This window comes from Plantibacter auratus (assembly GCF_050587365.1).
GTDB classification, from domain to species: Bacteria; Actinomycetota; Actinomycetes; order Actinomycetales; family Microbacteriaceae; genus Plantibacter; species Plantibacter auratus.
Genome location: NZ_JBOBFV010000005.1, coordinates 229,475 through 285,291 on the forward strand (window position 1 = coordinate 229,475; position 55,817 = coordinate 285,291).

Consider the following 55,817-nt stretch of genomic DNA (forward strand, 5'->3'; position numbering starts at 1 on the left):
GCACACCTTGACCCACATGGGGACCACGCTACCCGGCCTCACGGATCACTCCGCCGTCGGGACGAGGACGTCCGGGGTGGCGACGGCCGGCAGCTCGACGCGGAACACCGTCCGTCCTGGTGTGCTCTCGCACCTGACCGTGCCGTGGTGCGCGGCCACGACGGCGTGCACGATCGCGAGCCCGAGGCCGGTGCTCCCGGTGGCCCGTGAGCGGGAGTCGTCGCCACGGACGAAGCGCTCGAAGAGGTTGGGCTGCAGCGCGGGGTCGATGCCGGGGCCGTCGTCCGAAACGGTCAGCACGGCGATCTCGCCCGCAGGACCGCTCTCGACCGCCAGCCCCGTCCGCACGGTCGTCCCGGCGGGCGTGTGGGTCCGCGCGTTGGCGAGTAGGTTGACGATCACCTGTTGCAGTCGGGACGCATCACCCGTGACGAGGACGGGCTCCTCGGGGAAGTCCAGTTCGAACACGTGGTCCGGCCCGGCGACATGGGCGTCGCCGACGGTGTGGATGACGAGTTCGGTGAGGTCGACGGGGCGCTTCGCGAGTTCGCGTCCCTCGTCCAACCGCGCCAGCAGCAGCAGGTCCTCGACGATCGTGGTCATGCGACCGGCCTCGGAGCGGATCCGGCCGAGGGAGTGGGTGACGTCCTCCGGCAGCGCGTCCGACTTCCGGGCGGCGAGTTCCGAGTATCCGGCGATGGACGCCAGCGGGGTCCGGAGCTCGTGGCTCGCGTCCGAGACGAACCGGCGCACCTTGTTCTCGCTCGCCTGCCGGGCGTTCAGCGCGGACGAGACGTGCCCGAGCATGCGGTTGATCGCCGATCCGACGCGTCCGACCTCGGTGCGCGGGTCCGTGTCCGACTCCGGTACCCGGACGGCGAGCGCCACCTCACCGCGGTCGAGGGGCAGTTCGGCGACGACCGCGGCCGTCGCGACGACCCGGTCGAGCGGGCGGAGCGAGTACCGCACGATCGCGAACGCGGCCAGTCCGGCGAGCAGCAGGACCACGACGCTCATGATCGCGATGAGGGTGACGAGCTGCATGACCGTCGACGCGACCTCGGCGAGCGGCAGCCCGATGATCCTCGTCGCGCCGCTCGCATCGGTGACGGCGACGACGCGGTAGTCGCCGAGGTGCTCCCCGAGGTTGATGGTCGACGGTCGGTCACCGGCCGACACCGTGAGGATCATGGCGTCCTGACTCTCGGTGCACGGGACCGTGCTGCCGTCGGCGTTGAGGTATCCGGCGCTGACGATGGTGCCGTCGACGACGATCGCCCCGAGTGCGCCGGGGCCGAGGCCCGGAGCGCCGATGAAGGCGGGCGGCTCGCGCGTGCCCGAGCCACCGCCGTAGCTGTCCGGGATCGCGGCGTCGGGGATGGACTCCGGCGTGGGGAGTTGACCGTTGCGACCGTAGTCGACGATCCGCTCGGCGGCCTTCGTGAGCTGGTTGTCGACGCCCTCGGTGAGGAGGCCGCTCACCGCCACCGCGCTCGCGACTCCGACGACGGCGCTGCCGAGGGCGAGGAGCCCGACGACGACGACCATGAGGCGTCGACGAAGCGTCCACGGTGCGCGCTTGGGGTGGGTGGAGCCGGTGGTCGTCGCTGTCGGGTCGGTGACGGGGGCGCTCGTGGTCACGAACCGACCGTCGGGATCTTCAGCATGTAGCCGGCGCCGCGCACGGTGTGGATCATGGGCTCGCGACCGGCGTCGATCTTCTTCCGCAGGTAGGAGATGTAGATCTCGACGACGCTCGCACGCCCACCGAAGTCGTAGCTCCACACCCGGTCGAGGATCTGGGCCTTGCTCAGCACCCGGCGCGGGTTCCGCATGAGGAACCGCAGCAGCTCAAACTCGGTCGCGGTGAGTTCGATGGGTTCGCCGTCGCGCGTCACCTCGTGGCTGTCCTCGTTGAGCACGAGGTCGCCGACCACGATGTCCGGCCCGGACTCGTCGGCGGCCAGCAGGGTCGAGCGGCGGATGAGCCCGCGCAGCCGGGCGACGACCTCCTCGAGGCTGAAGGGCTTGGTCACGTAGTCGTCGCCGCCGGCGGTGAGGCCCGCGATGCGGTCGTCGAGCGAGTCCTTGGCGGTGAGGAACAGGACGGGGACGTCGCTCCCCGAGGTCCGCAGGCGGTTCAGCACCTGCAGGCCGTCCAGGTCGGGCAGCATGATGTCGAGCACGATGGCGTCCGGGCGGAAGTCGCGGGCGGTCGTGAGGGCCTCGCGGCCGTCGGCGGCGGTCCGGATCTCCCAGCCTTCGTAGCGCAGGGCCATCTGCAGGAGGTCCGTGAGCGTCGCCTCGTCGTCGACGACGAGCACACGGACGGCGGTGCCGTCGGCCCGTTTGAGTGCGCTTCGCGCGGCACCGGGCGCCTGGGTCGGGATGTTCACGCGTTCAGTATTCGCCTCCGCCCTATGAGCTGTCTATGAACCGACCAGACGGATGCTGTGCCCTCCCCGAGCCGGCGGAGCGCCCGCAGCGGCCTGGGCCGATTCATAGCGTCGCCGAGGCGCAGGCCAAGCGGGCCTCCGTAGCGTCCGGTCCAAGTCATCCGCGACGTGCGGATCGTCGGCGTCGCGCAACGGGGACGCCGGAACGTGCACCAGAGCAGAAGGAAACACAGACATGTTCGGAACGTATCTCCGGCGGGAACTCGTCGGTCGTCGGAAACAGACGATCATCATCGCCATCGGGATGGCGCTCGCCATCGCCCTCGTGATCATCGTCAACTCGGTCGCAGCCGGTGTGAAGACGGCGCAGGCGTCGGTGCTGGAATCCGTCTACGGGGTCGGAACGGACATCACCGTGAGTCAAGCCGCCGAAGCGCCGACGGAGGGCGGCGGCCCCGGCCAGAACTTCGACTTCGGCTCGGGCGACGGGTCGACGAGCGACGGCACGACGACCGTCAACCAGTCGCGGTTGGAGGCGGCGCGCGGCACGTCGACCTTCGACGCGACGGCGCTCGGCACGATCACCGACGTCGCCAACGTCGAGGCCGCCGCAGCCACCCTGTCGCTCACGAACACGACCTTCACGGGCGAGCTGCCGGACTTCTCGCAGGCGCAGGGATCCGACGGGGCGGCAGGCGTGCCCGGCGGTGACGCGACCGGCGCGACCCCGCCGCAGGGCGGTCCTGACGGCGCAGGCGGGAGTTCCTTCGGCGTCGACTCCTTCACGGTCCTCGGTCTCGACCCCTCGGGCGACGCCGTCGGTCCGCTCTCGGCCGTCACCCTCAGCGACGGACGCTCGCTCGCAGTCGACGACACGGGCACGGACGTCGCCGTCCTCGACGCCTCCTACGCGACCGAGGCGGGGATCGCCACCGGCGACACGATCGACATCGCGGGCACCACGTTCAGCGTGGTCGGCACGGTGACCGCCTCCGGAGCCGACGCCACGACCGCTTCGAACGTCTACATCCCCCTCGACGTCGCGCAGACGCTCGCCGGACTCGACGACCAGGTCAGCGACGTGTACGTGCAGGCCGCCTCGTCGACCGACATCACGCAGGTGCAGACGGACATCGAGACGGCACTGCCCGACGCGACCGTGAGCACCCAGGAGGACCTCGCGTCCACCGTGTCCGGCTCGCTCGCCTCGGCGTCGACGCTCGTGTCCAACCTCGGCACCTGGCTGTCGCTCATCGTGCTCGCCGCCGCGTTCCTCATCGCTATCCTGTTCACGATCTCCGGCGTCACGCGCCGCACGCGCGAGTTCGGCACGCTCAAGGCGATCGGCTGGAGTGACCGGCGCATCGTCGGCCAGGTCGCGGGTGAGTCCGTCGTGCAGTCACTCGTCGGCGGCGCCGTCGGTGTCGCGGTCGGCCTCCTCGGCATCCTCGTCGTGAACCTCGTCGCCCCGACGCTCAGCGCGGCGGCGACGACCTCGGCCGGTGGCGGACTCGGCGGACCCGGCGGCACCGCGGGCGTGCCGGCGGGAACGGCCGGTGGGTTCGGCGGCGCCCCGGGCGCTGCGGCCGCGACCACCACCGACATCGTCCTCCAGGCTCCCGTGACCGCGTGGATCATCGTCATCGCCGTCGGGATCGCCGTCATCGGCGGGCTGCTCGCGGGTGCCATCGGCGGGTGGCGCGCCTCACGGCTGCGTCCGGCCGAGGCGCTCCGCTCCGTCGCCTAGGCGACGCACCAGACGCCGCCGGGTGGTCGTCTCCCCCGCGACCACCCGGCGGTCCCACTTCTCACTCCGACCAGCAGAACGAAGGACCCCATGTACACGATCACCGGCCTCACCAAGCAGTACCGCCAGGCGAAGCGCTCGGTCACGGCGCTCGACGGCGTCGACCTCGACATCCCCGACGGACAGCTCGTCGCCATCCAAGGTCCGACCGGCGGCGGCAAGTCGACGCTCCTCCAGATGCTCGGCGCGCTGGACCGACCGACCGCCGGCAGCATCTCCCTCGCCGGCGACGACCTCTCGACGCTCAGCGAGACGAAGCTCGGCAGGATCCGCGCCACGGAGATCGGCTTCGTGTTCCAGGGGTTCAACCTCATCCCGACGCTGACGGCACAGGAGAACGTCGAGATGGCCCTGGTCCCGATCGGGACCCCTCGGGCCGAACGCGAGACCAGGGCTCGGGCGGCGCTCGCGTCCGTCGGACTCTCCGAGCGGGGTTCGCACCTCCCCGCCGAGTTGTCCGGCGGGCAGCAGCAGCGGGTCGCGATCGCCCGTGCGCTCGTCAAAGAGCCCGAGGTGCTGCTCGCCGACGAACCGACCGGCAACCTCGACGAGGAGACCCGCGACGAGATCATGGACCTCCTCGAGGGTCTGTGGCGCGACCGCGGGCTCACGGTCGTCGTGGTGACGCACGACACCGCGGTCGCCAAGCGCGCCGAGCGTCGTCTGCACATCGCGAACGGGAAGCTCAAGGACGTCACGATTCGGCGCTGACCGGCCCGGGGAGCGGCTCGGACCCGCTCCCCGAGCCGCCCACCCGGTCCCTGAGCAGCCCGCCCCGCTCCCCGAGCCGCCCACCCCGGTCCCCGAGCCGCCCACCCGGTCCCTGAGCCTGTCGAAGGGCCATGGGAATACCCCGTCGTCGTGGTTGATTGACACTGATCAACTACTTCTCATATAGTTGACGCATATCAACTAGCTGACGTCATCACGATCGCGGAGCCCATGTCACACACCACTTCTTCACCAGCCACGCCCGCTCGCGCGGACAACGGCATGACGCATCGCCAGGTGCTCGAGGCCCTCTCCGGCCTCCTCCTCGGCATGTTCGTGTCGATCCTCGCCGGAACCGTCGTCTCGACCTCCCTCCCCCGGATCATCTCCGACCTGAACGGCGACCAGACGGCGTTCACCTGGGTCGTCACGGCCACGTTGCTCGCCACCACCGTCTCGACGCCCATCTGGGGCAAGTTCGCCGACCTCTTCAACCGCAAGCTGCTCATCCAGCTGGCGCTCGGGATCTTCGTCCTCGGCTCGGCGCTCGCGGGCTTCTCGCAGGACACCGGCACGCTCATCGGCTTCCGCGTCCTGCAGGGCCTCGGCGCCGGTGGTCTCACGGCGCTCAGCCAGATCATCATGGCCGACATCATCAGCCCGCGTGAGCGTGGCCGGTACATGGGCCTCTTCGGTGCGGTCATGGCGGTCGGCACGGTCGGCGGCCCGCTCTTCGGCGGCCTCCTCACCGACTCGCTCGGCTGGCGCTGGAACTTCTTCGTCGGCGTCCCCTTCGCGATCGCCGCGATCTTCCTCCTGCAGCGCACGCTCCACCTCCCGAAGCGGAACGTGGGCAAGGTCAAGATCGACTACCTCGGCGCCGCCCTCATCGCCGGCGGCGTCTCGCTGCTGCTCATCTGGGTCACCCTGGCCGGGACGCAGTTCGAGTGGGCGAGCTTCACGACGCTCGTCATGGTGGGCATCTCCGTCCTCCTGCTCGCAGCGGCGGTCATCGTCGAGATCAAGGTCGACGAGCCGATCATCCCGATGTCGCTGTTCAAGAACCGCACCTTCACCCTCGCGGTCATCGCGAGCATCTCGGTGGGTGTGGCGATGTTCGGCACCTCGGTGTTCCTCAGCCAGTACATGCAGCTGGCGCGTGGGGCGACACCGACGGAGTCGGGCCTGCTGACGCTCCCGATGATCGGCGGCCTCCTGATCGCCTCCATCGTGGTCGGGCAGTTCATCTCCCGCTTCGGCCACTGGAAGCCGTACCTCATCGTCGGCTCGATCCTCCTCACCGTCGGCCTGTTCCTCATGAGCACGATCCACTACGACTCGAACTACCTGCTCGTCTCCGTGTACATGTTCGTCCTCGGCGCCGGTGTCGGCATGGTCATGCAGAACCTCGTGCTCGTGGTCCAGAACGACGTCCTGCCGCAGCAGCTGGGGACGGCGAGCGCGGGTGTCGCGTTCTTCCGCAGCCTCGGCGGCACGATCGGCGTCTCGGTCATGGGCTCCGTGCTCGCGACGAAGGTCACCGACATGCTCTCCGACCGACAGGACGACCTGCAGGCGGCCATCGTCGCCCTCGGTGCTCCCGGCGCCAAGATCGCCGAGACGCTCTCGAGCGGCACGATCCCCAAGGTGAGCACGCTGCCCGAGTCGGTGCGGACCATCATCGAATCCGTCTACGGTGACGCGGTCGCCGACATCTTCCTCGTCGCCGCACCACTCGCGATCCTGACGATCATCGCCGTGATCTTCCTGCCGAACAAGAAGCTCGGTTCGAAGAACGCCGTGCAGCGCATGGCCGAGCAGGGCACCGGAGAGCCGGCCCTCGTCGGCGCGGCCACCGGTTCCGTCACGACGGCCACCGCGTCCACGTCGACCCAGTCGTTCGCGACCGGTGCGCTCGACGTGGCCGAGGCCATGATCGGTGGCGAGGCGGACACCCGACTCGAGCGAGGACGGGATGAGACCGCCGACGCCGACAGCGGCTCGGAAGCCGAGGCACACAGCCCCCGCCACGGCCGCTAGTCCGTACAATGCGAACGATGTCCATCGATCACGACGCCCAGGCCGGGCCGGCCGCTGCCGACGACGCAGCGGCCGGCACCGCGCACGACCTCGCGATCGGTGCCGTGGAGGAGCAGTTCGCGCTGCTCGTCAACCGCATCCGCAACGGCATCCGCGACCGGGCCGAGCGGATCTCCCCCGGACTCCAGCCGGCCGGCTACAAGTTGCTCAGCATGGTCTCGCGCTCCGGAGCGATCCGCGCCGGTGCCCTGGCCGAGATGCTCGCGACGGACAAGAGCGCGGTGAGTCGCCTCATCCACCAGCTGGAGACGCTCGGCCTCGTGACGAGGACGCCGGACCCCGAGGACGGCCGTGCGAGCCTCGTCGTCGCGACCGCCGAGGGCGAGCGCCGGATGGAGTCGACACGGGCCAACGACCAGGCGATGCTCTACCAGCAGCTCTCGTCCTGGGACAAGGCCGAGGTGCGGCGGCTCGCGGAACTCCTCGCGAAGCTCAACGACACCCTCTGAAGTCCCTTTCTCAGGAGTCCTCCGGAGCGCCGGGCTCGCGAGCGAGCGACGCGCCGAGGAACTCCTGAGAACGGGTCAGCGCCAGCTGTGCTTCGGGTCGTACCCGAGGACCTGGCGGGCGTGGTCGATCGAGAGCAGCGTGCCGTTGCCGGCGATGTCGCCGGTGACGGGCACGTCCGGGAAGACCTCCGCGACGAGCTCGACGTTGTCGCGCGACATGACCGTGTCGGCCGCTGCGATGATGAACCGGTCGAACCCGGTGGCCTGGTGCTCGAGCGCGAGCCGCACGGCCTGCGCGCCGTCACGGCCGTCGATGTAGCCCCAGAGGTTCCACTTGCGGAGGGTGGCGTCGGCGTCGAACGACGGGAACGCCGCGTAGTCGGCCTCGTCCATCACGTTGGAGAAGCGGAGGGCGATGATCTTGAGCTCGGGGTGCCACCGCGTGAGTTCGATCGCCAGCTGCTCCTCGAGGTGCTTCGAGAGCGAGTACGTCGACTCGGGTCGCGCCGCGTAGGCCTCGTCGACGGGGATGTAGGGCGGCGGGGTGTCGAACGGCAGCCCGAGGACGGTCTCGCTCGACGCCGTGACGATGTTCGTGATGCCGGCCTTGATGGCGGCGTTGAACACGTTGTAGGTGCTGAGGATGTTGTTCTGGAAGGTCGCCGTGTTCGTCGAGAGCCCCGGCGCGGGGATGGCGCTCAGGTGGACGACCGCGTCGAACCCGTCCGGCGCCTGCTCGTCGACGCCGGTGAGGGCGTCGAACACCTGGCCAGCGTCACGCAGGTCGATGCGGACGAAACCGTCACCGCGCTCTCCCGCCTGGTCGAGGTTGATCACCAGGTGACCGTGCTCCCGAAGATGGCCGACCACTGTTCGCCCGAGCTTGCCCGAGCCTCCCGTCACTGCGATTCTCATGACGCCCATCCTGGTCCATCAACCCGCGATCGCGTGGACGATTGACAACTCCCCCAGGATCGGGCGACCGAAGCGGAATGGTCGACCGCCGGCTCGCGTTGGACGAGACGTGAAGCTCACCCTGTACACCTCCGCGTTCTGCGCCCCCTGCATGCAGGCCCGCGCCGTCCTGGCCGAGGTCCCGGCGCTCGTGGCCGGTGCCGTCGTCGAGGAGCGCGACGTCGCCTTCCGTTCGGCGGAGGCGGAGGCCGACGGCATCCGCTCCACCCCGACGGTCATCATCACGGCCGACGACGGCACCGAGGTGTTCCGCGCGACCGGGGCGCCCACGCTCAACCAGGTGCTTGTGGCGGCGGCGAAGGCGCTGTAACCGGCGACCGCCCTTCGACAAGCTCAGGGACCGAAGAGGCAGCTCAGGGACCGGAGAAGCAGCTCAGGGACCGGAGAAGCAGTTCAGGGCCCGGGGCTACTGGGTGCTGAACGCCGCGTCGAAGGACTGCTCGGGCAGCTTCCAGAGCAGGTTCCGGATGTATCCGACGGCCTCCTCGGCTCCGTGCAGGCGGTCCATCCCGGCGTCCTCCCACTCGATCGAGATCGGCCCGGCGTAGCCGATGCTCGAGAGGGCACGGAAGGCGTCCTCCCACGGCACGTCGCCGTGACCGGTCGACACGAAGTCCCAACCGCGTCGCGGGTCGCCCCAGGGCAGGTGCGAGCCGCACGATACCGGCGTGACCGGTGGCCGGCCGGATCCGGGTGTCCTTGCAGTCGACGTGGTAGATCCGGTTCGCGAACTCGACGATGAACCCCACCGGGTCGACGCCCTGCCACATCATGTGCGACGGGTCCCAGTTGAAACCGAACGCCGGGCGGTGGTCGATCGCCTCGAGGGTCCGGACACTCGTCCAGTAGTCGTAGGCGATCTCGGACGGGTGCACCTCGTGGGCGAAGCGGACACCTTCGGCGTCGAAGACGTCGAGGATCGGGTTCCAGCGGGTGGCGAAGTCCTCGTAGCCAGCGTCGATGACGGAGGCCGGCACCGGCGGGAACATCGCGGAGTACTGCCAGATCTTCGACCCCGTGAAGCCGACGACCGTGTCGACGCCGAGCTTGCGCGCGACCCGCGCGGACCGCTTCATGTCCTCGGCCGCCCGCTGGCGCACCCCCTCCGCTTCGCCGTCGCCCCAGGTGTAGTCGCGCACGATCGCCTGGTGGCGGAAGTCGATCGGGTCGTCGCACACGGCCTGGCCGGTGAGGTGGTTCGAGATCGCGAAGACCTCGAGGCCGTGACGGTCGAGGATGTCGAGGCGGGACTGCAGGTAGGCGTCGTCCTCATCCGCGCGCTTCAGGTCGAGGTGGTCGCCCGAGGCCGCGATCTCGAGGCCGTCGTAGCCCCAGGAGGCGGCGAGGCGGGCGACCTCTTCGAAGGGGAGATCCGCCCACTGTCCGGTGAACAGGGTCACCGGGAGGCGGCTGGCGTACTGCTTGTCGGTGGTGTCGGTCATGCGGTGATCCTCTGCTCGTCGTCGGTGGAAGTGGCGATCGCTTCCCAGCGGCCGGTTTCGGCCGCGTCGAGGACGGCCTCGGTGATGCGCGCGGTGCGGAGGCCATCGGCGAAGACGGGCAAGCCGTCCGGCGACTGCCCGGCCATCGCCGCGTAGCTGTCGGCCACGAACGCGTTGAAGGCGTCCTGGTAGCCCATCGGGTGCCCCGAGGGGACGATGGACAGGCGTGCGGCGTCCGGGTGCAGCTGGTCGGCGTCGCGCGGCAGCACCTGCGTCCCCGACCGACGGCCGAGCCAGAGCGTCTCCGGCGCTTCCTGATCGAAGCCGATGCTGAGCTCCGTCCCGGCGACCTCGAGGTGCAGCCGGTTCTTCCGACCGGGCGCGACCTGCGAGACGAGCAGCGTGCCGATGGCGCCGCCCTCGAGCCGGATCACGACCGCGGCCGCGTCCTCGGTCGTGACCTCCGGAGTGTTCGCGCGCTCGGCGAAGAAGGTGCGGACCGTCGAACTGAGCTCCGTGATGCGCGCGCCGGTGATGAACTCGAGGAGGTCGACGAGGTGCGAACCGATGTCGGCGAAGGCGCGCGAGCGGCCACCGGCCGCCGAGTCGACCCGCCAGTTGTCGTCGGCCTGCGCGAGCAACCAGTCCTGGAGGTAGGACCCGCTGATCGTGAGCAGGGTCCCGAGGTCACCGGCGGCGACACGCGCCCGGGCCTCCCGGACGAGCGGGTGGAAGCGGTACACGAACGGCACCGTGCCGACGACACCGGCCTCGGCCGCGGCGGCGACGAGACGCTCGGCGGTCGCGGCGTCGGTCGCGAGGGGTTTCTCACAAACGACGTGCTTGCCCGCCGCGATGGCCGCGAGTGCCTGCTCGGCGTGGAGCGCGTTCGGCGTGCAGACGTGTACCACGTCGACCGAGGGGTCGGCCAGCAGCTCGTCGAGCGAGCCGTATCCACGCTCGAACCCGAGGCTCGCGGCGACCTCCCGCGAGCGTTCGGGTGTCGAGGCGACGACACCGACCAGCCGGGCACCCGCAGCGCGGGCCGCCCGGCTGTGGACGGTGGCCATGAAGCCACCGCCCACCACCGCGATACCGGGACCGGCCACGGTCATGCTCCGAAGGTGCCGTCCGCCGGGGTCCACGACTCCGGCAGTGCGGGAGCGAGCTCCACGGTGCTGACGACGTCCACCGAGGTACGGCTCAGGCCCGACTCGGCCGTCGAGACCATGACGTCGAGCACGTGGTAGGCGAGCTCACCGGAGGCGCGCTCGGGACGACCGGCGCGGATCGCCTGGGCGAGCTCGACGACCCCGGTTCCGCGACCCTGCGTCGGACCGGTCGACGGGATCGACTCGGGCTCCTCGCCACCGCCGTAGACGAGCAGGTCGCCCTCGAAGGTGTTCGGGTCGGGGACGACGAGCGTGCCGGTCGAGCCGGCGACCTCGAACTGCGTGCGGCCGAGCTTGGAGTCGAAGCTGAAGACGCTCTGCGCGAGCTGGCCGCTCTCGAACTCGAAGAGGGCGCTCACGTGCGTCGGCACCGTCACATCGAACGACTGACCGGCGCGCGGGCCGGATCCGATCGTCCGCTGCGGGAAGGCCTGCGAAGCCAGCGCGGTGACGCGGGCGATCGGACCGAACAGCTGCACGAGCGCCGTGATGTAGTACGGGCCGATGTCGAAGAGCGGACCGGCGCCGTCCTGGAACAGGAAGTCGGGGTTCGGGTGCCACGACTCCGGGCCGGGGCTCTGCATGAGGGTCAGCGCGGTGAGGGGCTGGCCGATGCCTCCGGCCTCGACGAGTCGGCGGGCGGATTGGATACCGGCGCCGAGGAAGGTGTCCGGAGCCGTGGCGACGCGGAGCCCCTTCTCCTTCGCGGCGGCCAGCAGGGCCTGCCCGCTCTCTCGGTCGAGCGCGAAGGGCTTCTCGCTCCACACGTGCTTACCGGCGTCGAGGATCTGCATGGCGACCTCGACGTGGACCTTCGGGATCGTCAGGTTGACGACGATCTCGATCTCGGGGTCGGCCAGGAGTTCGGCGACCGAGCCGTGGCCGGGCACCCCGTACTTCTCGGCCTGCGTCTTCGCCCGCTCGAGGTCGAGGTCCGCGACGAACCGGACGTCGAGGTCGGGGAAGGTGACCATATTGCTGAGGTACTGGTCGCTGATGACGCCGGCGCCGATGAGGCCGACACCGACCGTTCCGGTGCTGTTGCTCATGCCTGGACTCCGTTCGTGGTGAGGTACGTGAAGCTCTGCTCGAGCCCCTGGAAGATGTCGCCGTCGAACGCGTCGAACTCGACGACGCGCAAGGCCTGCGGTGCCGCGGCGAGGATGTCGAGCACCGGGACGACCCCGGCACCCGCGGGCAGCTGCTTCAGCGTGTCGCGCGAGGCGTCGCCGTCCTTGACGTGGATGAAGCGCACACGATCGCCGATCGCACCGAGGACGTCGACCGCGCGGCGTCCGCCGACCTCGACCCAGTAGGTGTCGACCTCGAACACGACGGCCGGGTCGGTGAGTGCGGCGAGGTGCTCGAGCGGGCTGGTGCCCGCGACGTCGCCCTCGAGCTCCCACCAGTGGTTGTGGTAGCCCACCTGGACTCCGTGACCGGCGGCGACCGCTGCCGCGGCGTTCAGCTCGTCGGCGATCGACGCGACCGTCTCGGCGGTGGCGAAGCGCTCTTCGGCGATGGCTGGGTCGATGAGGACCTGCACGCCCTGCTCCGCCGCCGCGCCGAAGGCCGCCGACAGGTCGATGTCGTCGGCGATGACCTTGCCGTGCGCGCTCGGGGTGGCGAGGCCGGCATCGTGGATGTCCTGCAGGCTGACGCCGGGACCGAAGCCGAACGGCTCGGCCTGGCGGAAACCGATCTCGGTCAGGCGCTGCAGCGCTGCGGCACGATCCGCGGTGAGCGGCTCCCGTACCGAGTAGAGCTGGACAGAGAGTTGGGAAGTCGACACGATGCTCCTCAATGATGATGGTGTCAGGCAGCCGCTGCTGCGAGATCCAGGCTAACCACACTTCTGTCGGTGGTCAAACAAAAGTCTCCCACCGGTCACCGCTCCCCCGGCGACGAATACCGCAGGAGTCGGAAGCGTGGGGGACAATGGAGAGGTGAACTCAGCTCTGCTCTCCCGGATCGTCGCTGACTCCAGCGACCGCATCTCGTGGTTGCGGGCTCGTTCGCGCGGGATCACCGCGACCGACGTCGCCACCCTCTCGACCCCGGCCTCGATCCAGCGGGCGGCCGACGCGAAGCTCGGCGGGACGGGCTTCTCCGGCAACGCCTTCACCGACCACGGTCGCGCCCGCGAGCCGGAGATCGCCCGGTGGGTCGCCGCGACGCACGGGATCAACCCCTCGTCGGCGCTCTTCCGGGCTGAGGTCGAACATCGCCACCTCGCCACCCCCGACGGCATCGCCGTGACCGAGCGCGGGGCCGTCGTGCTCGCGGAGATCAAGACCACGACGAAGTCCTGGCGCTCGATCCCCCGCAACTACCTCCGCCAGGTGTGGTGGCAGCAGTACGTGATCGGCGCCGAGCGGACGCTCGTGGTCTGGGAGGAGCACAAGGACTTCGTCCCCATCGACGACGAACCCCTCTGTCGGTGGGTCGAGCGCGACGACGCCGAGATCGCGAAGCTGGTCGGCCTCGCGAACGCGCTCATCGACGAGCTGTACCACCGCACCAATCCAGCCGCTCGGCGCCCGACCCTTCCGGAGCCCGCGCCCGTCGCTCGGCCGCTCCGGGAACCCCTGCTGAGCGCCGACTTCTGACGGCAAGTCGACAGAAGTCGGCCGAGGTGGTTGACTGTCGCCATGACCGAGCCGCTACGCCCCTCCCCCGGAGCACCGGGCGCCGGCGACCTCTTCCAACTCTTCCGCGGCGGTGAGGCACGCACGAAGTCGGAGTTGTGCGCCCTCACCGGCCTGGCCCGCTCCACCGTCTCCCTCCGGATCGACGCCCTCGTGGCCGCAGACCTGCTCCGTCCCGCTGGAGAGGCAGCCTCCTCGGGTGGCCGCCCGCCCGCACGGATCGCGTTCAACCCGCTCGCGCGCGTCGTCGTCGCCGTCGACCTGGGGGCCACGCACGGGACGGTGGCCGTCACCGACCTGGCCGGAGCGATCCTCGCGACGAGCCGATCGGAGCTGCAGATCGCCGCAGGACCCGAGCCCGTCCTCGACTGGGTGGTCGAAGCGGCGTCGGCCCTGCTGGCCGCTCCGCAGACCTGGGCCACACCCCAGCCGCTCGCTCCCCCGGTCATCGGGATCGGGATCGGCCTCCCGGGGCCGGTCGAGCACTCCACCGGCCGGCCGACGAACCCGCCGATCATGCCGGGCTGGGACCGTTTCGACGTCCCCGCCTACATCCGCCGGACCATCGACGTCCCGGTCCTCGTCGACAACGACGTCAACGTCCTCGCGCTCGGCGAACACGCGATCTCCTGGCCGGACACCGACGACCTCGTCTACGTGAAGGTGTCCACGGGTATCGGTGCCGGCATCATCGCGGGTGGCGAGCTGCAGCGCGGGGCACTCGGTGCGGCCGGCGACATCGGGCACGTCCAGGTCCCCGTCGGCCGAGACTCCCCGCGCGCTGCGGACGACGAGCGCGACCTCGAGGCCATCGCGAGCGGGCCGGCGATCGCGACCGAGCTCCGCGCCCGCGGGATCGACGCCGTCAGCAGTCGCGACGTCGCAGCACTCATCCGCGCGGGCGACCGTATGGCCATCGAGACCACGCGGCAGGCCGGCCGGGAGATCGGTGAGGTGCTCAGTGTCGTGGTGAACCTCCTGAACCCCTCGGTGATCGTGCTCGGCGGGACGATGACCCGGGCGGGTGAACATCTCCTCACCGGTGTCCGCGAGGTGGTCTACCGCCGGTCGATGCCGCTCGCCACCGGGCACCTCGGCATCGTCACCTCGACGGCCGGCGAGGAGGCCGGGGTGTTGGGAGCGGCGATCATGGTGCTGCGCGACGCCCTGTCCGCACCGGCGGTCGACGCGATGACTCAGCCCCGGGCGCTCGACGCCGCGTCGACCTGACGCGCGTCCTCCAGTGCGGAACCAGGGCGTCCGACGTCGTCCGCCTTCCCGACGGCGAGGACCTCCGCCAGGCCGTACCCGACGAGCCAGAACAGGGCGATGGTCATCGCCGCGAACTCCAACCAACTGCCCACCTGCTGCCCGATCTCGGCGAGCGAGAGCAGGCCACCGAGCCCCGCGACCACCGCGACGGCGGACCCGGCGAACCAGGACAGCCGCCGGATGGCGCGCAGCCGGGATCCGAGGGCCGACCCGATCATCGCCAGGCAGGCGAGGGCGAAGCCCAGCACGGCGAAGGAGATGTGCACCGCGTCCTGGAGCGTGAACAGCGGATTCGACGGGATCGGGCACTCGTAGGTGCACGTCACCCGGGACGCCACGAGGAAGCACAGGCTCGACAGGCCCACGAGCAGCCAGGGGATGAGCAGCAGTCCAACCCTCGTGCGGCGCTGACCGGGCTCGCGGGACGGGACGACTCGCTGCAGCGCCACAGCGATGCTGAGACCACCGACCGCGACCATGAGCAGTGCCGCGTTGAAGACCGGCGCCGTCACCTCGCCGGTGGCACCGAGGCCGCTCACGTAGCTGTTCTTGCCGAGGCTGAGTCGTGCGGCCCAGATCATGATCGTGGCGACCACGACGAGCACGCCACCGATGGTCGCGAACCCGAGGGCGACGGATCGGCGCCGACGGACGGCCGACGGGCGAGAGACCCGCTGGTCTGAGGTGGCCCCCGTCATCCGCGGATGAGCCTCGTCCGGCTCAACGCGATGACGGCGCAGCCCATCAGGCCGATGAACCCGGCGATGGCGATCATGTAGACGACGACGGCTCCCCAGCCGCCGGGCTGCGCCGGGTTGAGGAACGGGTACGGGTACCAGCCGACGATCGATCCGCGGATCATCGTGTAGACGGTCCAGACGAGGGGGAACGCGATGATCGCCCACACCTGACGCCATTCCAGGCGGGACTTGCCGGGCGTCACGATCCAGACGAGCACCAGGTAGATCGGTGCGATGAGGTGCAACACCTCGTTCGACCAGCCGAGGGTGTGCCCCTGGTCGAGAGCGATGCCGCGCAGCAACAGGTTGTAGACGACGCCGGTGGTCGCCATGTAGGTCACGACGCAGCCGAGGACCAGGTTGTACCAGGCCGGATCGCGTCGCAGCCGGAAGCAGAACCCGGCGCCGACCAACAGGACGATCGCACTCAGCGCGTTCGACAGGATCGTGAAGTAGCTGAAGAAGTTGACGAAGAAGTCGTCGGGCGCGTCACCGAAGGACAGGGTGTAGACGAACTGGCCGACGATGGCGGCGATGATCACCCCACCCGCGATGATCCTGATGACTCCGAACAGTGCGCGCATTGCGCCACTGTATCGGAAGCACGCGTCCGAGGATCGGGCGACAGCCGGGCCGCCGTGTCCCCCGAAGAGAGGGAATCGTTTCCAGCCAATTGACACCCCCGTAACAGCGCCGACTCATTCGACGGCTTTGATGAGAACAGAGCCGGACCACGCACCGGAGCGAGACTCGTCGCCGAGCCGACCTCCGCCGGGTGGAGCTTTCGGGGGATGAACGACGAAGGAGTACTCGATGCGTCAAGGAGTCGGACACTCCTGGTCTCTGGCGACAACCGCGGACGCGGTGAAGCCGGCACCGGAGACCATGCGAGCCGCGGTGATCGACGCCGTCGGCAGTCCTGAGGTCCTCCGGATGGAGACCGTACCGACACCGCGTCCGGTCATGGCGGAGTTCCTCGTGAAGGTCGTCGCGGCCGGCGTGAACCCGGTCGACGCCAAGACCCGCGCGGGCCGGGGCGTCTCCTCTGCCATCACGGCGATGCCGGCCGTCCTCGGGTACGACTTCAGCGGCATCGTCGTCGAGTCGCCCTTCGCTGCCGCCGGCCTCCTGCCCGGTGACGAGGTCTACGGCATGACGAGCTTCCCGCGGACGGGCGGCAGCTACGCCGAGTACGTCGCGGTGTCCTCCCTGAGCCTGACGCGGAAGCCGACGACGCTGTCACACGTCGAGGCCGCCGGGGTCCCTCTCGCCGCGCTGACCGCGTGGGGCATGGTCGTCGACGTCGCGAAGGCGCACGAGGGACAGCGCATCCTCATCCACGCCGGGAGCGGCGGTGTCGGGCACTTCGCCGTGCAGTTCGCCACCTACTTCGGCGCGCGGGTGATCGCCACCGGCTCCGGTCGCAACGTCGGTTGGCTGCGCGAACTCGGCGCCCATCAGGCGGTCGACCACGAGTTGCACCGGTTCGAGGACGTCGTCGACCAGGTCGACGTCGTGATCGACCTCGTGGGCAACACCGTGGACGACACGGGGTCGCGTTCCCTGCGGGTCCTCCGCCCTGGCGGGCTCATCATCAACGCGCCGACCGGTTCCTGGCCGACGCTCGAGGAGGAGGCCCGGGCCGCAGGCGTCCGCGCGACGCGGTTCACCGTGGCCCCCGACGGCGCCACACTCGACACCATCAGTCGGCTGCTGGAGTCCGGGGACGTCCGGGTGTTCGTCGACCAGGTGTTCGACCTCGACGCCGTCCGGCAGGCCCACGTGCTCCTCGAGGGCGGTCACTCACGCGGCAAGATCGTCCTCAAGGTCGCCGACGGCTGAGTCCATCCCGCCCGTCGACCGGCTCAAAGGCCGGCGGACCGCCCTTCGACAAGCTCAGGGACCGGTGGACCGGTCGCCGAGCCCCACCCCGGTCGCCGAGCCCCGCCCCGGTCACCGAGCCCCACCCCGGTCACCGAGCCCCACCCCGGTCACTGAGCCTGTCGAAGTGCGTCCCCGAAGACCTGCTCCATCACGAAGTCGTCGTGCCGTTCGGGTCCGACGAGGAACGTCTTCGTCCCCACGACCGCGAACCCGCTCTTGCCGTAGAACCGGATCGCCCTGGCGTTCTGCTGGTTCACCCCGAGCCACACCGACGTGACGCCTCGGGACCGGGCGTCGTCGAGGGTCGCCTCCATGAGCGTGCGCGCTCCGCCGGCACCGTGGCTCTCGGGGAGCACGTACAGCTTGCTGAGTTCCGCTGTCGGGCGGTGCGTGACTGCGGCGAGCACGTCGGGGTCGATCGGATCACCGAAGACGAGCATCGTGTAGCCGATGGCCGTGCGGTCATCGTCGTCGACGAGGAGCCGGAGCGCGCGTCCGGGATCTGTCAGGTAGCCGGTGAACCGGTCGAGGGTGAAGTGCTCGGCGATGAACGCGTCGATGTGCTCCTGCGCGGTGCCGGGTGGGCAGGCGAGGGCGAAGGTCGCTGCGGCGAGCGTGGCGAGCGTGGCGGCGTCGTCGGCCGTGGCGGTGCGGGTGGAGACCATCCCTGCATCGTACGACGCCACCCCGGAGAACGACGAAGGCCCGGTCGCGTGACGCGACCGGGCCTTCGTACTGGTGAGACTAGATGGAGTTGACGTCCAGCGGGATGCCGGGGCCGAACGTGGTCGACACGGCGCCCTTCTGGATGTAACGGCCCTTCGAGGAGGACGGCTTGAGGCGGAGGATCTCCTCGAGCGCGGTGTTGATGTTCTCCTCGAGCTGCGATGCGTCGAACGAGGCCTTGCCGACGACGAAGTGCACGTTGGAGTGCTTGTCGACGCGGAACTCGATCTTGCCGCCCTTGATGTCGGACACGGCCTTGGCCACGTCCGGCGTCACGGTGCCGGTCTTGGGGTTCGGCATGAGGCCACGGGGACCGAGGACCTTACCGAGACGACCGACCTTGCCCATGAGCTCCGGGGTGGAGACCGCGGAGTCGAACGAGGTGTAGCCCTCGGCGACCTTCGCGATGAGCTCGTCGCCGCCGACCTCGTCAGCACCGGCCGCGATCGCGGCCTCTGCTGCCGGGCCCGTCGCGAAGACGATGACGCGGGCGGTCTTGCCCGTGCCGTGCGGGAGGATGACCGTGCCGCGGACCATCTGGTCCGCCTTGCGCGGGTCGACACCGAGCTTGAGGGCGACCTCGACGGTGCTGTTGAACTTGGCGGAACCGGTCTCCTTGGCGAGGGCGACGGCCTCGTTCGGGGTGTAGAACTTGTCAGCCTCGATCTTCTCGGCTGCGGCCCGGTAGGCCTTCGACTTCTGTGCCATGTGTGTTCTCCTATGAGAAATGTGGTCATCTGCGCCTGGCCGGCGCTGCCACGAGTGAAAAAGAAAGGTGCGAGGGTGTGGCCTGGAAGGCTCACCCCGTGCGGGTCGGAAGGACTAGCCCTCGACCGTGATGCCCATGGAGCGGGCGGTGCCGGCGATGATCTTCGCGGCTGCGTCGATGTCGTTCGAGTTCAGGTCGGGAGCCTTCTGCTCGGCGATCTGACGGACCTGCTCCTTGGTGAGCTTCGCGACCTTGACGGTGTGCGGGGTACCGGAGCCCTTGGCGACGCCGGCGGCCTTCTTGATGAGCTCCGCTGCGGGCGGGGTCTTCAGGATGAAGGTGAACGAACGGTCCTCGTAGACGGTGATCTCGACGGGGATGACGTTGCCGCGCTGCGACTCGGTGGCCGCGTTGTACGCCTTGCAGAACTCCATGATGTTGACGCCGTGCTGACCAAGGGCGGGGCCGATGGGGGGAGCAGGGTTTGCGGCGCCGGCCTGGATCTGCAGCTTGATGAGACCCGTGACCTTCTTCTTCGGTGCCATGTTTCTTCCTTCTTCTGGGGTTCGAACGCCATCGGATGATGTGCGCTCTCCCGCGCGCCCGTCGGGCGGCGGTGGACTGTGGAGCCGTGTGGCTTAGAGCTTGGTGACCTGGTCGAAGCTGAGCTCGACCGGCGTCTCGCGCTCGAAGAGGGAGACGAGCACCGTGAGCTTGCCGCTCTCGGGCTTGATCTCGCTGATGGAGCCGGGGAGGCCCGCGAACGAGCCCTCCTTGATCGTGATGGTCTCGCCGATCTCGAAGTCGACCTCGGCGGGGATGACACGCTGCTGCGTGGCGCTGCCCTTGGTGCCGGAGCCCTTGACGGGCGCGGTCTCCTTGACCTCGACGAGCGACTTCAACATGTTGAAGGACTCTTCGAAGCGGAGCGGCGTGGGGTTGTGCGCGTTGCCGACGAAGCCGGTGACGCCAGGCGTGTGGCGGACGACCGACCAGCTGTCCTCGTTGAGGTCCATGCGGACGAGCACGTAGCCGGGGATGCGGACGCGGGTGACCATCTTGCGCTGGCCGTTCTTGATCTCGACCACGTCTTCCATGGGGACCTCGACCTGGTAGATGTAGTCCGCGACCTCGAGCGTCGACTTGCGCTGCTCGATGTTGGCCTTCACCTTGCGCTCGAAACCGGCGTAGGAGTGGATGACGTACCACTTGCCGGGCAGGAAGCGGAGTTCCTTGCGGAACGCGTCGTAAGGGTCTTCCTCGGACTCCTCGGCGGGCTCGGCGTCGGCGTCGGCGTCGGTGGGGTCTGCCTCTTCTTCGGCGATGGCCTCTGCTGCGGCTTCGACCTCGGCTGCCTCGTCGAGTTCGAGGGCGTCGTCGACGACGGCGTCGGCCTCGGGGTCGACGGCCTCGGCCATCGCGTCGAGCACGGCGTCGAGGTCGACCTCGGTGTCGCCGGTCTCCTCGACGTGGACGGCGTTGTGCTCAGCGGGGTCGACGGAGTGCTCGTCGGCCGAGAGCACGTTGCCCTCCTGGGCCTCGTCGTCCTCCGAGGACTGCTCGGCAGCGGTTGCCCAGTCGACGTCGTTCGAGTTTCGCTCAGACACTGATTTCCATTCCGTTTCTGTTGTGCGGATCGTGGGTGATCCCCGACCGCGGCGCCAGATCCTGGCGCGTGACGACTGCGTCGCCGTCTGTGATTGTGGAACCCGGGTACCGGGCCGGAGCACCGGAACCTGAGCGGAACTAGCTCGCGGTACCGAACACCAGCGTGACGACCCAGGCGAAGACGAAGTCGATGCCGTAGACGAGCGCCATCATGATGCAGACGAAGACGAGCACCACAGCCGTGTAGCTGAGGAGTTCCTTCCGCGTCGGCGTGACGACCTTCTTGAGTTCCGCGAAGACCTGCTTCAGGAACAGGACGATGCCCGAGAAGAAGCCGCGCCGTTCGGCACGGTCCGCCTTCGCCTTGACGACGACGTCCTCGCCGGGCGTGTCGGTACTCTTCGGGGCCACTCGTTACACCTTTCGTGTGCCGGTGCATACGCACCGACTCGCAGGGCGGACAGGACTTGAACCTGCAACCTGCGGTTTTGGAGACCGCTGCTCTACCAATTGAGCCACCGCCCTTCAGTGCTGACGCACCGGAGGGGTCGAAGCTACCCTGAGCTCCTGAGCGTTGCCTCACCGCACGGGTGAAAACAGGCGCAGAAAATCATGGCAGATTTCAACTACCTCCATCCAGTGTACGGCACGGTCGCCCGGCTGTAAAACCGGCGTCGGCCTGCGCGCGGCCGCACGCCTCACGGGCGCCCGAGCGCTGCGTGCTCGGCAGCCTCCTCGGCCGACAGCACCCGCGAGTGGATCCCGACGCCGTCGAGATCCCCGGCGAACCAAGCGGAGGAGGGCGCACCAGGCCAGGTGGACGCGATCGTGTCGTGGCCGATGCGCCAATAGCCACGGTAGCTCTGCAGCACCGTGTTCGAATTCGTTCCGACCAGGGCGCCGTCGAGGTAGAGGCGCATGCCGTCCGTGGTCGACATGGTCGCCATGACGTGGTGCCACCGTCCGTCCGTGACCGCGACCGGCGTCACGATCGTCTGCGGCGAACCGCTCCACGTCCCGAAGACGAGGCGGCCGTCCCGGTCGATGTACAGGTGGCGGTCATGGGCGCTGGACGGGACGGTCTGCGCGTTCCCGAAGCCGATCAGCTTGCCCTGCGACTCCGTGGTCCGGAACCAGGTCTCCAGCGTGAAGGTGGTCTGCTGCGGAAGCTGCGGCATGGTGACCACCTGACCGGCCTGGCCGTCGAGTCGGACGAACGGACTGTCGCCGCAGCTACCGCCGACGCGCTCCGCCGTGCCGCCCAGCTGTGCGATGCCACTGCCGGTTCCGCTGTTCACGACCTCGGCCCCGTCGGCCTCACTGAAGTCCAGTCGGAACTCGGGCGAGCCCACCGGCTGCCCGAGGCACGAGAAGGGCCCCGCGCCGAGTCGGTTGTCGGAAGCGCCGGCGAAGCTCTGCCAGTTCGCGCCAGCGGTCGGCAGCACCGACACGACGGCCAGGACCCCAGCCAGGGCGGCACCACCGATCGGGGCGGCGCGACGCACCCGACCGATCGGCGCGGTGGCTTCGCGGTCCTCGACGAGGTACCGCCGCGTGGCCACGATCGCCCCGAGGATCGCCGCCGCGAACGCCGCGGAGAGTGCCAGGGGACCCCAGGCACCCTCGTTCGCCCAGACGACGGGGAGACCGATGTACGGGACTCGGAGGACGCCGACGCCACGAACGGCGTCGTCCTGGACGAGCTGTCGATCCGGTTGCCGGTTCGCGTCACCCTTCAGGCGGAGTCCCTCCGCCTCCCGCTCGACGACGCGGTGCAGGAGCAGCGCGTCGTCCTCGCCCGGTCCGTCGACGAGGACCACCTGTCCTGCCGCGGCGTCGGAGCCGTCGATCGGCATCGAGACGACGACGTCGCCGGTCATGATGCGCGGCTCCATGGAACCTGACGCCACGGTGGTCGGAACCCACCCGACGAGCTTCGGCACAGCGGCCCACGCCAGGAGGCACAGCGCGAGCAACGCGAGGACGCGCGCACCGAGGGCGACGACCACGATGCCGGACGACACGATGCGCCGGCGGGCGGATGACGGTTTCATGAGAGCTCCCGGAGGGACGAGGTGGACGGGGACAGGCGGGCCGCGGTGCTCCCGTCAGCGGGACGAGAGCACCGGGATCGCCTAGGAGGTGCGACCCTCCCAGACGAGGTCGACCGCCGCCGTGCCGCCCTGGACGGTGTTCGGCGCATCCGGGGACAGCGTGTACGTGACCTTGAAGACGCGCTCCTCGCCGCCGCCGACGGAGGCCCACGAGCCGAGTCCGGACGCGTGGTCGACCGCAGTGTTCGCGAGGCCGACGAGGGTGCCGCTGTAGACGGACGCGCCCGTGGTCGCGGGGACGAAGTCCTCGCAGGACCCGTAGCCGCCGCCGGCGCCCTGGACGATGTCGAGCTGCAGGTGCTGGTCGAGGTCCTGCGTCTGCGCCGCGTTGTCCGCATAGAGACGGATGTCGGACGACAGCGAACCGTCCGAGGTGACGGCGATACAGTTCACGCCGGTCGAGCCGGGCTGCAGGTCGTCCGCGGCGAACATGGCGGCGCCGGAGTCGTCATCGCTCAGCGCGATCGCTCCGGCGCTCCAGGCGTTGCCGGCGTTGTCGGTCGACGAGGTGAAGGCGGCGTAGGAGGCGGTCGAGACGATGACGCCGCTCGCCACGACGGCGACGGGCAGCGCGGCCCAGCGGACGAGGCGGCGGGATCGAGGGGACAGTGCGGTGGTCATGGTGATTCTCCAGGGTCGGGGCCGAAATCGGCACGTGTTGTACAACTAATATTCCATATGTTGCTCTGAAATACAACATGTGCTGGCGATGTCGGTAGGGTGGACGCACGAATGCACGACGACTCGACCCAGGGGACCGATGAGCAGCGCAGACGAACACGCAGTGACCGCGAACGCGGCGGAGGCGGACCGCAAGGACGATCGCCGGATCCCGGCCCGGTTCGCGGATGACAGCCCGCTCCCGGGCGCCGGCCCGATCCAGGCGTTCCTCCGCTTCTGGAAGCGGTATCCGATCTTCACCGGGCGGGCCAGCCGGAGCGAGTTCTGGTGGTGGGTGGTCGTCCACGCCGTCATCGTCACCGCGCTCCTGGTGATCGGACGTGGTGTCGACGTCGCGACCGGGGTGACGGCCGGTTTCTGGGAGGGTCAGGTCACCGAAGGACCCGCCTGGGGCGTCCAGAGCATCCTGTCCGGGATCTGGGGCCTCGCGACGATCATCCCGGGGCTGTCGCTGAACGCCCGTCGCATGCATGACACGGACCACAGCGGCTGGTGGCAGCTCATCAACCTGGTCCCGATCTTCGGCTGGTTCTTCTTCATCTGGCTCGCGGCGCAGCCGAGCGACCGCGGCGGTGCCCGCTACGACACGGGGCCGCACCGCGAGGGCGCCCAGATCAAGCCTGGCGACGCTCCGCAGTGACCCGCCGGTCCGGGAGGACCGTGTCGGCGATCGCGGCGAGGACGAGCACCAGCGTGCAGAGACACCCGAGGACGAGTTCCCCGAGCTGCGGCACGAGGAACGCGGCGACCGCGCAGCCAGCGAGCATCGCGAGGCCGATGACCGGTGCGAGTGGAACGGCGCGGTCGACGACGAACCGGAACAGCGACAGCCCGAGCAGGTAGAGGGCCGGTCCGCCGAGGATCACGACGCCCCCGGCGAGTTCCACGGCGTCGGCCGGTCGGTCGAGGATCTCCTTGTCCCCCACCGAGACGAGCACGATCCCGGCGACGATCACGACGTGGGCGTAGCTGTATCCGTCGCGCGCGATGCGTCCGAGACGTCCCGACCCCCGTCGACCGGGACGACCCTCGTCACCGTCGGCGCGGTCGGCCTCCTCCTCGGCGGCCTCGACCGCTCGGCGTCCCGCCGTCTCCGTGCGGTGGAAGTACAACCACCACAGCGCGACCGCGGAGACGAAGGCGCTCAGCATCCCGACGACGGCGGCGACCGACGTCTCAAGCTCGACGAACGCGAACCCGGTGACGAGCAGTGACTCGCCGATCGCGATGATGATGAAGAGCGACGCCCGCTCCGAGAGGTGCGCACCGGAGAGCTCCCAGCTCTCGACCTCCGAGGTCCGCACACCCGGCAGCCGGAATCCGAGGGCCCCGCCGCCGTACTCGATGGCGACGGCGCAGATCCAGAACGCCAGTTGCCAGTCGGCCGGCAACAGCGCTCCGGCGATCCAGAAGACCGCGGCGAACGCGGTCCAGACGAGGACGCGTGCGAAGCTCAGGGCCACGTCGCGGTCGTGCCGCCAGGTCGCCACGACCATGAACAGCGTCCGGATGAGCTGGAGCACGACGTAGGCGACGGCGAACGCCAGCGCGCGGTCGGTGAACGACGCCGACACCGACACCGCCGCGACGAACGCCAACAGGCCGAAGCCGATGAGCGCGAGTCGCACCGCGAGCCGTTCCGGGTCGAGCCAGTTCGTCACCCAGCTCGTGGACACCCAGGACCACCAGAGCGCCAGGATGAGGACGATCGACTCGAGGGCGGCGGTGATGCTCTGGTCGTCGGCGATGAGCTTGCTCAGCTGGGTGAGCGCGAAGACGAAGACGAGGTCGAAGAACAACTCGACGAAGGTGACGCGCTCGGCGCGTTCACCGGACTCCGGACGGCGGAGGTCGGAGACGAGGCCGAATCTGGGGGCGGGCATCTTCGTATCCTGGCAGGGTTCCCGGTGCCGACGCCTCCCCCTCGGATTCGTCGACACCGGGTCGTGCTCGTCGCGAGCTGCGGGGACAGAGCCCGACGACCACACCGTGAGCCTAGCAAGAAGTATTCCAGATGCACAAGGTCCAGAAGCATCACCGGAATATCGACGGCCGCAGCCGGGTTGCGTCCGGAGGCCGCGTCCTCCGCGTGCCGCACCCCCCCCCCCCCCCCACGAAAGGCATCACCCGTATGGATCTCTTCGCGCCCGTTCGACTCGGCGACCTCGAACTCGCCAACCGCGTCGTCATGGCCCCGCTCACCCGCATGCGGTCAGGAGCCGACGGCGTCCCCGGCGACCTCGTCGCCGAGCACTACAGCCAGCGCGCAGGACTCGGGCTCATCATCACGGAGGGCACCTACCCGAGCGCCGAGTCGCGCTCCTACCCGGGCCAGCCCGGCATCGTCACCCCCGAGCAGGTCGAGGGTTGGCGTCGCGTCGCGAAGGCCGTGCACGGAGCGGGCGGGCTCATCGTCATGCAGCTCATGAACGGCGGCCGCGTCTCGCACACCGACATCACGGGCACCGACCGCATCGTCGCGCCGAGCGCGATCGCCATCGCCGGCGAGGTCCGGACGCCGGCGGGCGCCCAGCCGTACCCCGTCCCGCACGCGCTGAGCACCGAGGAGCTCGACACGGTCCGCGAGGAGTTCGTCCAGGCGGCTCGCAACGCGATCGAGGCAGGGCTCGACGGCGTCGAGCTCCACGCCGCGAACGGCTACCTGCTGCACCAGTTCCTCTCCCCCGTCTCCAACGTGCGCGACGACCGCGCCGGAGGCAGCCCGGAGGCCCGCGCGTCGTACGTCGCCGAGGTCGTCAGCGCCGTCGCCGAGGCGGTCGGTGCAGCGCGCGTCGGCATCCGCATCTCCCCGATGAACGGCGCCGGTGACACGGCGGAGACCGACGAGGCCGACGTCCGCGCGACCTACGAGGCACTGCTCGACGCCCTGGCACCGCTCGGCCTCGCCTACGTCAGCATCCTCCACGAGGACCCGGCCGGCGCGCTCGTCCAGGACCTGCGCGGTCACTTCGGCGGCAAGCTCATCGTCAACAGCGGCTTCGGCACCGTCACGACGCGCGACGAGGCGATCGCCCTCGTCGAGCACGCGCATGCCGACGCCGTCGCCGTCGGGCGTCTCGCCATCGCGAACCCCGACCTCGTCGAGCGTTGGGCGGGCGAGCACGAGGAGAACACCCCGAACCCGGCCACCTTCTACGGCCCGGGCGCCGAGGGCTACACGGACTACCCGCGCCTCGCGAGCTGATCACGCTGAGGTGAGGCACCTCGTCGCTCGACACCACGTCGGGCGACGAGGTGCCTCACCTCAGTACGCCCGCGGCGCGTGCGACTCGAGGAACTCGTACACCTCGACGGAGTCGACCCCCGGGAAGGATCCGGTCGGCAGCGCAGCCAGCAGACTCGTCGGCGTCCGCGCCGCGGGCCAGGCCTTCCCCTCCCACCGTTCGGCGAGCGCCGGCGACGCCCGACGACAGCATCGCTCGTCGGGGCAGTTCGAGGTCGACCGATGCGGCGTCTCGCGTCCGCGGAACCACTTCACGTGCGCGAACGGGACGCCGACGCTGACCGAGTACTCGCCCTCCTTGGCCTTCTCGATCCGCGAGGTGCACCAGAAGGTGCCGGTGTCCATGTCGGTGTACTGATACCAGGGGCTGAAGCGGTCCTCGACGTCGAAGACGGTCCGGGCCGTCCAGTTGCGGCAGACGAGCGAGCCCTCCACTGCTCCGAGGACGTCGGACGGGAACGTGACCCCGTCGTTCTCGTACGCCTTGATGATCGTCCCCGACTCGTGCACCTTCATGAAGTGCACCGGGAGCCCGAGGTGCCTCGTCGCGAGGTTGGTGAAGCGGTGCGCGGCGGTCTCGTACGACACCGCGAACGCGTCGCGCAGGTCCTCCATCGAGATGCGCCGGAGCTGTTTCGCCTCACCGAGGACGCGCACGGCGTCGCGCTCGGGCAGCAGGATGGCCGCCGTCAGGTAGTTGGTCTCGACGCGCTGCCGCAGAAAGTCCGCGTAGTTTCCCGGCTCCTCGTGTCCGCACAGGTGACTGGCGAACGCCTGGAGGATGGGGGAACGCGAATCACGGGACATCGAGGGTTCGGTCGGCAGGTAGATCCGACCGTTGCGCCGGTCGGTGACCGAGCGCGTCGAGTGCGGCAGGTCGCCGACGTAGTGGAGCGAGAACCCGAGGTGCTGTGCCATCTCCGCGACCGTCTGGTGCGAGACCGGCCCTCCGGTGTAGCCGACGGCGTCGAGCAGTCCTTTCGCGACGGCCTCGAGCTCGGGGAAGTGGTTGTCGGCCGCGCGCATGTCCGCCCGGAGGACGGCGTTGGCCCGGCGCGCCTCCTCGGGTGTCGCCGCTCGCTCCCGATGCAGGCGGGCGACCTCGTCGTGCAGCGCCAGCACGGTGCGCAGCGTCTCGTCCGCTGTCCCTTTCGAGACGCGGATGGGCGCGATCCCGAGGGCGGAGAAGACGGGCCCCCGCTGGGCACGCTCGACGGCGATCTCGAGCGCGGCCCGGTCGCTCGGCGGTTCGTCACGGAGGAGGTCGTCGACGGTGGTGCCGAGGGCCGCGGCGATGACGCGGAGCATCGACAGGCTCGGCTCCCGATGCCCGTTCTCGATCGCCGACGCCTGCGACGGTGCGCGGTCGATCGCCTGTGCGAGTTCGTCGAGGGTGAGGCCCGCACGGGATCGGGCATCGCGGATCCGGCGACCGAGGACGAGGGCGTCCGCGTGCGGAGCAGGTCCGTCACCAGAGGTGGCGGAGACGGGTGGAGCAGCGGCGGTGCTGGTCATGGTGATCATGCTCACACGCGCCGGTTGTTCCGGCAAACAGAAGGTCGGCCGTTCTTCTGTCCACGGATGACGTCCGTCGGGGTTGCGGCGAGCGCAGGATCGTTCCCACAGCACGACCCGCCCCACCGACCTCGACACCACAGGAGTCATCGTGAGCAAGGAAGCCACCCGACCGACCGACCACCGCACGCCCCTCCGCGCCGGCGACCAGACGCAGACGGCCGAGGAACTGCAGCGCGAGTGGGACACCGACCCGCGCTGGGACGGGGTCCGCCGCGACTACACCGCTGAGGACGTCGTCCGCCTGCGCGGCGGTGTCCGGGAGGAGCCGACGCTCGCCCGCCGAGGGGCGGAGCGCTTGTGGAACCTCCTCCACACCGAGGAGTGGGTGCCTGCCCTCGGCGCGCTGACCGGGAACCAGGCCGTGCAGCAGGTCCGGGCTGGCCTGCAGGCGATCTACCTCTCCGGCTGGCAGGTCGCCGCCGACGCGAACCTCTCCGGGCAGACCTACCCCGATCAGAGCCTCTACCCGGCGAACTCGGTTCCGGCGGTCGTCCGGCGGATCAACAATGCGCTGCTCCGGACCGAGCAGATCGACTTCGCCGAGCGAGCCATCGGGGAGACGCCGGGACCCGAGGCGATCGACTGGCTCGCGCCGATCGTCGCCGACGCCGAAGCCGGCTTCGGTGGGCCGCTCAACGCCTACGAACTCATGGCCGGCATGATCCAGGCCGGCGCCGCGGGCGTCCACTGGGAGGACCAGCTCGCGGCTGAGAAGAAGTGCGGCCACATGGGCGGCAAGGTGCTGGTGCCGACGGGCCAGCACATTCGGACGCTCAATGCGGCCCGGCTGGCGGCGGACGTCGCCGGTGTCCCGACCATCGTCATCGCCCGCACCGATGCGCTGGCAGCCACGCTCCTCACGAGCGACATCGACGAGCGCGATCTGCCGTTCCTGAACGGGAACCGGACCCCGGAGGGCTTCTACGAGGTGGAGAGCGGCATCGGTCCGGTGCTCGCGCGCGGCCTCGCCTACGCGGAGTACGCCGACCTGCTCTGGGTCGAGTCGGTGCAACCCGACCTCGACCTCGCCCGCCGGTTCGCCGAGGCCGTCCACGAGCGGTTCCCGGGCAAGCTGCTCGCCTACAACTGCTCGCCGTCGTTCAACTGGAAGTCGCACCTCGACGATGCGCAGATCGCGTCCTTCCAGCGCGAGCTCGCCGCCATGGGATACGCGTTCCAGTTCATCACCCTCGCCGGCTTCCACGCGTTGAACCACTCGATGTTCACGCTGGCGAGTGATTACAAGGAGCGGGCGATGAGCGCGTACGTCGATCTCCAGGAAGCCGAGTTCGCTGCGGAAGCCAGCGGCTACACCGCCACCAAGCACCAGCGGGAAGTCGGTACCGGCTACTTCGACCTGGTCGCGACCGCCCTCAACCCCGGCAGCGCCACCCTCGCCCTCGCCGGCTCGACCGAGGAACAGCAGTTCCACTGATCCACACCAGCCCCGCCCTTCGACAAGCTCAGGGACCGCTCGAAGGCCCCATCCGACGCACGACCATCCGAAACGGAGTGACCCCATGAACACCCTGCTCGCTTCCCCGTCCACACCCACCACCGGGCCGGTGCCCACGCAACGCACCGGCCCCGCCATCGAGGTCGTCGGTGGTCTCGGTGACCGGTACGAGGAGATCCTCACCCCCGACGCCCTCGCCTTCCTCGCCGAACTGCACCAGCGGTTCGCGGGTGCGCGGCACGACCGCCTCGCCGAGCGCATGCGCCGACGCTTCGAGATCGGGAACGGCCGCGACCCGCGGTTCCGCGACGACACCGCGGCGATCCGGGAGGACCGCTCCTGGCGGGTCGCCGGCGCCGGGCCGGGTCTCGAGGACCGCCGGGTCGAGATCACGGGCCCCACCGATCCGAAGATGACGATCAACGCCCTCAACTCCGGCGCGAACATCTGGCTCGCCGATCAGGAGGACGCGACGAGCCCGACGTGGGCCAACGTCATCGGTGGTCAGCTCTCGCTGCGTGACGCCGTCCGCGGCGAGCTCACATTCACCAACGAGGCGGGGAAGGTGTACCGCGTCACCGCGACGGAGACGCCGACGATCGTCATGCGCCCGCGCGGCTGGCACCTCGTGGAGAAGCACCTGCGGTTCATCGACCGCTCCGGTGCGGCGATGGCGGCCTCGGGGAGCCTCGTCGACTACGGCCTCTACATCTTCCACAACGCCCGCCCGCTCATCGACGCCGGCCGCGGGCCCTACTTCTACCTCCCGAAGTTGGAGTCGAGCGAGGAGGCGCAGCTCTGGGATGACGCCTTCACGTTCACCGAGGAACGCCTGGGTCTCGACCACGGCACGATCCGCGCCACCGTGCTCATCGAGACGCTCCCAGCGGCGTTCGAGATGGACGAGATCCTGTACGCGCTCCGCGACCACTGCGCCGGTCTCAACGCCGGTCGGTGGGACTACATCTTCTCGATCATCAAGAACTACCGGGGGCGCGGTGCCCGGTTCGTCCTGCCCGACCGCAGCGAGGTGACGATGACGGTTCCGTTCATGCGCGCCTACACCGAGCTCCTCGTGCAGACGTGCCACCGCCGCGGTGCGCACGCGATCGGCGGGATGTCGGCGTTCATCCCGAACCGGCGCGATCCGGAGGCGACGGCGCGTGCCATCGAGAAGGTCTCAGCCGACAAGCGCCGCGAGGCGGGCGACGGCTTCGATGGGACCTGGGTGGCGCACCCGGACCTCATCGAGACAGCCAGGGCCGAGTTCGACGCGGTCCTCGGCGATCGTCCGAACCAGCTCGACCGACTGCGGGAGGACGTGTCGGTGACACCGTCACAGCTCCTCGACGTGCGCATCGGTCGGGCGGTCACGGACGCCGGTCTCCGTGACAACGTGTCGATCGCCGTCCGCTACCTCGACTCCTGGCTGCGCGGCGTCGGCGCCGCGGCCATCGACGGACTCATGGAGGACGCGGCCACGGCGGAGATCAGTCGATCGCAGGTCTGGCAGTGGATCCACCAGGACGTCGCGACCGACGACGGCCGTCCGATCACCCGTGAGCGGGTCGAGGACCTCCTCGACGAGCTCCTCTCCTCGCTCCCCCGCACCGCGGACGACCGCTTCGACGACGCCGCCGAGCTGTTCCGCGAGGTCGCGCTCAGGGACGAGTTCCCGACCTTCCTCACCGTCCCGGCGTACACGCGGTACCTCGTCGACCCCGCATGAGGACCGAGGTGAGGCACGTCGTCGTTCCCCGGTGGACCGGGCGACGACGTGCCTCACCTCGCTGCACGCGAGGTCGGACACGCACTGTCCTCTCGATGCCGGGTTCGGTACGCTCGGACTCGTGCCTGAATCGACTCCCACGCCCCGCCTGTCCACGAAGATCTCAGCGATCGCCGAGTCCGCCACGCTGAAGGTGGACGCGAAGGCGAAGGCGCTGCAGGCGCAAGGCCGACCCGTGATCTCCTACGCGGCGGGCGAGCCGGACTTCCCGACGCCCGAGCACATCGTCGAAGCGGCGCTCGTCGCCGCCCGCGACCCGAAGGCGCACCGGTACACCCCAGCGGCCGGCCTGCCGGACCTCCGCGCCGCCATCGCGGAGAAGACGCTCCGCGACTCCGGTCTCGAGGTCGACCCGAGCCGGGTCATCGTCACCAACGGCGGCAAGCAGTCGGTGTACGAGGCGTTCCAGGTCCTCCTGAACCCGGGCGACGAGGTCATCGTGCCGACGCCGTTCTGGACCACCTACCCCGAGGCCATCGCGCTCGCCGACGGTGTCGCGGTCGACGTCTTCGCCGACGCCTCGCAGAACTACCAGGTCACCGTCGAACAGCTCGAGGCGGCGCGCACCCCGCGTACCAAGGTCCTCCTGTTCGTCTCCCCGTCGAACCCGACCGGCTCCGTCTACTCCCCCGAGCAGACGAAGGCGATCGGCGAGTGGGCGCTCGAGCACGGCATCTGGGTCATCACCGACGAGATCTACCAGAACCTCACCTACGACGGCGTCCGCGCGACGTCGATCGTCGAAGCGGTGCCCGAGCTCGCCGAGCAGACGCTCCTCGTCAACGGCGTGGCCAAGACGTACGCGATGACGGGCTGGCGCGTCGGTTGGACCGTGGGCCCGGCGGACGCGATCAAGGCGCTCGGCAACCTCCAGTCGCACCTCTCCGGCAACGTGAACAACATCGCGCAGCGCGCGGCGGTCGCGGCCCTCAACGGTCCGCAGGACGCCGCGGAGGCGATGCGTGAGGCGTTCGACCGCCGCCGCAAGCTCATCGTCGGCGAGCTCAACAAGATCGACGGCTTCGAGACGCCGACCCCGCAGGGCGCCTTCTACGTCTACCCCGACGTCACGGCGCTGCTCGGCCGGACGTTCGGCGGGGTGACGCCCAAGACGTCGCTCGAACTCGCCGACCTCATGCTCGACCAGGCCGAGGTCGCGGCAGTGCCCGGCGAGGCGTTCGGGCCGTCCGGCTACCTGCGCTTCAGCTACGCGCTCGGCGACGACCAGCTCCTCGAGGGCGTCCAGCGCCTCCAGCGCCTGTTCGCATCCTGAACCGAGGTCCGCTCGCTCGTCCCCGGGCGAGCGGACCTCGCATCAGCGTCAGATCGTGACGCCGACCACGACGGGCTCGGGCTGCAGGAGGACGCCGAATTCGGCGTGGACGCGCGCCTGCACGAATCGCGCGAGCTCGGCGATCTCGGTGGCGGTCGCCCCGCCACGGTTCGTCAGGGCGAGCGTGTGCTTCGTGGAGACCGCAGCGTGCGATCCGGGGAGTGCGAACCCGCGACGGACGCCGGCCCGCTCGATCAGCCAGGCGGCCGAGAGCTTCGCGAGGCGCTCGGTCGGGGCCGGACGGGGCGGGTTGACGACCTCGCCGAGCGGGAAGACGTACTCGGTGTCGTCGTCGGCCGGCGGGTCGACGGGCCACCAGGGAGCATCGCCGGGGAGCGAGCGGGCGACGTGCTCCGACACGATCGGATTCGTGAAGAACGACCCGGCGCTGGCGGTGTCGGGGTCGTCGGGATCGAGCACCATACCCTTCGACGTCCGCAGCGCGAGCACCGTCGTGCGCACCTGGGCCAGGCGGACCTGCTCGCCGACCTCGACCCCGAGTGCAAAGGCGAGCTGTTGGTAGGCGATGGGTGCGGCCAGTCCGTCGACACCGACGTCGTCGAGGTCGATGATGATCGCCACGACCACGCCGGAGCGCTCGGGCTCTCCGCCACCGTGGCGCTTCAAGACCGACGTCCGGTAGCCGAGCCCGAGCTCCGCGGCCGGAACGCGCTCGACGGTCTGCGACTCCTCGTCGAGCAGGTCGACGGCGACGAGCGACGACACGATCTCCTGCCCGTAGGCGCCGATGTTCTGGACGGGGGCAGCCCCACAGGATCCCGGAATGCCGGAGAGCGCCTCGATGCCCGCGAAGCCGTGCTCCACGGTGAAGGCGACGAGCGCGTCCCAGTCCTCACCGGCCTGCACCCGCAGGCGGACACGGCCGGACGGCGCGTCGAGGCGTTCGATGCCGCGGTTGGCCGCCCGGATGACGGTCGCGTCGACGGGCTCGTCGCCGATCAGCAGGTTCGACCCGCCGCCGAGCAACAGCCACGGCTGGTCGGTGTTCCAGACGTCGAGCACGGCCTCGATCAGCGCTGCCTCGCTCGTGCACTCCGCGAAGGCTGCGGCGGGCCCGCCCACCCCGAGGGTGGTGAGCTCGCTCAGACGGATGGCGTCGTTCATGGTCCTCCGGGTCAGGCGAAGCTGACGACGAGCTGCGCCTTGCCGAGCACCGTCTGCTCGGCGTAGGTGACGGTGAGGTCGACGCGCGCGGTGCGGGCTTCCTCGTCGATCTTGCCGACCTTGGCGACGATCTGGAGGTCGGCGCCGGTCTCGGGGTCGACGACGACCGGTCGGGTGAACCGCACCTGGTACTCGAGCACCCGACCGGGGTCGCCGATCCAGTCGACCACCGGCTGGGCGGCGATCCCCATCGTCAGCATGCCGTGGGCGAGCACGCCCGGCAGCCCGACGGAGGCCGCGACATCGTCGCGGTAGTGGATGGGGTTGAAGTCTCCGGAGGCGCCGGCGTACCGCACGAGGGCGTCGCGCGTCAGGTGGACGGTCCGCTGCGCGACGACGTCGCCGACAGCCGGCATGATCGGGGTCTGCTGCACGTCGCTCATCCTTCGTCTCCTCGCACCACGAGCGTCGAGGTCGCGGTGACCACGGGCTCGCCGGCGGCATCGGTCATGATCGAGTCGCACGTCACCATCGAGTGGCCACCCAGGGACTTCACCGCGGTGACGGTCAGCTGCGCGGTGAGCTCGTCGCCGGCGACGATCGGTCGGTGGTGCACGAAACGCTGGTCGCCGTGGACCACCCGGCTGAAGTCGATACCCGCGTCGGGTGCGGCGAGCAGTTGCTGGAGCGTGTGCTCCTGGACGACGACGGCGAAGGTGGGCGGCGCCACGACGTCGGCGTATCCTGCGGCGCGGGCCGCCTCCGGGTCGAGGTTGATCGGGTTCGTCGCGAAGACGGCCCGCGAGAACTCGCGGATCTTCTCGCGTCCGACCAGGTACGGGGCGACGGGCGGGAAGACCCGACCGGCGAGCTCTGGGTTCACTGACACGCCCTCCAGCCTACCCGCTGCCCTGGCTCGCCGACCGGGCACGGACGGACCGGCAGCGGGCTGTCAGGAGCGCTTGATCGCCTGGAACACCATCCGGATCGCGATGGCCACGAGGAAGGCAGCGAAGAGCAGGTTGCCGACGAACGGGGGCACCACCGAGGCGACGATGGCGCCGAGTGCGGTCGTCGTGCAGGCGGCGACACCGATGATCGCTGCGGCCGTCAGGTCGACGTTGCCTCGCCGGACGTTGCCGATGGTGCCGGAGATCGCGGTCGGCACCATCATGAGCAGCGAGGTGCCCTTGGCGATGAGATCGCTCGCGCCGAACAGCAGGATGAGCATCGGCACCACGACGACCCCGCCGCCGATGCCGAGCAGTCCCGACAGGACGCCGGTCAGGAAGCCGAGCACGATGAGGCCGATGATCGATCCGACGTGCAGATCGATCTCGGCTGTGCGGGACGGGACGATCAGGAACAGCGAGACCACCACGACGAGCAGGAAGCCGATGAAGCCCCACTGGAGCGCCTTCTTGGGGAGCTTGGAGAGGAGGTAGCTGCCGAGTTGTGCCCCGCCGATCGCACCGATCGCCAGGAGGATCGCCGCCACCCAGTCGACGGTCCCGTTCACCGCGTAGGAGAGGACGCCGACGAGCGAGGTCGGGACGATCGCCGCGAGTGAGGTCCCCGCGGCGAGCCGCTGGCCGAAGCCGAGCAGGAAGACGACGGCGGGGACGATGAGGATACCGCCGCCGACGCCGAACAAGCCGGAGAGGAATCCGGCGGTCAGTCCGATGCCGATCAGCCAGGCGATGCCCGACGGGGAGCGGACCGGACGGCCGGTCGAGTCGCTCCCGCTCACTGCGCGCTGGAGCCGGACAGCGCCGTCTCGAGCGAGGGCGTCGTGCGAGCGGTACCGGCGTCCAGGAGTGACCAACCGGTGTCGGTCGCCTCGATGACCGACACGGAGCAGTTCTCCAGCGGAGGGACCGTCGTACCCGAGAGGTGGCTGAGCGTGAGACGGATGAGCGTTCCGTGGCTGACCACGAGCACGTTCTGGCCGGGGAAGTCACGGGCGATGGCGTCGATGCCGCGGACGCCGCGTTCGATCACCGACTCCTCGGACTCGAGGTTCGGGTACTGGTGGTCGGGCCAGTTCTCGAGGACCATCTGCGCCGTCGCGCCCTCGGCGTCGCCGTAGTGCCGCTCGATGACGTCGGGATAGGACGGGCCGAGCTCCAGTCCGAGCGCGTCGGCGATGATCTGCGCGGTCTCGCGTGCGCGCCCCAGTGGGGAGCTGACGACGACGTCCCAGGTGCCGGTGAGCCGAGGGGCGACCGTGGCCGCCTGCTCCCGCCCGGTGTCGTTCAGGGGGATGTCCGTCGTGCCCTGCAGCCGTCGTTCGAAGTTCCAGGCGGTCTGTCCGTGACGGATGAGGGCGATGGTCATGTCTCAAGCCTAACCGGCGTCGGACCGAGGTCTTCCGGCCTTCACCGCGACACGGGGCTCACTGCTCGTCGACGGCGTTCTTCGCCCATCGGATCCGGATGGGTCCACGGACCGTCGCGCGGTCCACCGCCTCGTCGCCCTGCGTGATCCGCACCCGGCCCTCGTCGACCAAGCGCCAGGCGACCCGGCGGGTGTCGTCCATCAGCGCTCGCCAGTCGTCGCCGCCGACGGCTCGTGCCACGTCCGACGGACAGATGGACGAGGTGGCGGCGCGCTTGCCCAGCAGGTCGAGCATCGTCGACTCCAGGAGGCCGTCGTCTACGGCTCCCGCAGGCTGCGGGTCCGGTTCGGCTTCGTCGGTCATGGTCCCAGTATGCGCGCGCCGCTACGCGAGATCGGCGTGCCGGGACAGATCCGCATGCTGCGCGACGAACGCCCGGGCAAGGCGCTTCGTGACGCCGAGTTCGGCGACGAGATGCTCGAGGTCCGGTGCCCACCGCGCGATGGCCCGGAACTCGTCGAGGTCGATGAGGTTCGACGCGGCGAAGCGGTCGGCCTGCACCTCGTGTTTCGGTCGGTCGTCCTCGTGGCCGAGCACGCAGTGCGCGATGCCGTGGGCGAGGGCGTTCCGGCGGTGGACGGACCGGAGCGACTCCTGGATGACGATCGTGTGCGCGGACGGCAGCCAGCGCTCATGGGACACCCGCAGGGGCCGGAAGATCACCGCGAGACCGAGCTCCTCCGCGTGCGCATACGGGTCGTAGGCGCGCCCACGCTCACGGGGCTTCCGGCTCGGGTTGCTCCAGTTCTCCATCGGTGATTGCCGCCCCACGTTCCCCCTCCAACTGCTCCGTCGTCCACGACGCAGCTTCCCTCTGCCGGCGTCTGCGATCCAGCTCGTCATTCGTAGCAGTGGTGTCCGACACGGGGGCCACTCGCTCGTCGTCGCTCGCCTGCAGTTCGGCCTCGATCCGACTCATCCCCCCGACGGCTTGGAGGGCGTCGGCCAGGAGGCGCACCGGATCGGCGCCGGTCGCCGCGCAGAGCGTGACGAAGGTCGGGCCACTGATCTCGCTGCGACCGGCAAGGACCCGCTGCAGTGTCGTCGGACTCATCCCCGTCGCCTCAGCCAGGGCGCGCTGATTCATGCGTCGCCGCTTGTAGGCGGCGACGAGTTCGTCCGCCAACGCCTGATTGACCATCGCCTCTGCTGCGTTCACGTTCCGATCGTAGCCAGAAACCCTGTCGCGAACGGCAGAAAACCTGCCTCATGCGCTCTATAGTGTCACCTCCGACCTGAATGATGCCAGATGAGACAACTTCTGGAAACCATCCAGGTCACCCACCACCACCCGCGACGCCTGAGGAGGCACCATGACCGAACACCGGACATCACCGGAACCACCGCCGACACCACCGCCCGTCCCGTTCCCGGCGCAGCGGATCATCCGCACCGTGATCCAGACGACCGCGGCGGTGATCTTGAGCTCGGTGGCCTGCATCACGACCGCGAGCATCATCGCGCCACAGCTCCTGGAGGCGATCCGGGAACTCCTCCCGGACGACGTCTACGCCTGGGCGGCGGCGGCCGTGGCCACGACGGCCGCGATCGCCGCAGCACTGGCCCGGATCATGGCGATCCCCGGCGTGAACGGGTTCCTGACGAGACTGAGAGCAGGATCCACACCCCGCCATGCTCGTCTCGATTCCGACGCCGAATCTGCCACTGGAGAAACAATTTCAGGATGAATCGACAAGATGAACTAGACAAGACGACGAAATGATCATAGAGTCTCTATCGAACACACGTTCGAATGTCGGAGGACACTTCCTCCATCAACAGAAAGGAGGGCTCATGGTCTTGAAGTACCAGCAACCGTTCACACAGACGGATCAGGCGACAGACGGCTGGGGCTCTTGGGCGGATGGGCGTACACAGGCCCATCGAGGCGTCGACTACCAACCGGGGGCCGGCGCATCGATTCCCGCAGTGGCAACCGGGACGGTGTCGTACAACGACTGGAACTCCGCGCTCGGCAACGTCCTCGTGATCGCCCATCCGGATGGCATGTACTCGGGATACTCGCACATGCGTGATCGATCGCCGCATGCGCCGGGGACGGGGATCACGCGGGGCCAGCACGTCGGCTACGTCGGGAACACCGGCACGGCGTCTCGGGCCGCGCATCTGCACCTCACCATCACCTACACCGCGGACGGAACCTGGAACAACGGTGACATCAACGTCACTGTCGACCCGTACGCATTCATCAACGCTCGCCTCAACGGCGACGACCCCAACACCACCCCACCACAGAAAGAAGAAGACGACATGGCAGCAGGAACCCTCATCAAGCGACAGGACAACGCGGCGGTCTACTGGCAGGAGCACCCACTCGCTCCGCTGTACCCGCTGAACGGCGGCCAGTTCGCCGCCTACACCAACCAGGGGCTGAAGCTCAACGACCTCGCGCCGGCGAGCTTCGACCCGATCATCCAGCGGGTCGGCCGTTACACGCTCGACCAGCAGGAACGACGCATCCCCGCTGGCACGACCGACGCCAAGTACGAGGGCTGGCAGATCTACCTGCCCAACCGCCCGCTGTAACCCTTCCGGGTTCTCGCAAGGGAATCACTCCCACACCGGGCATCCTCCGAGCAGACCGTAATTGCTCGGGGGATGCCCCCTCAGCATCGGAGGAACCACATGGTTCTCAGATATCAACACCCGTTCGCCCAGATCGACCTCGCCGACGGCTGGGGATCGATGGCCGGCGGGCGGACCCAACCGCACCGCGGTTTGGACTACCAACCCGGCACTGGAGCCGCGATCCCCGCTGTCGCAGCCGGGGTCGTCTCCGCCAACCGGTGGAACGCGACCCTCGGGCAGATCGTCGTCATCGCACATCCCGACGGCATGTACTCGGGCTACTCGCATCTGGCGGCGGCCTCACCCCATCAGGTCGGTGCGGCGATCGTCCGCGGTGAACCCGTCGGCGTCGTCGGGAGCACCGGGTCCGCAGCCCGAGGACCCCATCTCCACCTCACCATCACCTTCACCGCGGACGGCACGTGGAACAACGCAGACATCGGCGTCACCACCGATCCATATCTCTTCATCAACGCTCGCCTGAACGGCGAGGACCCGGTTCACCCTCTCAAGGAGTCAGACATGCCCAAGATCATCAGCGTGCCAGGTGGCACCATCGCGCTCGTCACCGAGACGTTCGGCACGATGTACACGTCCGCCAGCGGCGGGCAGGGATTCTCCATCGCCGCCAACACGAAGGTCTACGGTCAGGTCAGCGGGCTGACCCAGGACCAGGTCTCGACCCTCGTCGCCGAGGCGAACGCCCGAGGCCAGCGCATCGCCGACCTCGTCGCGGCCGCGCGATAGCCGCACCGGCACGAGGAAGCCCCCGAGCAGACCGTAACTGCTCGGGGGCTTCCTCCATTCTGCACGGTGCACGCCCGGTACACAGTGCCCAGGTTCGATGCTCAGGCGAACTGCGCGTAGAACGCGTCAGGTCCGTGGGCGAGCGAGGCCTTGACGATGGCGCTCCACTCGTCGACGACGACCTCGGAAGCGCCGGCTGCGACGCCGTCGAGGCTCGCCCGTGCGACGTCCGCGGGGTCGACCATCGGGCCCTCGTAGCCGGCCATGATGTCGGTGTCGGCGGCCCCGAGGTGGAGCCCCTGCACCGTGACGCCCTTCGGGGCGAGTTCCAGACGGACCGCGTTCGTCATGTTCCACTCCGCCGCCTTCGCCGCGGCGTATCCGCCTGAACCGGGGTGCGCGAACCAGCTCAGGGCGGAGAGCACGTTGACGATCGCCCCTCCACCGTTCCCCTCGATCACCGGCGCGAACGCACGCACCATGGCGAGGTTGCCCCAGTAGTGCGTGTCCATCTCGCGCCGAGCGTTCGCGAGGTCGTCGGTCAACATCGAGCCCTGCGTGGCGATGCCGGCGTTGTTGACGAGCAACGTGACGTCGCTCGCGATCTCGGCCGCCGCAGCGACGGACGCCTCATCGGTGATGTCGAGCTGCAGCACCTCCACGCCCGGGATGTCGACGAGTTCCGGGCGCCGCGCGGTCGCGTATACCTTCGAGGCGCCGCGCTCGAGCAGCTGCACGACGAACCGGCGTCCGATGCCCCGGTTCGAGCCGGTGACGAGTGCGACGGATCCTGCGATGTCCATGATTCCCTTCCGCGTGCGGGTCGATCCCGCAGCAGCCTGGTTAGGCTAAGACCTCACATCAATGTCAGGTGCAAGCCAGGAATGGAAGATCGATGCGCATCGGAGATCTCGCGGCTCGGACCGGGGTGAGCGTCCGCTCGCTCCGCTACTACGAGGAGCAGGGGCTGCTCACCGCCACCCGCACGACGAGTGGCCAGCGGACCTATGAACGAGCGGCGGTGGAACGCGTCGAGCTCGTGCAGCAGCTCTTCGCGGCCGGCCTGCCGAGCCGCACCATCGTCCAGCTGCTCCCCTGCGTCGATGCGGGAGTCGCGACGCCGGAGTCCCTCGCGCTGCTCCGGACCGAACGCGACCGCATCACCGCCCAGATGGCCGACCTCGAAGCAGCACGCGCCCGCTTGGAAGCGGTCATCGACATCACCCTCCACCCGACGCCGGAGCACTGCCCCGCCCTGCGGGAGGAGCTTCCGGCCGAGCTGGACGCCGCCTGACGCCACCCGGCACGGCTCCGGCAGGGTCGGCCCATCGCGGCTACCATGACCACGTCGGAGGTCGAGGGCTACCGGTCGCTCGCCTTCGCGGCAGCCGAGTCGGGCACGCCTGAGCCCGACTCCCGATCCGGGGGGTAAGCGATGAGTGAATCAGCGAAGCAGGGGTCAGCGAAGCAAGGACCAGCGACCGCCACCGAGTCGGTCGCCGCCCAGGCGGCGCGCACCCGGCTCGAGGAGCGCGTGGCGGGCATCGAGTCGATCCTGATCTCGGTCCCGATGCTGCTGCTCGAGATCGCCCTCATCCTCTCGCTGTTCGTCCCCTACGCGAGCCAGACGAAGACGGATGAGGACCCTGAGTCCTTCAACCTGTTCTTCTTCCTCGCGGGATTCGCCGATCGCGACGACGACGGCGACCCGGAGGCTGCCTCGATCCTGTTCGCGAGTGCGTTCCTGATACTCATCGTCGTGATCGTCGGCACGATCTGCACGGCGCCGACCCTCGCGGGCAAGCGGGTCTCGTCGCGAGCGGGAGCGACCGCGGTGACCTTCATCATCGTGCTCATCCTCGGCAACATCGGCGCCTGGATGGTCATGCTGATGGGGGTCTACGCCGACTCGCCCTGGACCATCGGTCCAGCTCTGCCACTGCTCAACCTCGGCACCCTGCTCGCGGCGATGATCGCCTTCATGCCCGGCTACCGTCGCATCTGGGAGCGATAGCAGTTCGAGGTCAGTGTGCGATGGGGAGCACTGCCCATCCGACGATCGTCGCGCACCCTCGCCGCGTTGCCATACTGAGTCCGTGAGTGGAACCGACGTTGCGCCGACGGGCGTGCTACAGGACTATCAGTGGGCCGTCGAGGCCGAGCTGCAGAACACCCCATTCACCGTCACCAGCCTCCCCGACGGGTTCCAGGTCGGATACGACCTGGCGGACGCCCGCTGGTGGAACGTCCTCCAGCTGAACGAGGTGTCCGACAGCATCACCTACACCGTGCGGGTCGATGAGCGACGACGGCGGTTCAGCATCACCGACACGGTCAAGCGGATGAGCTGGTCGGCTGGTGTCTCCGGCTTCGTGCCGCGCCTCTCCTGGTCGTTCTCCTGGCAGTCCGGCCGTGTCCGGTACGGCAGGGTCATCATGCTCGGGACCTCTCCCGGCGGGTTCGAGATCGCGTTCAGCCCCGAGAACGAACGCGCGCGGATCAAGGAGATCGGCGAAGAACTCGGTCTGCGTCCTCGCATGAGCCCCCATGTCAGCATCGGGCTCTGGGCGGCGGCCGGTGGCGTCGCGGTCGGCCTGATCGTGCCCGCCATCATCATGCTGAGTCTTTCCCTCACCGGGAACCACTGATGCAGGAGCTTCGAATCGGGACGGTGGCGCACTGGTGATGGCGAGCAAGCGCGCGGCGGGCGACACACGGGGCTTCCTGCACAGCAGGGTATTCCAGACGGCGGCGATCGTCCTGATGCTGTTGGCCGGTCCGGTGGCCGTGGTCGTCGGCTCCTTCATGATGGCTGCCGACAGCGACCTGTTGCAGAACGGGGAGCGGACGAGTGGGACGGTCACCGAGGTCGACGACGGCCGGAAGGCATCTCACCACCGGTTCAGGACCGACTATCTGGCACCCGACGGTTCGCCACAGCGGGTCTGGGCGGACTGGCCCCTCGACGGCAAACCCGCCGTCGGCGACGTCGTCACGGTGATCTACCGCGCGGACGACCCCGGCACGGCGGTGCTCGAGGGCTATGACGGACCGGGGACCCCGGTCGTCGGGATCGGTGTCGTGCTGACCGGCGTGAGTCTCCTGATCGGCACCGCGATGCTCGTCGGGGTCTTGCTTCGAGCAGGCCGCGGGCCCGACCCCGAGGAGATCTCGAAGCCGTAACCGTGCGGCGACCGAGGTCGCCGCCCGTCCGAGCATCTCGTCACCGGGTCGACTCGCACAGCTCCTCGCTCTTGACGGACCAGGTCTGCATGCGCCAGGGTCGACATCACGATGTGAGCGATCACAATCCGTGACCCTGATCCCGAGACGATGGAGTTTCCAGGTGAGTCCACAACGCCTATCGACCATGCGACCCCGGCACCTGTCCCGTAACTGGACAACCCCGCTGGTGGCCTCACCCAAGCGGACCGCTGCCTGGGGCGCGATGATCATGGTAGGAGTCATCTCCGCTCTGGGCGCCACGCCGGCGACGGCAGCCGCCGACTCGAGTGCGCTGCTGCACTATCGATTCGACACGGCCGCGAACGGTGTGGTGCCGGATGTGAGCGGTAACGGCAACGACGGGACGCTCAGGAACGTGGGCGGCACGGTCGCCGACGGCCTGCTCACCCTGCCCGGCGGCTCGGCCGACTCGGCGCCCTATCTCGACATCCCGACCGACGATCTGGCCGGGGTGCAGACGTTGACCTCGAGCATCTGGCTCGAGTCGCAGTCACCAGCTGGGAACACCGCTGCAGCCTTCATCGGCACCCCGGTCGGCGATGGCCAGTTCTCAGCGGGCTACTGGTTGCTCAATCCGGCGAATCCGAACGGGTACGTCAAGTCCGTCATCACGGATTCGGTGAACCCCGGAGCACCCTGGACGACCGAGGTGGGCGCCGGTTCGACCAACGCGCCTACCAGCGGACTCCGGACCCCGACCGGGATGGCGCTCTACACGACCGTGATCGACGGCCCGGCCGGAACGTTGACGAGCTACGTGAACGGTGAGCGGATCGCGCAGACCGCCATCACGCGCGACCTGGCGTCCTTCGGTCCGGACCTCGTCGCCTACCTCGGCCGCTCCACCTACGCGGACGCCGGGTGGAAGGGCTCCATCGACGAGGTCGTCCTGAGCGATGTCGCGATGACGGCGACGGAGGTCCAGGACGCGTTCATCGAGCAGTCGATCGAGAAGGCGTCGTCCGGGCTGCGCGTACCGACGGAGGCGACGAGCGACTTCGCACTCCCCTCGACCTCCTATGGCACGCGTCTGAGCTGGACCTCGGATGACGCCGCCATCGTCGTGGAGGACGGGCTCGCGCGGGTGGTCCGGCCGACGAATGGCGAGCAGGACGCCACGGTGACCCTCACTGCCACGGTGACCGCCGGAGACCGACAGGAGACGTTGGCATTCCCCGTCCGGGTCGCCGCCGACCGCTCCGACGCTGAGAAGCTCGCCCTCGACCTGGAGGGCATCCGGATCACCAATTCGGATGACATCCGGTCCAACTTCTCCGTCCCAGGCAAGGGCCCGAACGGATCGTCCTTCACCTGGTCCGTCATCGGCGGCACCAAGGCGGCGACGGTCCGCGCGGGAGTCGACGAATCGTCGAAGACCATCGACGTCGTACGCCCCGCCACCGGGAGTGCCGTGACCGTGACGCTCCGCGCCACCGCGCGCATCGCCGGATCCGAACTGACGCGGGACATCACCGTGTCCGTCCAGCCGCTGCCGGCGGACCAGCCGGATCCCGAAGCCTATGTGTGGGCGTTCTTCACCGGGGAGGGCAGTGGTGCCGAGCAGGTCAGCCTCGCTGCATCCAAGGGCAACGACGCGTTGAGCTGGAACACGCTGAACGGGGGCAAGCCGATCTTCACGTCGACCCAGGGCACGACCGGTCTGCGCGACCCGTTCATCCTCCGCTCCCCCGATGGCGACCGGTTCTTCATGATCGCCACCGACCTGAAGATCGACGGTCTTCCCGGCGGCTTCGCCACGGCCCAGATCAGTGGGTCGCGGTACATCGAGGTCTGGGAGTCGAACGACCTGGTCACCTGGTCCGAGCAACGGCATGTGAAGGTCTCCTCGGACTTCGCCGGGAACACCTGGGCGCCCGAAGCCTACTGGGACGACAAGCTGGACACCTTCGTCGTGTTCTGGGCCTCGAACCTGTACGACACCACGGACGAGAGCCAGCGGACGAACGTGACCTACAACCGGATGATGTACGCGACGACCGACGACTTCATCACCTTCTCCGATCCCGAGCCGTGGATCGACGTCTCGCGTGGGCCCGGTCTCGGCACGATCGACTCCTCGGTCACGAAGTCGGGCGACTACTACTACCGGTTCACGAAGGACGAGGGGACGCTGACCATCCGCGAGGAGCGGTCGACGGATCTCCTCGCCACCGAGACGGGGACCCTGCCCGGTGCGGGAGGACCTGCCGACCAGTGGAGTCTCGTCAAGGACCAGGTCGCCTCCGGATTGCCGAACGGCGAGCCGGGCGGTGTCTACCTGAACGGCGAGGGCCCGAGTGTCTTCCCCGCGAATCCCGGCGACGTGAACGGGCTCGACTGGTATCTGTTCATCGACCAGCCCGACTACCACGGTGGCCCGAACCACTACATCCCGTTCGGGACCGACTCCCTCGACGACGGCGACTCCTGGGAGCCGTTGGGGGCCAAGCTCCGGGAGAACCTTCCTCAGAACGCGGACGGCGGAAAACCGAGGCACGGCACGGTCATCCCCGTGACCCGTGCCGAGTACGAACGTCTGTTGACCGCCTACGCGCCGGCTGTCGCCGTCCAGGACGTCTCGGTACCCGACGTCGTCACCGCGGTGGGAACGGCTCCGAGCCTGCCGTCCGCCGTGCTGACGAAGGTGGACCGTTCGATCGAGACCGTCCCTGTGGACTGGGCGGCCGTGCAGGCCGATCAGTATGGAGCGCCCGGCAGGTTCACCGTGTCGGGAACGGCGGCAGACGATGCCCGCACGCCGGTCGACGTCACCGTCACCGTGCGGGCGGGGGGCGCGCTGCCGGGTGGACCCGAGCCGTCCACCCCGCCAGCGGCGGAACCGGGTTCGTCGTCGGGTGGTGACGCCGTCAGCGGCCCTGGCCCGAGGGACGGCCTGGCGTCCACGGGGGTCGACACGGAGGCCGTCGCGCTCCTGGCGACGGCCGCGACCATCGCCCTCCTCGTCGGCGGGCTGCTCACCCGGCGCCGCACGAGACGTGGGGAGATCTAAGGGCGATCTCGGCGTCGCACTGGAGGAGGAAGGGACCACCGCTGAGCCGCCCCGCGGACCGTGCCCGTCTGCTCGACCGTCGACGGGCACGAGGCCTGGCTAGGCTTGGTTGATGAGCTCCGATGACGAAGTGATTCAAGCCATCACCGCTGGTTCCGATGCAGGACTCGTGATGGATTTCGACGGGGTCCTCTCCCCGATCACGGACGAGCCGGCCCTCAGCGAGTTGCTGCCTGGCACAGCGCAGACGCTCGAGCGGCTGGCTGGGAAGCTCTCCACGGTCGCGCTCCTCTCTGGGCGCCCGGTGGGTTTCCTCGCCGACCGCGCCACGATCCCCGGTGTCGACCTCTACGGCTCGTACGGTCTCGAACGTCTCACCGACGGCGTCATCGACGTCGTGCCCGAAGCCCAGGAGTGGACGACTGCTGTCCAGTCAGCGACGCGTGAACTCCACCGAGAACTCGACAGCATCGACGGTGTCGACGTCGAAGAGAAGTCCCTCGCCGTCGCAGTCCACTGGCGCCGTGCACTCGACCGCGCGGCGGCCGAGCGATTGGTGGCGCCGCTCGTCGAGCGCGTCATCGACGAATTCGGGCTCAGGCGGGAACCCGGCAAGTGCGTCGAAGAGCTGCGGATGCCCTTGGATGAGGACAAAGGGACGGCGCTGCACAGGATCATCCGGGCTGATGGTTTGGGTGTCGTCGCATACGCCGGTGATGACCGTGGGGACCTGCCTGCGTTCAGGGTGGCGCTGGCCAGCGGCGGGTATGCACTCGTCGTCGACGGCCCCGATGCTGCGGTGGAGGTCGCTTCGGTGGACGGAGTCCACTTCGCAGGTCCCGGCGAGTTCCAGCAGTGGCTCCAGCAACTCGACGACGCTCTGGGATGACCGTATCGCTCTGAGAACCAGTAGCCTCGATGACATCCTCGCCGCGTGGGCGGAGACGCCTGCGAAGCCAACGGCTCGCCGGTCACGACGTTCGCAACCTCGGGCGGTTGAGTCTTCTCACGCCGACGACGATGTGACTCCGACCTTGTGGAGCGTCGTCCTGGGCTCTCACATCTCTGAAAATGGGCGAGGTCGTTCAGCCAATGGCGAGGGGAATCGAATCGTGTCGGCGGGCATTCAGTCGCCTCGATCGAGCCAACGATGTGCACGGGGCGTCGCTGACCGGCTTCAAGCGCTACTCGCAGTCGTGCGCGATTCAGCGAACGCTGCGGCAAAACAGAGAAGCACCGAAGAAATCTCCGGTGCTTCTCTCTTGAACAGCTGATCTGGTAGCAGGAGAGAGATTCGAACTCTCGACCTCACGATTATGAGTCGTGCGCTCTCACCAACTGAGCTACCCTGCCACGTCTCTCCGTATGCCGGCGAGAGCAGTGACGGAGAGAACGAGCCCCGAGCGGGACTTGAACCCGCGACCTCTTCCTTACCAAGGAAGTGCTCTACCACTGAGCTATCGGAGCGCGAACCAAACCGCTCACGCGGAAATGGCACCAGTAGAGACTAGCATCCCGCGAGGGGTGCTTCGTACACCGGATCGGGATCAGTTCGCGGCGAAGGTGTCCGCGGCGTGGACGACCTTCTGCAGGTACGACGCGGCCCCGTTGTACGACCCGATCGCCGCGATCCAATCGGCCTCGATGCGGAGGTCACGGCCACCGTGGCACAGGTAGTGCGCTGCGGCGAGCGCCGCGTCGTCGATCTGCTGCGGGTCCGCGACGCCGTCGCCGTTCCCGTCCGCGCCCCACCGCTGCCAGGTCGACGGGATGAACTGCATCGGCCCGACCGCACGATCCCATCTGGCGTCACCGTCGAAGGCGCCGCGGTCCGTGTCGGTGACGGCATCGAACTCGGTGCCGGTGAGCGCCGGGCCGACGATGGGTGGAACGGCCCGCCCGGCGTCGTCGAGGGCACCGCCGAAGATCGTGCCGTGGCCGGACTCGACGCTGCCGAGCGCGGCCAGCGTGTTCCAGGCGATCCCGCAGCCCGGCTGCGTCTCCGCGACGGCGAGCGCCGCACCGGCGTAGGCGACCATCGCCCGCTCGGGGATGCCGAGGCGGAGCGCCGTGGCCGTCGCCCAGGCACGGTCCACCCGGTCGGTGACGGCCGCCGGCGCTGTTCCAGCCGAGCCCGCGGCGGGGATGCCCGGTCCCTCGACGGCAGCATGTGGCGCGGTTCCGAGGGTCGAGTCCCGTGCTTCCGCCCGACTGATGAGCTCCGGTCCCCAGACGACCGCTGCCACGATGACGGCGAGACCGACGATCGCGACCGCCCCGCCGGCGACGAGCCATCCCACGCGGATCCCCGCCCGCCGGTTCCGGCGTGTCGGTGCGACGGGGCGCCGGGAGCCGTTGCGCGCGCCGGACGGTCGGGACCGCGGCTTCCGCGTCGAGCGGGTGGCGCTGGTCGTGCGTCGTCCGGGCGCAGCGGTCTTGCGTTGTGGGGGCCGACGCGCACCACTCCCCTTCGCCGATGTCCCCACCAGTCCACCGTACCCGCGCGTCGGTCGGCGCCGTGCGCCGCAGGTTCAGTGCTCCTGGGCAGCCTTCGCAGCCTGCTTGGCCTGACGCTTCGCCCGAAGGTCCTTCGCGACGGCGACGCCCTTCTTGGCTGCGGCGTTCGCCTTCGTGCTGGCCTGCTTCGCACCCTCGAACTCCGAGGCGAGGACGGCGAGCCCGCCGACGGCGATCAATGCTCCCGGTCCGGGAAGCGGGATCAGGGCCACGCCGAGGGCCACGGTGCCACCGCCGACGACACCGACGCCCGCCCGGTAGACCCGGTTCGCGGTCGGATTCCGACGGATAATGCCACGCGTCGTCCGGGCCGCTGATCCGGCGATGCCTGCCGCCTGCGAGGCGACGCGCTTCGCCGTGCTGCGGGCCGAGCCGTCCGATTCCGTGGTCATGTCCCCACTCTAAGCAGGGCGGGCGGGTCGGTGGCCGGGAATCCGGTCCGAATCGACGTGGCTCCCGTGTGACCGAACCGACGTGAGCGCGGGGTGCCAGCGCGACCGCACCCCTCTGGAGCGCCGCGCTCGCCGCCATGCATCGCACTCGTGTCAGCGCACCGCGCTGGCCAGTCCACGAGCGGCGACGGGCCCCGTGGATGGCCTAGGGTAGCGACATGGACTCCGCCCTCCCGACCACGTCGGCGACCGCAGCTCAGCACGCCTCCCCCGCAGGAGGCTCCACCCCCGGTTCGGAGTGGTGGCGCTCCGCCGTCATCTACCAGATCTACCCGCGATCGTTCGCGGACGCGAACGGCGACGGCCTCGGCGACCTGCCCGGGATCACCTCCCGCCTCGGCGCCCTGCAGGAGCTCGGCGTCGACGCCATCTGGCTGTCCCCCTTCATGACGAGCCCGCAGAAGGACGCCGGCTACGACGTCGCCGATTATTGCGACGTCGACCCCATCTTCGGCACGCTCGCCGACTTCGACGCGATGACCGCTGCCGCGCACGCTGCCGGCATCCGCGTCATCGTCGACCTCGTCCCCAACCACTCCTCGAGCGCCCACCGTTGGTTCCAGGAGGCCCTCGCGGCCGGGCCCGGCTCGGCGGAGCGCGCCCGATACATGTTCCGCGACGGCAAGGGCGAGCACGGCGAGATCGCCCCCAACAACTGGGAGTCCGTCTTCGGCGGTCCGGCATGGACGCGCGTCACCGAGGCCGACGGCACGCCTGGCCAGTGGTACCTGCACATCTTCGACTCCTCGCAGCCCGACTTCGACTGGACGAACCCGTGGGTCCGCGAGCAGTTCCGCGACATCCTCCGGTTCTGGCTCGACCGCGGCGTCGACGGGTTCCGCGTCGACGTGGCGCACGGCATGATCAAGGCCGACGGCCTGCCCGACTACACCCCACCGGCCGAGGGCGGCAGCATGGGTGGCGCCTCGGCGGGCGTCGCACTCGAACCCGGCATCAGCACCGGGCCCGCCTCGTGGCCGGAGACCGCGCCCTACTGGGGTCAGGACGGCGTCCACGAGATCTACCGCGACTGGCACGAGCTGCTCGCGACGTACGACGGGGACCGTGTGCTGTGCGCCGAGGCCTGGGTCGACCCGCTCGACAAAATGGCCCTGTGGGTGCGCCCCGACGAGATGCAGCAGGCGTTCAACTTCCCGTACCTCGAGACACCGTGGAACGCAGCCGCGCTCAAGACCATCGTCTCGGAGTCGCTGCGCGCGTTCGCCCAGGTCGGCGCACCGAGCACCTGGGTGCTCTCGAACCACGACGTCGTCCGGCACGCGTCCCGCCTAGCGCTCACGGAGGAGAACCCCCAGGGCTACGGCGTCGGTCCGAACACCCCCGGCCAGCCGGACCGGGCCCTCGGGTTGCAGCGGGCCAGGGCGGCGACCGCCCTCATGCTGAGCCTGCCCGGTGGGGCGTACCTCTACCAGGGTGAGGAGCTCGGGCTCCCCGAGGTCATCGACCTGCCGGATGACGCCCGACAGGACCCGACGTGGTTCCGCACGAACCACGAACGGTACGGCCGCGACGGTTGCCGCGTGCCGATCCCGTGGGAGGCCGGCCACCCCGCGTACGGCTTCAACACGACCGGTGCGTCCTGGCTGCCGCAGCCCGACGACTGGAACGACTACTCGCGCGACGCACAGGCCGGCATCCCCGGTTCGACGCTGGAGCTGTACCGCACGCTGCTCCGTCTGCGCCGCGAGCACACGCTGGGACTCGGCTCGATCGCCTGGATCGAAGGGGCTCCCGACACCATCCTCGCGCTGACCAACGGTGCGGTCACGGTCGTCGCGAACACCGGTGCCGACGACATCGCCGTGCCCTCGTCGCTCGCGGACTCGGCCGTGCTCGTCGCGAGCGGACCCTTCGACGGCAGGACCATCCACGGCGACACGACGGTCTGGTTCACGACGCCGTCGACCCTGCCCGTCGGCTGAGACCTGGCCCGGGTCAGTGGTGCAGGATGGCGACGGAGTGCGCTCCGAGCCGCAGTGACCCCTCCGTCGTGACGACCTCGCCGAAGCTGTCGAGCAGCTCACCGACCCGCTGGGTGAGCTCCACCGGTTCCGTCCCGAAGTTCACCGCGAGCATCGCAGAGCCACGACGCAGGACGAACGAGCCGGTCGCCTCGTCGACGATCGCGGTCGTGTCGGCGAACGCCGGATCGGTGAACGCCGGGACCGTCCGCCGCAGCTCGATCACCCGTCGGTACCAGGTCAGCAGCGTCGCGTGCCGCCCACGGGACCGCTCCGACCAGTCGAGCACCGACCGACGGTAGGTCTCGGGATCCTGGGGATCCGGCACGTCGGCCTCGTTCCAACCCATCCGGGCGAACTCGGCGATCCGGCCCTTCGCCGTCGCCTCACCGAGCTCGGGCTCCGGGTGCGAGGTGAAGAACTGCCAGGGCGTCGAGGCGGCCCACTCCTCCCCCATGAACAGCATCGGGGTGAACGGTCCGAGCAGCGTGACGGCGGCGGCGATGGCGAGCTGCCCGTCGTCGAGGGTCGCGGCCAGCCGGTCGCCCGTCGCGCGGTTCCCGATCTGGTCGTGGTTCTGGTCGGAGACGACAAGCCGCCAGCTCGGCGTCCGTTCGAGGTCGATGCGGCGGCCGTGGTGGCGCTTGCGGAAGCTCGACCAGGTGCCGTTGTGGAAGAACCCCTCCTCCATGACCTTGCCGAGCGCACCGAGCGGCGCGAAGTCGGCGTAATAGCCGGACACCTCGCCGGTGAGCGCCACGTGCAGTGCGTGGTGGAAGTCGTCGCTCCACTGCGCGTCGAGACCGTACCCGCCAGCACCGCCGGGCCCCCGGGGCGTGATGAGCTTCGGGTCGTTCAGATCCGACTCGGCGATGAGCGTGAACGATCGGTCGAGGTCGGCGCTGAGCGCATCCACCGCGGCGTCGAGTTCTTCGAGGAGGTGGATCGCACGGGTGTCGTGCAGGGCGTGGACCGCGTCGAGGCGCAGGCCGTCCACCCCGTACTCCTCGAACCACAGCAGCGCGCTGTCGATGATGTACCGACGCACCTCGTCGGAGTCCGGCCCGTCGAGGTTGAGGCTGTCGCCCCAGGTGTTGCCGGCGCCGTCCGCGAGGTAGGGGCCGAAGCGCGGCAGGACGTTGCCGGAGGGGCCGAGGTGGTTGTACACGACGTCCTGGATGACGGCGAGCCCGCGCTCATGGCACGCGGCGACGAAGCGACGGTAGCCGTCCGGTCCGCCGTAGGCCTCGTGGACAGCCGACCAGAAGACGCCGTCGTAGCCCCAGTTCCAGACGCCGTTGAACGCGTTGACCGGCAGGACCTCGACGGCGTCGACGCCCAGCTCGACCAGGTCGTCGAGGCGTTCGATCGCCCCGTCGAAGGTGGCCGCCTCGGTGAAGGTGCCGATGTGGAGTTCGTAGAGCACGGCACCGATGAGGGAGCGACCCCGCCAGCCGGTCCCGTCGCACGGCACGGGGTCGGATGCGACGACGCGCGACGGGCCGTGGACGCCCTCCGGCTGCCGACGCGAGCGTGGATCTGCGAACGGACCCTCACCGTCGACGAGGTAGCGGTAGTCGCTGTCGACGACCGCCGCGCGGGGCTCGGCACCGTCGAGCGCGATCCACCATCCTTCGGCGACGTCGCGGTCCATCGGGTGCTGCTCACCGTCCAGGACGAGGTCGACGCGCTGGGCCTCGGGTGCCCAGACACGGAACCCGTCAGCCGGACTCGTGGTGCTGGTCGTCATCGTGCTCACTCCTCGCTCGCGGCCTCGGCCGCATCGTCGGGCCGCGTCAGGACGGCGACGGGATACTGCTCCAGCAGCGCCGCGAGACGGACCTCGCCACCCTGCAGCTCACGGCCGGTCAGCACGTCGACGAGCCGGCCCTCCGGCAGGGTGACCGTGGTCGACTTCCAACCGCCATGCTCCGCGAGCCGGAGCGAGAGCCGGGTCGCGACCGTGGTCACGCCACCACGTGAGAACGCGACGACGTGGTCGGCGGCCGGTCCGTCCGCCCCGATGGGGGTGTACTCGGCGAACCGCGACGGGTGCTTTCGTCGCAGACGGAGGAGCCGACTGGTCACGAGGAGCTTCGCCGCTCCGTCCGCGTCGACCGGCGGCAGCCAGCCATCGTCGAGACGGGCCAGCACCGCGCGACGCTCGGCGTAGTCGACCGGGCGACGGTTGTCGGGGTCCACGAGCGATCGGTCCCAGAGCTCGCTGCCCTGGTACACGTCCGGCACGCCCGGCATCGTGAGCTGGATCGCCTTGGCGACCAGACTGTTCGTCCATCCGGCCGCCTCGACGTCCGCGACGGCGTCGAGCAGCGCGGCGTTCGCACGACGGCTGTCGTACAGTCCGTCGACCGCTGCATGCAGGGCGGCCTCGAACGTCTCGTCCGGTGCGGTCCACGTGGTCGAGTCGCCTGCCTCACGGGCGGCCTTCTCGACGTAGGCGTGCAGTCGCTCGCGCTCGATCGGCCACGCACCGACGGCCGCCTGCCAGACCAGCTGCTCGAGCTGCCGGTCGGGGAAGCCGTTCGAGGTGTGGAGGGCGACGGCGTGCTCCGCCCACCGGTCCGCGACCTCACTCAGGGCGTCGATACGGGCGCGGACGTCTTCGCTGCGCTTCGTGTCGTGCGTGCTGAGCGTCGTCATCGAGGACGGCCACTCCGCCTGCCGCCGTGCCTGGCGGTGGTGGAACTCGGCGACGCTGATGTCGGTCTCGGCGGGGTCGCCACCGACCTCGGTCAGCGAGGTGAGCGCCGTGTAGCGGTAGAACGCGGTGTCCTCGACGCCCTTCGCCATCACCATGCCCGAGGTCTGCTGGAACCGCGCGGCGAGCGGATCGGTCGAGTTGCGCAGGCGCGGAGCCAAGGCGGCGAAGGCGTCTGCGAGCTCCGGCCGACGGGTCTCCGCCTCGTCGAGTGCGGCGTCCAGGTATTCGTCGCCGAGCGGCAGGTAGGAGCGGTAGACGGGGAACGCGGTCAGGATCTCGGCGAGGGCGTCCACGGCGTCCGGGACCTCGGGCACGAGTCTCGCGAGACGTCGCACCTCGGAACCGAGGATCCCGTCGGCGATGCCGCGCTTCGTGGTGTGCACGAGGTCGTCCCACGCTTCACGCGTCAGTTCGACGCCGGCGAGCTGGCCGAGCGTCGGCAGCCCGGTCGGGTCGACGAGCACCCGGTCGACGTCGCCCAGGGCGTCGTAGCCGGTGGTGCCGAGCGTGGCCCACTCGGCCGGCAGGTCCTCTTCGCCCTCGAGGATCTTCTCCACCCAGATGGGTGCTCCACCGATGCGCTCGGACAGTCGGTCGAGGTAGGCACCGGGGTCGAGGAGCCCGTCTGGGTGGTCCACGCGGATCCCGTCGGCGAGGCCGTCGTCGAACCAACGACCGATCTCGACGTGCGAGCCGTCGAAGACCGCCGGGTCCTCGACCCGGATCGCTGCGAGCGTGTTGACGGCGAAGAACCGTCGGTAGTTCAGCTCGCTGTCGGCGCGGCGCCAGTTCACCAGCTCGTAGTGCTGGCGGTCGTGTACCTCGCGGGCGCTCGCGTCGTCGTCCGCCGTCCCGGGAGCGATGGGCAGTCGGTGGTCGAAGTAGCGCAGTTCGCCGTCCTCGATGCTGAGGTCGTCGAGCGCACTACGTCCGTCCTCGTCGTCGCCCAGGATCGGCACCCGGATCCGACCGTCGCCGGCCTCCCAGTCGACGTCGAACGCGGCCGCGTGCTCTGCGTCCCGACCGTGCTGGAGCAGGTCCCACCACCAGGCGTTCTCCACCGGTGTCGCTACGCCCATGTGGTTCGGGACGGTGTCGATGAGGACGCCGAGGCCGGCCGCGTGGGCTGCTTCGGCGAGCGCCGTGAGCCCGTCGGCACCGCCGCGCTCCGGGTCGACCTCGGTGTGGTCGACGACGTCGTAGCCGTGGGTGGATCCGGGTTCCGCGCGGAGGAGCGGCGACAGGTAGACCCAGTCGGCACCGAGGGCCTGGAGGTAGTCGACGAGCGCCGCGGCGTCCTGGAGTCGGAAGTCCGCGGTCAGCTGGAGACGGTAGGTCGAGACGGGCACGGTGGAACGCTGTGGCCCGCCGCCGGACACGGTGGTCATGATGCGACCCCCGATCGCAGGAGGGTGAAGGAGGTCCCCTGCACGATCACCGTCGTCGACCCCTCGGCGAGCATCTGCTCCGGGTCACTCGATTCGACGAGCGCCCATGGCAGGCCGGGAGCCTTCGGCAGGCTGAACTCCACGCCGTTCTCGGCCGCGTTGAGCAGCAGGGCGAACGACGCCGATCCGGCGTGACGGAACACGAATGTGATCGAGCGGGCGTCCGGGTTGTCCCAGTCCTCGTCGGCGAAGGGCTCGTCGTCGGACCGGGTGATGAAGACCCGGTCGTCTGCTTTGGAGCCCGGACCCTGGCGGAACCAGTCGGGTCGCAGGGCCGGCTCGGCGAGGCGCAGGGCGATCAGACGCTTCGTGAAGCCGAGGAGGTCGTGGTCGGCGTGCTCCCAGTCGAACCACGACACCTCGTTGTCCTGGCAGTAGGCGTTGTTGTTGCCGCCCTGGGTGCGGGCGATCTCGTCGCCGCCGAGGATCATCGGGACACCGGCCGACAGCAGGACCGTCGCGAGGAAGTTGCGACGCTGACGGTCGCGGCGCGCGTTCACGGCGGGGTCGTCCGTCGGACCCTCCGCACCGTTGTTGCTGGAGCGGTTGTCGCTCTCGCCGTCGTTGTTGTCCTCGCCGTTCGCCGCGTTGTGCTTCGTCGAGTACGCCGTGAGGTCGGCGAGGGTGAAGCCGTCGTGCGCGGTGACGAAGTTGACGCTGGACAGCGGCGAGCGTCGGGACGCCTCGTAGACGTCGGGGCTACCGAGGACGCGCTGCGACATGGTGCCGAGCACGCTGTCGGCGCCG

54 protein-coding genes, 3 tRNA genes and 3 pseudogenes (2 of these 60 running past the window's edge) are annotated in these 55,817 nt (G+C 69.4%); 24 read left to right on the forward strand and 36 right to left on the reverse strand.

Features of this window, described 5'->3' with window-relative positions; all coding sequences use genetic code 11:
* The 3 genes in view from ACQ3HE_RS18005 to ACQ3HE_RS18015 are tightly spaced (at most 27 nt apart) and all read right to left on the reverse strand, a layout consistent with a single transcriptional unit that may run on beyond the window.
* Positions 1–18: the beginning of a phosphoribosylanthranilate isomerase gene (locus ACQ3HE_RS18005; protein WP_430893687.1), read on the reverse strand. It extends 603 nt beyond the left edge of the window; the window shows 18 of its 621 coding nt (coding positions 1–18); its start codon is at positions 16–18; the stop codon falls past the left edge of the window.
* 27 nt (positions 19–45) lie between these two features.
* Positions 46–1,641: a sensor histidine kinase gene (locus ACQ3HE_RS18010; RefSeq protein ID WP_430893688.1), complete on the reverse strand. Its 1,596-nt coding sequence runs from the start codon at positions 1,639–1,641 to the stop codon at positions 46–48.
* Positions 1,638–2,396 carry a response regulator transcription factor gene (locus ACQ3HE_RS18015; RefSeq protein WP_124767343.1) on the reverse strand — a complete coding sequence of 253 codons (759 nt, stop codon included), beginning with the start codon at positions 2,394–2,396 and terminating at the stop codon, positions 1,638–1,640. The genes ACQ3HE_RS18010 and ACQ3HE_RS18015 overlap by 4 nt, the downstream gene beginning before the upstream one ends.
* A gap of 235 nt (positions 2,397–2,631) precedes the next feature.
* Between ACQ3HE_RS18015 and ACQ3HE_RS18020 the strand changes: the two genes are divergently transcribed.
* The 4 genes from ACQ3HE_RS18020 to ACQ3HE_RS18035 all read left to right on the forward strand — a co-directional run bounded on the left by ACQ3HE_RS18020 (position 2,632) and on the right by ACQ3HE_RS18035 (position 7,463).
* The gene (locus ACQ3HE_RS18020) at positions 2,632–4,143 is read left to right on the forward strand and encodes an ABC transporter permease (protein WP_430893690.1); all 1,512 of its coding nucleotides are present in this window, start codon (positions 2,632–2,634) and stop codon (positions 4,141–4,143) included.
* Between the two features lie 90 nt (positions 4,144–4,233).
* Positions 4,234–4,914, forward strand: a complete 681-nt coding sequence (locus tag ACQ3HE_RS18025) for an ABC transporter ATP-binding protein (RefSeq protein ID WP_191941755.1) — start codon at positions 4,234–4,236, stop codon at positions 4,912–4,914.
* A gap of 282 nt (positions 4,915–5,196) precedes the next feature.
* Positions 5,197–6,954 (forward strand): MDR family MFS transporter, encoded by a 1,758-nt coding sequence (locus ACQ3HE_RS18030; RefSeq protein ID WP_430893692.1) that lies wholly within the window; start codon positions 5,197–5,199, stop codon positions 6,952–6,954.
* Between the two features lie 17 nt (positions 6,955–6,971).
* On the forward strand, positions 6,972–7,463 hold the full coding sequence (locus tag ACQ3HE_RS18035; RefSeq protein ID WP_430893694.1) for a MarR family winged helix-turn-helix transcriptional regulator: 492 nt from the start codon (positions 6,972–6,974) through the stop codon (positions 7,461–7,463).
* Between the two features lie 75 nt (positions 7,464–7,538).
* Here the strand turns inward: ACQ3HE_RS18035 and ACQ3HE_RS18040 are convergent, their stop codons facing one another.
* The gene (locus ACQ3HE_RS18040; protein ID WP_430893696.1) at positions 7,539–8,378 is read right to left on the reverse strand and encodes an NAD-dependent epimerase/dehydratase family protein; all 840 of its coding nucleotides are present in this window, start codon (positions 8,376–8,378) and stop codon (positions 7,539–7,541) included.
* A gap of 109 nt (positions 8,379–8,487) precedes the next feature.
* On the opposite strand from ACQ3HE_RS18040, the gene ACQ3HE_RS18045 reads away from it, so the two are divergent.
* Entirely contained in the window at positions 8,488–8,748 is a 261-nt protein-coding gene (locus ACQ3HE_RS18045) for a thioredoxin domain-containing protein (protein WP_064294542.1), read from the forward strand.
* Between the two features lie 96 nt (positions 8,749–8,844).
* Here ACQ3HE_RS18045 and ACQ3HE_RS18050 read toward each other — a convergent pair.
* From ACQ3HE_RS18050 to ACQ3HE_RS18065, 4 genes and pseudogenes are all read right to left on the reverse strand, one after another.
* A pseudogene (locus ACQ3HE_RS18050) lies at positions 8,845–9,880 on the reverse strand (sugar phosphate isomerase/epimerase family protein).
* Complete coding sequence (locus ACQ3HE_RS18055; RefSeq protein ID WP_124767347.1) at positions 9,877–10,995, reverse strand: Gfo/Idh/MocA family protein; 1,119 nt, start codon at positions 10,993–10,995, stop codon at positions 9,877–9,879. Before ACQ3HE_RS18055 ends, ACQ3HE_RS18050 begins: the two are co-directional and overlap by 4 nt.
* The gene (locus ACQ3HE_RS18060) at positions 10,992–12,101 is read right to left on the reverse strand and encodes a Gfo/Idh/MocA family protein (protein ID WP_159879913.1); all 1,110 of its coding nucleotides are present in this window, start codon (positions 12,099–12,101) and stop codon (positions 10,992–10,994) included. The genes ACQ3HE_RS18055 and ACQ3HE_RS18060 overlap by 4 nt, the downstream gene beginning before the upstream one ends.
* The gene (locus tag ACQ3HE_RS18065; RefSeq protein ID WP_079706711.1) at positions 12,098–12,844 is read right to left on the reverse strand and encodes a sugar phosphate isomerase/epimerase family protein; all 747 of its coding nucleotides are present in this window, start codon (positions 12,842–12,844) and stop codon (positions 12,098–12,100) included. The genes ACQ3HE_RS18060 and ACQ3HE_RS18065 overlap by 4 nt, the downstream gene beginning before the upstream one ends.
* Positions 12,845–12,998: 154 nt before the next feature.
* Here ACQ3HE_RS18065 and ACQ3HE_RS18070 point away from each other — a divergent pair, with 154 nt between their 5' ends.
* Together ACQ3HE_RS18070 and ACQ3HE_RS18075 are read left to right on the forward strand one after the other, a co-directional pair.
* The gene (locus ACQ3HE_RS18070; protein ID WP_430893698.1) at positions 12,999–13,661 is read left to right on the forward strand and encodes a YqaJ viral recombinase family protein; all 663 of its coding nucleotides are present in this window, start codon (positions 12,999–13,001) and stop codon (positions 13,659–13,661) included.
* A gap of 42 nt (positions 13,662–13,703) precedes the next feature.
* Complete coding sequence (locus ACQ3HE_RS18075; RefSeq protein ID WP_430893700.1) at positions 13,704–14,930, forward strand: ROK family transcriptional regulator; 1,227 nt, start codon at positions 13,704–13,706, stop codon at positions 14,928–14,930.
* Here ACQ3HE_RS18075 and ACQ3HE_RS18080 read toward each other — a convergent pair.
* Together ACQ3HE_RS18080 and ACQ3HE_RS18085 are read right to left on the reverse strand one after the other, a co-directional pair.
* The gene (locus ACQ3HE_RS18080) at positions 14,897–15,670 is read right to left on the reverse strand and encodes a DUF998 domain-containing protein (RefSeq protein ID WP_430893702.1); all 774 of its coding nucleotides are present in this window, start codon (positions 15,668–15,670) and stop codon (positions 14,897–14,899) included. The genes ACQ3HE_RS18075 and ACQ3HE_RS18080 overlap by 34 nt on opposite strands.
* Positions 15,667–16,296 carry a Pr6Pr family membrane protein gene (locus ACQ3HE_RS18085; RefSeq protein WP_159879921.1) on the reverse strand — a complete coding sequence of 210 codons (630 nt, stop codon included), beginning with the start codon at positions 16,294–16,296 and terminating at the stop codon, positions 15,667–15,669. Before ACQ3HE_RS18085 ends, ACQ3HE_RS18080 begins: the two co-directional genes overlap by 4 nt.
* 301 nt (positions 16,297–16,597) lie before the next feature.
* Between ACQ3HE_RS18085 and ACQ3HE_RS18090 the strand changes: the two genes are divergently transcribed.
* Positions 16,598–17,554 carry an NADP-dependent oxidoreductase gene (locus tag ACQ3HE_RS18090; protein ID WP_124770005.1) on the forward strand — a complete coding sequence of 319 codons (957 nt, stop codon included), beginning with the start codon at positions 16,598–16,600 and terminating at the stop codon, positions 17,552–17,554.
* A 149-nt stretch (positions 17,555–17,703) separates the two neighbouring features.
* Here the strand turns inward: ACQ3HE_RS18090 and ACQ3HE_RS18095 are convergent, their stop codons facing one another.
* The 8 genes from ACQ3HE_RS18095 to ACQ3HE_RS18130 all read right to left on the reverse strand — a co-directional run bounded on the left by ACQ3HE_RS18095 (position 17,704) and on the right by ACQ3HE_RS18130 (position 23,374).
* Positions 17,704–18,261 (reverse strand): GNAT family N-acetyltransferase, encoded by a 558-nt coding sequence (locus ACQ3HE_RS18095; protein ID WP_430893704.1) that lies wholly within the window; start codon positions 18,259–18,261, stop codon positions 17,704–17,706.
* Positions 18,262–18,340: 79 nt separating this feature from the next.
* Positions 18,341–19,030, reverse strand: coding sequence for a 50S ribosomal protein L1 (gene rplA / locus ACQ3HE_RS18100; protein ID WP_079706704.1), 690 nt, complete (start codon positions 19,028–19,030; stop codon positions 18,341–18,343).
* 114 nt (positions 19,031–19,144) lie between these two features.
* Entirely contained in the window at positions 19,145–19,576 is a 432-nt protein-coding gene (gene rplK / locus ACQ3HE_RS18105) for a 50S ribosomal protein L11 (RefSeq protein WP_056014074.1), read from the reverse strand.
* Positions 19,577–19,669: 93 nt separating this feature from the next.
* The gene (gene nusG / locus ACQ3HE_RS18110; protein WP_430893706.1) at positions 19,670–20,638 is read right to left on the reverse strand and encodes a transcription termination/antitermination protein NusG; all 969 of its coding nucleotides are present in this window, start codon (positions 20,636–20,638) and stop codon (positions 19,670–19,672) included.
* A gap of 139 nt (positions 20,639–20,777) precedes the next feature.
* Positions 20,778–21,050 (reverse strand): preprotein translocase subunit SecE, encoded by a 273-nt coding sequence (secE, locus tag ACQ3HE_RS18115; protein WP_079706702.1) that lies wholly within the window; start codon positions 21,048–21,050, stop codon positions 20,778–20,780.
* A gap of 41 nt (positions 21,051–21,091) precedes the next feature.
* A tRNA-Trp gene (locus tag ACQ3HE_RS18120) sits at positions 21,092–21,164 on the reverse strand.
* Positions 21,165–21,337: 173 nt separating this feature from the next.
* A complete protein-coding gene (locus ACQ3HE_RS18125; protein ID WP_430893708.1) occupies positions 21,338–22,693 on the reverse strand; it encodes a signal peptidase I in 1,356 nt (451 codons plus the stop codon).
* Between the two features lie 81 nt (positions 22,694–22,774).
* Entirely contained in the window at positions 22,775–23,374 is a 600-nt protein-coding gene (locus ACQ3HE_RS18130; RefSeq protein WP_430893710.1) for a hypothetical protein, read from the reverse strand.
* Between the two features lie 139 nt (positions 23,375–23,513).
* On the opposite strand from ACQ3HE_RS18130, the gene ACQ3HE_RS18135 reads away from it, so the two are divergent.
* Entirely contained in the window at positions 23,514–24,074 is a 561-nt protein-coding gene (locus ACQ3HE_RS18135; RefSeq protein WP_430893712.1) for a DUF805 domain-containing protein, read from the forward strand.
* On the opposite strand, the gene ACQ3HE_RS18140 is transcribed toward ACQ3HE_RS18135, so the two are convergent.
* Complete coding sequence (locus ACQ3HE_RS18140; RefSeq protein WP_430893714.1) at positions 24,049–25,317, reverse strand: low temperature requirement protein A; 1,269 nt, start codon at positions 25,315–25,317, stop codon at positions 24,049–24,051. The genes ACQ3HE_RS18135 and ACQ3HE_RS18140 overlap by 26 nt on opposite strands.
* A gap of 248 nt (positions 25,318–25,565) precedes the next feature.
* Here ACQ3HE_RS18140 and ACQ3HE_RS18145 point away from each other — a divergent pair, with 248 nt between their 5' ends.
* Positions 25,566–26,639, forward strand: a complete 1,074-nt coding sequence (locus tag ACQ3HE_RS18145; protein ID WP_159879929.1) for an alkene reductase — start codon at positions 25,566–25,568, stop codon at positions 26,637–26,639.
* Between the two features lie 60 nt (positions 26,640–26,699).
* Here the strand turns inward: ACQ3HE_RS18145 and ACQ3HE_RS18150 are convergent, their stop codons facing one another.
* Positions 26,700–28,193 (reverse strand): helix-turn-helix domain-containing protein, encoded by a 1,494-nt coding sequence (locus ACQ3HE_RS18150; protein ID WP_430893716.1) that lies wholly within the window; start codon positions 28,191–28,193, stop codon positions 26,700–26,702.
* Positions 28,194–28,344: 151 nt separating this feature from the next.
* On the opposite strand from ACQ3HE_RS18150, the gene aceA reads away from it, so the two are divergent.
* From aceA to ACQ3HE_RS18165, 3 genes are all read left to right on the forward strand, one after another.
* Entirely contained in the window at positions 28,345–29,691 is a 1,347-nt protein-coding gene (gene aceA / locus ACQ3HE_RS18155) for an isocitrate lyase (protein ID WP_430893717.1), read from the forward strand.
* A gap of 85 nt (positions 29,692–29,776) precedes the next feature.
* Entirely contained in the window at positions 29,777–31,441 is a 1,665-nt protein-coding gene (gene aceB / locus ACQ3HE_RS18160) for a malate synthase A (RefSeq protein WP_430893719.1), read from the forward strand.
* 121 nt (positions 31,442–31,562) lie between these two features.
* Positions 31,563–32,774 (forward strand): pyridoxal phosphate-dependent aminotransferase, encoded by a 1,212-nt coding sequence (locus tag ACQ3HE_RS18165; RefSeq protein ID WP_430893721.1) that lies wholly within the window; start codon positions 31,563–31,565, stop codon positions 32,772–32,774.
* Positions 32,775–32,822: 48 nt separating this feature from the next.
* On the opposite strand, the gene ACQ3HE_RS18170 is transcribed toward ACQ3HE_RS18165, so the two are convergent.
* From ACQ3HE_RS18170 to ACQ3HE_RS18205, 8 genes are all read right to left on the reverse strand, one after another.
* Positions 32,823–33,959, reverse strand: coding sequence for a UDP-N-acetylmuramate dehydrogenase (locus tag ACQ3HE_RS18170; protein WP_430893723.1), 1,137 nt, complete (start codon positions 33,957–33,959; stop codon positions 32,823–32,825).
* 11 nt (positions 33,960–33,970) lie between these two features.
* A complete protein-coding gene (locus ACQ3HE_RS18175; protein ID WP_430893725.1) occupies positions 33,971–34,402 on the reverse strand; it encodes a MaoC family dehydratase in 432 nt (143 codons plus the stop codon).
* Entirely contained in the window at positions 34,399–34,848 is a 450-nt protein-coding gene (locus ACQ3HE_RS18180; protein ID WP_430893726.1) for an FAS1-like dehydratase domain-containing protein, read from the reverse strand. The genes ACQ3HE_RS18175 and ACQ3HE_RS18180 overlap by 4 nt, the downstream gene beginning before the upstream one ends.
* A gap of 63 nt (positions 34,849–34,911) precedes the next feature.
* Positions 34,912–35,709: a sulfite exporter TauE/SafE family protein gene (locus ACQ3HE_RS18185; RefSeq protein WP_079706693.1), complete on the reverse strand. Its 798-nt coding sequence runs from the start codon at positions 35,707–35,709 to the stop codon at positions 34,912–34,914.
* Positions 35,706–36,296, reverse strand: coding sequence for a histidine phosphatase family protein (locus ACQ3HE_RS18190; protein ID WP_124767362.1), 591 nt, complete (start codon positions 36,294–36,296; stop codon positions 35,706–35,708). The genes ACQ3HE_RS18185 and ACQ3HE_RS18190 overlap by 4 nt, the downstream gene beginning before the upstream one ends.
* A 58-nt stretch (positions 36,297–36,354) precedes the next feature.
* Complete coding sequence (locus ACQ3HE_RS18195; protein WP_430893728.1) at positions 36,355–36,660, reverse strand: DUF3253 domain-containing protein; 306 nt, start codon at positions 36,658–36,660, stop codon at positions 36,355–36,357.
* A gap of 21 nt (positions 36,661–36,681) precedes the next feature.
* Positions 36,682–37,128, reverse strand: coding sequence for an ImmA/IrrE family metallo-endopeptidase (locus ACQ3HE_RS18200; RefSeq protein WP_159879943.1), 447 nt, complete (start codon positions 37,126–37,128; stop codon positions 36,682–36,684).
* Positions 37,073–37,516 carry a helix-turn-helix domain-containing protein gene (locus ACQ3HE_RS18205; protein WP_085512825.1) on the reverse strand — a complete coding sequence of 148 codons (444 nt, stop codon included), beginning with the start codon at positions 37,514–37,516 and terminating at the stop codon, positions 37,073–37,075. The genes ACQ3HE_RS18200 and ACQ3HE_RS18205 overlap by 56 nt, the downstream gene beginning before the upstream one ends.
* A 154-nt stretch (positions 37,517–37,670) precedes the next feature.
* Between ACQ3HE_RS18205 and ACQ3HE_RS18210 the strand changes: the two genes are divergently transcribed.
* The 3 genes from ACQ3HE_RS18210 to ACQ3HE_RS18220 all read left to right on the forward strand — a co-directional run bounded on the left by ACQ3HE_RS18210 (position 37,671) and on the right by ACQ3HE_RS18220 (position 39,693).
* Entirely contained in the window at positions 37,671–38,045 is a 375-nt protein-coding gene (locus ACQ3HE_RS18210; RefSeq protein WP_430893730.1) for a hypothetical protein, read from the forward strand.
* 106 nt (positions 38,046–38,151) lie between these two features.
* On the forward strand, positions 38,152–38,904 hold the full coding sequence (locus ACQ3HE_RS18215) for a M23 family metallopeptidase (RefSeq protein WP_164486853.1): 753 nt from the start codon (positions 38,152–38,154) through the stop codon (positions 38,902–38,904).
* A gap of 99 nt (positions 38,905–39,003) precedes the next feature.
* Complete coding sequence (locus ACQ3HE_RS18220; protein ID WP_430893732.1) at positions 39,004–39,693, forward strand: M23 family metallopeptidase; 690 nt, start codon at positions 39,004–39,006, stop codon at positions 39,691–39,693.
* Positions 39,694–39,794: 101 nt separating this feature from the next.
* On the opposite strand, the gene ACQ3HE_RS18225 is transcribed toward ACQ3HE_RS18220, so the two are convergent.
* A complete protein-coding gene (locus tag ACQ3HE_RS18225) occupies positions 39,795–40,496 on the reverse strand; it encodes an SDR family oxidoreductase (protein WP_430893733.1) in 702 nt (233 codons plus the stop codon).
* Positions 40,497–40,588: 92 nt separating this feature from the next.
* On the opposite strand from ACQ3HE_RS18225, the gene ACQ3HE_RS18230 reads away from it, so the two are divergent.
* From ACQ3HE_RS18230 to otsB, 7 genes and pseudogenes are all read left to right on the forward strand, one after another.
* On the forward strand, positions 40,589–40,987 hold the full coding sequence (locus tag ACQ3HE_RS18230) for a MerR family transcriptional regulator (protein WP_124767369.1): 399 nt from the start codon (positions 40,589–40,591) through the stop codon (positions 40,985–40,987).
* Positions 40,988–41,128: 141 nt separating this feature from the next.
* A complete protein-coding gene (locus ACQ3HE_RS18235; RefSeq protein ID WP_137243917.1) occupies positions 41,129–41,707 on the forward strand; it encodes a hypothetical protein in 579 nt (192 codons plus the stop codon).
* A gap of 82 nt (positions 41,708–41,789) precedes the next feature.
* On the forward strand, positions 41,790–42,341 hold the full coding sequence (locus ACQ3HE_RS18240; RefSeq protein ID WP_430893735.1) for a hypothetical protein: 552 nt from the start codon (positions 41,790–41,792) through the stop codon (positions 42,339–42,341).
* Positions 42,342–42,378: 37 nt separating this feature from the next.
* The gene (locus tag ACQ3HE_RS18245) at positions 42,379–42,876 is read left to right on the forward strand and encodes a DUF3592 domain-containing protein (RefSeq protein ID WP_430893737.1); all 498 of its coding nucleotides are present in this window, start codon (positions 42,379–42,381) and stop codon (positions 42,874–42,876) included.
* Between the two features lie 271 nt (positions 42,877–43,147).
* A pseudogene (locus ACQ3HE_RS18250) lies at positions 43,148–44,071 on the forward strand (LamG-like jellyroll fold domain-containing protein); the annotation flags it as partial.
* A 393-nt stretch (positions 44,072–44,464) separates the two neighbouring features.
* Positions 44,465–45,949, forward strand: a pseudogene (locus ACQ3HE_RS18255) (Ig-like domain-containing protein); the annotation flags it as partial.
* Positions 45,950–46,061: 112 nt separating this feature from the next.
* The gene (otsB, locus tag ACQ3HE_RS18260; RefSeq protein ID WP_430893739.1) at positions 46,062–46,838 is read left to right on the forward strand and encodes a trehalose-phosphatase; all 777 of its coding nucleotides are present in this window, start codon (positions 46,062–46,064) and stop codon (positions 46,836–46,838) included.
* Between the two features lie 387 nt (positions 46,839–47,225).
* On the opposite strand, the gene ACQ3HE_RS18265 is transcribed toward otsB, so the two are convergent.
* From ACQ3HE_RS18265 to ACQ3HE_RS18280, 4 genes are all read right to left on the reverse strand, one after another.
* Positions 47,226–47,302: transfer RNA gene (locus tag ACQ3HE_RS18265), tRNA-Met, on the reverse strand.
* A gap of 42 nt (positions 47,303–47,344) precedes the next feature.
* Positions 47,345–47,416, reverse strand: a tRNA-Thr gene (locus ACQ3HE_RS18270).
* Positions 47,417–47,496: 80 nt separating this feature from the next.
* Positions 47,497–48,249 (reverse strand): lytic transglycosylase domain-containing protein, encoded by a 753-nt coding sequence (locus tag ACQ3HE_RS18275; RefSeq protein ID WP_229940091.1) that lies wholly within the window; start codon positions 48,247–48,249, stop codon positions 47,497–47,499.
* 231 nt (positions 48,250–48,480) lie between these two features.
* Positions 48,481–48,858 carry a PGPGW domain-containing protein gene (locus ACQ3HE_RS18280; protein WP_430893741.1) on the reverse strand — a complete coding sequence of 126 codons (378 nt, stop codon included), beginning with the start codon at positions 48,856–48,858 and terminating at the stop codon, positions 48,481–48,483.
* A gap of 218 nt (positions 48,859–49,076) precedes the next feature.
* Here ACQ3HE_RS18280 and ACQ3HE_RS18285 point away from each other — a divergent pair, with 218 nt between their 5' ends.
* Positions 49,077–50,861: a glycoside hydrolase family 13 protein gene (locus tag ACQ3HE_RS18285; RefSeq protein ID WP_430893743.1), complete on the forward strand. Its 1,785-nt coding sequence runs from the start codon at positions 49,077–49,079 to the stop codon at positions 50,859–50,861.
* Between the two features lie 13 nt (positions 50,862–50,874).
* Here the strand turns inward: ACQ3HE_RS18285 and treZ are convergent, their stop codons facing one another.
* The 3 genes in view from treZ to glgX are tightly spaced (at most 5 nt apart) and all read right to left on the reverse strand, a layout consistent with a single transcriptional unit that may run on beyond the window.
* A complete protein-coding gene (gene treZ / locus ACQ3HE_RS18290) occupies positions 50,875–52,650 on the reverse strand; it encodes a malto-oligosyltrehalose trehalohydrolase (RefSeq protein ID WP_430893745.1) in 1,776 nt (591 codons plus the stop codon).
* Between the two features lie 5 nt (positions 52,651–52,655).
* Positions 52,656–55,010: a malto-oligosyltrehalose synthase gene (gene treY / locus ACQ3HE_RS18295; RefSeq protein ID WP_430893746.1), complete on the reverse strand. Its 2,355-nt coding sequence runs from the start codon at positions 55,008–55,010 to the stop codon at positions 52,656–52,658.
* Positions 55,007–55,817, reverse strand: the end of a protein-coding gene (gene glgX, locus ACQ3HE_RS18300) for a glycogen debranching protein GlgX (RefSeq protein ID WP_137243947.1). It continues 1,238 nt past the right edge of the window; only the last 811 of its 2,049 coding nucleotides appear in the window; its start codon lies off the right edge, out of view; its stop codon occupies positions 55,007–55,009. Before glgX ends, treY begins: the two co-directional genes overlap by 4 nt.

Coding starts and splice junctions, on each gene's coding strand:
- ACQ3HE_RS18130 (WP_430893710.1), bottom strand. CDS start 23,374: ATGACCACCGCACTGTCCCCTCGATCCCGCCGCCTCGTCCGCTGGGCC.
- ACQ3HE_RS18235 (WP_137243917.1), top strand. CDS start 41,129: ATGAGTGAATCAGCGAAGCAGGGGTCAGCGAAGCAAGGACCAGCGACC.
- ACQ3HE_RS18190 (WP_124767362.1), bottom strand. CDS start 36,296: ATGACCATCGCCCTCATCCGTCACGGACAGACCGCCTGGAACTTCGAA.
- ACQ3HE_RS18025 (WP_191941755.1), top strand. CDS start 4,234: ATGTACACGATCACCGGCCTCACCAAGCAGTACCGCCAGGCGAAGCGC.
- ACQ3HE_RS18125 (WP_430893708.1), bottom strand. CDS start 22,693: ATGAAACCGTCATCCGCCCGCCGGCGCATCGTGTCGTCCGGCATCGTG.
- ACQ3HE_RS18085 (WP_159879921.1), bottom strand. CDS start 16,296: ATGCGCGCACTGTTCGGAGTCATCAGGATCATCGCGGGTGGGGTGATC.
- rplK (WP_056014074.1), bottom strand. CDS start 19,576: ATGGCACCGAAGAAGAAGGTCACGGGTCTCATCAAGCTGCAGATCCAG.
- ACQ3HE_RS18230 (WP_124767369.1), top strand. CDS start 40,589: ATGCGCATCGGAGATCTCGCGGCTCGGACCGGGGTGAGCGTCCGCTCG.
- ACQ3HE_RS18215 (WP_164486853.1), top strand. CDS start 38,152: ATGGTCTTGAAGTACCAGCAACCGTTCACACAGACGGATCAGGCGACA.
- ACQ3HE_RS18135 (WP_430893712.1), top strand. CDS start 23,514: ATGAGCAGCGCAGACGAACACGCAGTGACCGCGAACGCGGCGGAGGCG.
- rplA (WP_079706704.1), bottom strand. CDS start 19,030: ATGGCACAGAAGTCGAAGGCCTACCGGGCCGCAGCCGAGAAGATCGAG.
- ACQ3HE_RS18040 (WP_430893696.1), bottom strand. CDS start 8,378: ATGAGAATCGCAGTGACGGGAGGCTCGGGCAAGCTCGGGCGAACAGTG.
- ACQ3HE_RS18280 (WP_430893741.1), bottom strand. CDS start 48,858: ATGACCACGGAATCGGACGGCTCGGCCCGCAGCACGGCGAAGCGCGTC.
- ACQ3HE_RS18150 (WP_430893716.1), bottom strand. CDS start 28,193: ATGACCAGCACCGCCGCTGCTCCACCCGTCTCCGCCACCTCTGGTGAC.
- otsB (WP_430893739.1), top strand. CDS start 46,062: ATGAGCTCCGATGACGAAGTGATTCAAGCCATCACCGCTGGTTCCGAT.
- ACQ3HE_RS18055 (WP_124767347.1), bottom strand. CDS start 10,995: ATGACCGTGGCCGGTCCCGGTATCGCGGTGGTGGGCGGTGGCTTCATG.
- ACQ3HE_RS18060 (WP_159879913.1), bottom strand. CDS start 12,101: ATGAGCAACAGCACCGGAACGGTCGGTGTCGGCCTCATCGGCGCCGGC.
- ACQ3HE_RS18095 (WP_430893704.1), bottom strand. CDS start 18,261: ATGGTCTCCACCCGCACCGCCACGGCCGACGACGCCGCCACGCTCGCC.
- ACQ3HE_RS18245 (WP_430893737.1), top strand. CDS start 42,379: ATGGCGAGCAAGCGCGCGGCGGGCGACACACGGGGCTTCCTGCACAGC.
- ACQ3HE_RS18175 (WP_430893725.1), bottom strand. CDS start 34,402: ATGAGCGACGTGCAGCAGACCCCGATCATGCCGGCTGTCGGCGACGTC.
- aceB (WP_430893719.1), top strand. CDS start 29,777: ATGAACACCCTGCTCGCTTCCCCGTCCACACCCACCACCGGGCCGGTG.
- ACQ3HE_RS18090 (WP_124770005.1), top strand. CDS start 16,598: ATGCGAGCCGCGGTGATCGACGCCGTCGGCAGTCCTGAGGTCCTCCGG.
- ACQ3HE_RS18145 (WP_159879929.1), top strand. CDS start 25,566: ATGGATCTCTTCGCGCCCGTTCGACTCGGCGACCTCGAACTCGCCAAC.
- ACQ3HE_RS18075 (WP_430893700.1), top strand. CDS start 13,704: ATGACCGAGCCGCTACGCCCCTCCCCCGGAGCACCGGGCGCCGGCGAC.
- ACQ3HE_RS18220 (WP_430893732.1), top strand. CDS start 39,004: ATGGTTCTCAGATATCAACACCCGTTCGCCCAGATCGACCTCGCCGAC.
- ACQ3HE_RS18030 (WP_430893692.1), top strand. CDS start 5,197: ATGACGCATCGCCAGGTGCTCGAGGCCCTCTCCGGCCTCCTCCTCGGC.
- ACQ3HE_RS18020 (WP_430893690.1), top strand. CDS start 2,632: ATGTTCGGAACGTATCTCCGGCGGGAACTCGTCGGTCGTCGGAAACAG.
- treY (WP_430893746.1), bottom strand. CDS start 55,010: ATGACCACCGTGTCCGGCGGCGGGCCACAGCGTTCCACCGTGCCCGTC.
- ACQ3HE_RS18170 (WP_430893723.1), bottom strand. CDS start 33,959: ATGAACGACGCCATCCGTCTGAGCGAGCTCACCACCCTCGGGGTGGGC.
- treZ (WP_430893745.1), bottom strand. CDS start 52,650: ATGACGACCAGCACCACGAGTCCGGCTGACGGGTTCCGTGTCTGGGCA.
- ACQ3HE_RS18285 (WP_430893743.1), top strand. CDS start 49,077: ATGGACTCCGCCCTCCCGACCACGTCGGCGACCGCAGCTCAGCACGCC.
- ACQ3HE_RS18035 (WP_430893694.1), top strand. CDS start 6,972: ATGTCCATCGATCACGACGCCCAGGCCGGGCCGGCCGCTGCCGACGAC.
- ACQ3HE_RS18195 (WP_430893728.1), bottom strand. CDS start 36,660: ATGACCGACGAAGCCGAACCGGACCCGCAGCCTGCGGGAGCCGTAGAC.
- ACQ3HE_RS18225 (WP_430893733.1), bottom strand. CDS start 40,496: ATGGACATCGCAGGATCCGTCGCACTCGTCACCGGCTCGAACCGGGGC.
- ACQ3HE_RS18140 (WP_430893714.1), bottom strand. CDS start 25,317: ATGCCCGCCCCCAGATTCGGCCTCGTCTCCGACCTCCGCCGTCCGGAG.
- ACQ3HE_RS18080 (WP_430893702.1), bottom strand. CDS start 15,670: ATGACGGGGGCCACCTCAGACCAGCGGGTCTCTCGCCCGTCGGCCGTC.
- ACQ3HE_RS18210 (WP_430893730.1), top strand. CDS start 37,671: ATGACCGAACACCGGACATCACCGGAACCACCGCCGACACCACCGCCC.